Raw genomic sequence first — 51,047 nt, forward strand, 5'->3', positions numbered from 1 at the left:
GGTGCAACACCCCAAGTCAGTATAGAAGGTTGGGAATTTCGAGTTTGGGGTTTAGCGAAACCTGCTGTTTTTAGCTGGTCAGATTTTATGGCCTTACCACAGCACGAGTTTACAGCCGATTTTCACTGTGTCACGCGCTGGTCAAAGCTAGATGTCAAGTGGACGGGTATCAAGGTTACAGACTTCATGAATTTGCTAGAAGTAGAGCCACAAGCTGCACATTTGATGGAACATTGCTACGGTGGCTACACTACTAACATTTCAATGGAAGACTTTGTTAGAGAAGAAAACTTCTTTGCTTTTCAACTGTTTGGTGAACCATTACCCGCAGAACATGGCGGGCCATTGCGGCTAGTTGTACCCCACCTCTATGCTTGGAAAAGTGCTAAATGGATTAATGGTTTGGAGTTCCTCAACCAAGAAGAACTAGGTTTTTGGGAGCGTAATGGCTACCATCACCGTGGTGAACCTTGGGCGGAAGAACGTTACAGTAGTGCGTTTGGATTTTAATCTTTTATATTAGAGATGTTGCTTGCAACGTCTCTACTTAATTAATCGCTTCAAAAAGGATAATTTGCCTTGATAGGGAGCGTAACGCCATTTCAAATCAAACCAAAAAGAGTTTCGCAGTACACTTTTATAGTGAGAGAAGGTATCAAAGCCAGCTTTGCCATGATAGTTACCAATACCACTATCACCTACACCACCAAAAGGCAAAGATGAGATAGCAACGTGCATAATTGTGTCGTTAATACAAACACCACCAGAAGATGTTGCTTGTAAAACTTGCTGTTGCAAGTTTTCGTTTTCTGTGAACAGGTATAAAGCTAAGGGTTTTGGACGGGAATTAATTAAGGCGATCGCTTCTGTAATATCTGTATACTCAATCACAGGTAAAATCGGGCCAAATATTTCTTCCTGCATCACAGGATCGGTTAACGAAACTTGATCGATGATAGTAGGAGCAATGTAACGTTCTTCTGGTTTAGTTTCACCACCAATAATTATTTCACCATCTTTTAACAAACCGGATAAACGTTCAAAATGTTTTTGGCTGATAATTCTGGCATAATCGGGGCTATCTGCTGGATGATCACCATAAAATTCGTGGATAATTTTTTTCAAGCTATCTAGTAAATTTTGCTTGATGCTTTTATCTACTAAAAGATAGTCTGGTGCAATACAAGTTTGTCCTGCATTCAGAAATTTTCCCCAGATAATGCGTCTGGCTGTATGTTCAAGATTAATATTTACATCAACAATACAAGGGCTTTTTCCACCAAGCTCTAAGGTAACAGGTGTCAGATGTTTGGCAGCTGCTTCCATGACAATTTTACCGACGGCTGTGCCACCAGTAAACAGTATATGATCAAACTTTTCTGCTAACAGCTTTTGACTAACTTCTACACCTCCCTCAACTACAGCAATATACTCTGGTTCAAAATATTGACCGATAATTTGGGCTAACAAACTAGAAGTATGCGGCGCAATTTCTGATGGCTTGAGAATTGAGCAATTACCTGCGGCGATCGCACCAACTAAGGGTGAGATAATTAAATTAAAAGGATAATTCCAAGGGCCAATAATTAGCACCACTCCTAGAGGTTCGGGATAGATTTTAGCCGAGTAGGAGAAAAATTCTAAAGGAACTTCTGCCTTTTTTGGCTTAGTCCAAGAAGTTAAATGTTTTATAGCATGAGTAATTTCTTTAACCAGGCTAATTTCTGTTGCGTAAGTTTCAAATTCAGGTTTATGTAAGTCTGCGTATAATGCTTGTAAAATAGCTTGCTCATTCTCCGCTATGGCTTGCTTGAGAGTTCTGAGCTTTTCTAATCTGAAAGAAATTTCTTGCGTTTTTCCAGTTTGGAAAAAGTCTCGTTGTTTTTGAATCAATCCAGTTATATTAGTTAATTCACTTGTAATCATATTTCCTCTTTTGAGCAAAGCAAGTTTGAGAAAATTAAAGTATTTTTGTGGTAAACAATTAATATGGCATTCCTAAATGAAACGTAAATAAATTCACTACCTACTCCTTATCCCCAGCCTCATTGAGTAATTTGTCAATCAAATATGATCGCTATATTTTAGCTAACTGTTAGTTATCTCCATAAATTATGAATTAATTAAATATATAACTCATAATTTATTGTGGAAATTTGTTTTAGTTATTCAACGGTAGACAGATAATAAATTCGCTCCCTTTACCTAATACAGAATTAACTGAAATTTGACCTTGATGAGCCTCAACAATACGTCGAGAAAGGTATAAACCTAAACCGCTACCTGCACTTTTGTGGCTGCCTTGGCGAAATCGTTCAAATAAAGTGCTTTGTTCTTCCGGAGGAATCCCAGAACCAGTATCAGCTACCACAATATTAATATAATTACTACTAGCGGTAGATGAGGAGAGTCCAGAGGAGGAAATTGTGCTATTCTCTGTGGCAGAAAAAAGGCGAATCGTGATTTGTCCAGATTCAGTAAATTTGATGGCATTACCTACTAAATTGGTTAATAAACGATGTAGTTCCAGGCGATCGCCCATAGTTGTAGTATTAGTTAAATCCTCAGCATAATCCACTTTGATAGGCAATGCTTTTGCCTGGGCTAGGGTTGTAAGTTCACCAACTACTTCGTCTATTAATTGCTTTAAATTGACTGGTTGAAATGCTAAAGTTTTACGCCCAGCTTCAAATCGATATACTTCTAATAAGGTGTTGACCATTGATAACAAGTTAGCATTGCTCCGGGCCATAATAGTGAGTACTTCTTGCATTTGTGGTGACAACTGCCCCAACGCACCTTGTTCAAATAACATCAACATTCGATCTGCGGCGACTAAGGGAGTGCGTAAATCATGGGTGAGACGGGAAACAAAATCTTCTCGCTGACGGGCAATTTCATCACGCTCATCCATGCTATGCTTTAGCCTGAGCAGCGATCGCACTCTGGCAAGTAATTCATCTACGGTTACAGGTTTACGAATAAAATCATCAGCACCTAAATCTAAACCATGTGCCACGTTAGGCGCATCATGAGCAGTAATCAACAAAATCGGGATATACTGTGGCAAGTTCATCTCACCACGGATGCGCTTGGTGACTTCATATCCATCAATTCCTGGCATCATCAAATCTAGCAATACCAAGTCGCAAGGAGAAGCTTCTAATTTTTCTAATGCTATTATGCCGTTTTCTGCGGTGCTAACTGTATAACCTTCTTCTTCCAAGATAGTTTTGATTAAAAAAACGTTATCTGGTGAATCATCAACAACTAAAATTTTGTCAGGGCGAGGAGATAGTGAACTCATGTCAGCGAAGCGTCTCAGGTAGATGTGAGTTTTGCGGGCGAAACTTCTAGGTCGCTGCCACTTTTTAATGATTTATTAATGATTAAAAATTCCGCCCTGTACAGTGGCATAGCCTATAATTGTAATGTAATTGATAAGAATTAAAAGTCAATTACATCAATAAGTTGTACTTGATATATTAGCAATAAATTCAGTCTATCGAAATTCATATTCAAAGTAATTAGTAAAAATTAAAAAGGCAAAAATCAAACAGATTTTTTGCCTTTTAACTTATGACTTACTACTTACTACCCACCACCAATTGCTAATTAATAAACGGTAAAAGAATCAACCACATTTTCCATAGTCCGCTTCACCTTTGACCACCGTTTTTCAGGTATTGAGGCATTGAAGGTAAACAACTTGCCACGGCCAACAGCAACACTAGCGATATTATGGCGTTGCTGGTTATTTGGGAGTTTTACCAAATACTCTAATATATAGTAGGTTTTTCCTTCCGTTTCTTTTTCTCGAGCATCCACCAATTCGGCTGTCCGACCAGAATCAGAAGGTGCAAGAGCCGCTTTTCCTAATTTATACCCAACTTCTGTGGGTGCGCCCAGTTCTTTTAAACTTTTCCCTTCAGGAACCGGACTAATAACTACAGAGACATTTTCAGATATCTCAATTAAATCATGGAATACTACATCCGGGCCATTGTTAACTTTCACTGGCAACCAGCCATTGGGATATAAAAATTGATAGCCATCAGTTGTATCTACATAACTTTTGAATCCAGCCGCAGTAGCTACATCAGGATTACTCAAGCTGAAACTCAAAATTAATAGCAAAATAAAAGTAATTCTTTTCCACATTGTTAAAGATTCCTCAGGGCTGGAAGCAACACAAACTAGCGTTATTGATCGTTTTTATTGTCCCATCATCTGGGTCTTTGCAGATGCCGAGATTAGTTACTTATGCTCACAACTAACGAATTACGCTGGTTTAACCTGGGTACGATACCACGAGAAATTGAGAAATGGTTTGGACAGGGCTGTTCTTCCCAAAAGCGAGAAGTTGGCTTGAAAAAGAGGTTAGAGACTAGAAGCTAGGGGCTAGAGAAGAAATGAGATTCTGCTGTAAATAGCTATCTTGAAAAACTCAAATTACCCTCGAGGGTACTGCGATGCTGAATAATACTGAGCCAAGATGTTTGTTAACTCACATCTTGCACCTAGCCCCAGCGAATGGAATTCGCGGCTATACAAACGAAGTCCGCCTACGCGGACTGACGAGAAATCAAGGGTTTGGAACCCGCGCAGGCGGGTTTTGTCTGTGTAGCCGCGACTTCAGTCGCCTGGTGCAAGATATGAGTTAAAGAACAAACTTAACGGTAGCAAATATTTTTACTAGATAAATTGACAACCAGCCTCCAGATTCAACTGTGGGGTTCAAAAATCTCAAATCCATAACTGCTTGAGCGTAAAATTGAGGAAAAATATATGCCTTTGAAAAATTACGGGGTTTTGAAATGTCGAGCTATTGATCGTAAGCTTGGTGAAGGATCTTCGCCTCATTACCAAGTGCTGGTAACTGATGACAAACAAAAGCACCGCATCGCTATCAATGTTAAATCAAAGCAGAGTCCATCAGAGTTGCTGTATTTTGTAGACGAAAATTTCTCTCACCCCATCACAAGAGAATTGCAAGAGTTAGATTTTGGTTTTCATGAGTTACCAAGAAAACCAGGAGGGTTAGCGTTAGATTATATTCGAGGTAATTTATTTGACCCAGCGAAGATGAAAGCATTGCCTTTTGATGTGCCTGGGCCAGACAATGATTTGAATGAGTTGTTGGAATTATATATTGCGCGAGCGATCGCTTCGCAAAATGCTGTTCTTTATCCCTTTGGTGAAAAATGGGGGCCAGAAACCGATGTCAAGGATAAATACTTTGGTTTTCTCCCTGGTAATGGTATTCACGACATCCACATGAACCAAGGAAACGCCGCACAATTTCAAAAGGATAACGGTGTTTGGCAAGATGGGGGACTATTAATTCACTACCCAGCCCGGAATCAATGGGTGGGTATATTTTTAGCCTTCCAATCTCAGTCTTTCCACACAGATGATACCACTGGCAACAGACTCGATGTTGTAATTCCGCCAACAACTGCGGCAATTAGAATTGTGGCTGCTTTGGTGAATCCTGTTGGCGAAGATATGGGTAAGGAAACAGTTAGTTTAATTAACACCTCGCCCGAAAAAGTCGATTTAAGTGGATGGGCGTTAGTAGACAGAAATAAGCGCAAGCAAAGCCTGAGTGGAATTATTAATTCTGGCGAAGTTGTCAGAATTGCTATAACTCAAGACGGCTTTCAACTAGATAACAATGGCGGCATAATTACTCTACTTGATGACAAAGGTCTCAAGATAGATGGTGTTGCTTACACCAAAAAAGATGTCCAAAAACAAGGATGGACGGTTTTGTTTTAATTTCGTCATTTGTCCTTTGTGTTCAATAATCAAGGACAAATGGCTAAACAATCTGCAAAACTACTAGCGTCATATCATCAGTGTTTTGCCTATCAGGGCCGATGAACTGCTGCACTTGGTCGAATAGATAATCTACGATTTCTTCTGCCCCTTTGCAGTAGCGACAAGCTGCACTAAAGGCTGCTACGAAATTTTCTTCATCGAAGCGATCGCCACTAGCAGCCGCCGCATCTGTCAAACCATCTGTATAATAAATTACTGTATCCCCAGGTTCTAATTGTACCTGGGCATCTTCGTATTGGCTGTTAGCATCTAAACCAATCAGCATTCCCAATGTATCTAAGCGGCTAACTGTCTTTGTTGCTGCGTGCCACCACAAAGGTGGATTGTGTGCCGCATTACTGTACGATAAAATCCGATTTTGCGGGTTGTATTCAGAATAAAACAATGTCACAAAGCGGTGAGAATTTTCCAAATCAGCATACATGACTCGGTTCAAATTTTGTAAAATCCCAGCCGGAGAATTGCCATGTAATACTTCACCCCGAAGCATTCCCCGCATCATTGTCATGATTAATCCTGCAGGTACGCCTTTGCCCATCACATCTCCAATCACAAAACCCCAACGGCTAGCTTCTGGAGAGACTCTGCTGATTAACTGCAATTGATTGTGATTAGTGGCAATAAAATCGTAATAATCTCCGCCTACTCTGTTAGCAGGCTTACAGCGTGCCGCTAAAGCCACACCAGGAATATTCGGGCATTGACGCGGCAGAAGTCGCCTTTGAATTTCTGCCCCAATTTCTAATTCTTGGTCTAGGCGCTCTTTTTTCCTCAGTTCTACAGCTAGTTCATCATTTTCAATTGCTACTGCTGTTTGGTCGGCCACTAAGCGCACGAGCTTTTGTCTGGTTTCTGTCCAGCTATATTCAGGGTCGCGGCTTAATACATAAAGCCATCCCCGTTCTGTATGCTTAACTAAAATTGCCGTACCAAAGATTTGTACATCAGGCCCCAAATAGCGATGCATCTGATCGTCTAATATTCCCGTAGAACTTGCTAACGGAACGCTATTGGGCAGCAAGGTAATTTGACTACTAGCTGTTTCTAGGGCTTTACGAATATTTTTGCGCTGGCGGCTATCTTGCCAGTGTAGCTGTTCTAGTCTGACTTGACCGTTGGGTTTATAGAGAAACAAGGCACTACCATCAGCATCTGTGACTCTGGTTGCCATTAAAGGAATCAGTTCTAAAAACTGATTCAAATTATTGAAACTTCTAAGCGCAAAACCTAAAGAACTCAGCAAGTCTTGAATTTTATTTTGTTCTCGGTGCAACCTTGCCACGAGTTCTTTTAGTGCCACGACAGGGGTGACATCCGTCGCGGCACTACTATTACCATCAGTGGGTTGAAAGGGCACTTGAGACACAGGCACAGATATTATTCCAGTTCTAGGGGATTTTAAATTATTTAATAACTTTTTTAGCAGAATATTGCTAAACCATATTGAGATAAGAGTTGTGAGTTTAGCAAGAGTATAAAGACGTAGGGTCTGTATATAGAGAAGTATTACATTTGCTTATTCTATGTCTACCAAAATATAGATACAGCTATTTCATCAGTCTTTGCTGACAAACTAATTAGTAAAAATTGGTGATTTTTACCTGAATCTAGAATTATATTGCTGATCTGAGCGCGCAATTAGCAAATGACACATCATGAAATCTCATTTTCCATAATTAGCAAATTAATTTTTTCAAGTTACTAAAGGTTTATGGTCTTAGCAAAAATTAATAGGGTGCAATCCCAAAACTAATTGTCAAGCTCAGAATTACTTAAATTAGGAAAATCATACCCTAAAACCTGAATTTTTGAATGTCACCTGAGTAATTTTTCTGATTAAACGCCTGGAAAGAATATTCATGAATTCTTAAAAAATGAACTGCAAGAATATTCTTGAGAGTTTTACTTTAGACTATTTATACCAACCTGTACCAGTTCTCTGGAAAGCTGCTAATTATTTTGACTCCTACCAACCTCTCGAATACTTGAGATATTTACCATAGAGGCTGGGGTTATGTCGCTGCTTCTGCATATAAAATGGCATAAATATTGGTGAGGTGAGTTAACTCCTAATTTGGTGTTTTTTCCAGTATTTATAGCAGTTATGGATTTGATTTACAAGGTCATTGCTTTGGCAGATAATAAATTCTGCTGATCAACTATATGGGCTATTCCCGAGAATCAACGGAGATAATATTTTATCTGTGTGATTGGTCTAACGTAATAAATACTAAAATTTATAAATTTTCTCGGTAAAATATTAACAAAAAAATTATATTGCGGTTTACATTTGGAGTATTAAAATCTAGTAACTATTTTCGATAGTGGCATCATGTCTGGTATCGAGAAATGTCTGTTTTCTGGACTAAAGAATTTTAGAAAAGCGATCGCCTAATCAAACAGCTACACTGGCGCAAGCTAGCTTCACACCAGTGTAGATTGTGATTTTAGCCACTCAATAGAGCCTCGACAAACTCGTAGCTAGAAAAGGGGCGTAAGTCTTCAATTCCTTCGCCTGCACCGATAAAGCGAATCGGTAAACCTAACTGCTGGACTACAGCCAGTGCTACGCCGCCTTTAGCTGTACCATCAAGTTTTGTTAATACTACACCACTGAGTTGGGCGGCTTGAGAAAATACTTCTGCTTGGCGCAAACCATTTTGACCAAGAGTTGCATCTAAAACCAACAAAGATTCGATTTTGGCGTTTGGAGCTTTTTTATCGATAATGCGGCGAACCTTACTCAGTTCATCCATTAAATTCTTTTTATTTTGTAATCGCCCCGCCGTATCAACTAATAATAACTCTGTATCTCGTGCTTGGGCTGCGGCGATCGCATCAAATACTACGGCTGCGGGGTCTGTGTTTTTGCCGGGGTTGGCAATTACTTCTACACCGCTTCTATTTCCCCAAACCTTCACTTGTTCCACAGCAGCCGCCCGGAAGGTATCGGCTGCACCAATCAAGCATTTATAGCCAGATTTTTGGGCTAAGTGGGCAATTTTGCCGATGGTTGTGGTTTTGCCGGCTCCGTTTACGCCAGTAATTAACCAAATATTAAGATTGTCTTTTTCTGGGGCAAAGCTAGCTTTATCAGACTTGTGGATTGGCTCTTCTAGCATATCCCGCAGAATTTTTTTTAAGTAAGCGATCGCTTCTTCTGGGGGAGTCACTTCTTCCCGCAATTTCTTCTGTAATGCGCTAATAATCCGATCTGTAGCTTCAACACCCACATCGGCTTGTAAAAGTACCGATTCAATTTCTGCTACTGCTGCTTGGTTAAGTGGCCCTTGCCCAACAATTGCTTTGAGTTGGTTGACAATGTTACGCCGGGTTTTATCTAAGCCCCGCCGCAGCTTTTTCAGCCAGGTAATTTCTTCAATAGAAATATCTTCAGCACGTCTACCTTGAGCCGCTAACAATTCTGCTGACCAGACAAAGCCTTCATCAAACACCAAATCAGGTGTATCTGTATCACTTGTTTCACTAACAGCAGCTGGTTGTACCACCTCTGGTTCTGGAACCTCAATGGCACTGGCTATTAATCGCTCTTGCTTGGCTTGCCGTTCTGCGGCTGCTCGTTCTAAAAATGACAACACAACTGGCTCAGTTGGTTGTGTCTGTGTAGGTGTTAGTTCTACTTCGCTGACGGCAGGTTCTGTTTCTGTTACAGGTACTTCCTCAACGGTTGTTGCTGCGGCTGGTTCTGGTGTTTCGATAATTGCCGCAGGTTCTTCGTCAATCGTTGTTTCGGCTGCTAGTTGTGGTGTTTCGATAATTGCCGCAGGTTCTTCCCCAGGAGTTGCTATTTCTTCTGTAACGGCTGCTGGCGATTCTGCGGCTACTGTTTCTGTTGTTTGTGATTGTGTTGGAGTCGGTTCGCCTGCTTCCGATTGTTGTTTTTGCTGAATATTTTTATAGGCAGCTTTAGCAAACGCCAACAAATCTGCTGGGTCGGCAACAGTTGTTGGGTCTGTAGCTGATGATTCGGTTGCCTCTGGTTGGGTTGCAGGTGCTGGAGGCGTTTGAGCCTGTTGATTTTCCGAAGGAGGATTAGAAGAATCGTTATATTGACGACGAAACCAATTAAAAGCCATTGCCGCTAGCGGTGTTAGTTGTTTTTAGAGTTAGGAGTTATGAATTAGTAAGTTATGAGTTTAATTTAATTTGTTACTCTTCCCTAGGGTGAAAACCTCGGGGATATCCTCACCTTTAAATGTCGGGTTGCTAGAAGGGTTAATTCTTACCCTGCAAGCAACTGACTTCTCCGAACCTTCAACTCACAACTTAGCATTCATAATGGTGACAAAGTTAGGTTAAAACAGTAGGCAATTTTTTTTGTTCTGTAACACGGCGCAGAACTCCATTGATAAAGCGATGACCTTCATCGCCACTGTAGCGTTTAGCTAGTAACACGGCTTCGTTGATGGCTACGCTATCAGGAAGGTTTAAAAACGTCATTTCTCCCACAGCGATGCGAAGAATATCGCGGTCAATTTGCGCCAAGCGGTTGACTTGCCAATCTACTAAAGCCGCCGCTATTTGTTCATCGATAAAATTACGATGTTCATTAACTATTTTGACAATTTGAATGGCATATCTGCCAACTTCTCTGTCTTGATTAGCTAGTTGAATCAATTCGGGAAATTCAACTGCTGCGCCTAGTTGATTGATTGCGGTTTGAGTATAAGATATCGCTTCTTGCAGCATGGTTCTCGCAGTATTCATATCGGCAGCGCGAGTTTGGCTGGTGAGGAGGCGATCGTTACTGCGTTGCAGTTCAGCTGCTGCATTATCTAATGTGTCTTGAACTTCTGCTCTGAGTGTTCGCACTGTTGCTAACACTAGTTTTGGCAGATGTTCCTCGGTTAATTTTTTGGGGTTGACTGGCAGCTGGCTCAGACTTAACAGTGCCAGTTCACGAGCGATTTGTTGAGGTTTGCGGTCTTGCATGGGAGTGAGTGCCTACGCACTAAGTTAAGGTTAATAATTAATCAATTTAGATAAAGCCAGACATTCATAATATCTATTTACTTGTGCCTTTGCCGGACAAATTTTATATTTCCTCAACGGAAATTACTGAATGCTTTGGTTCTCTACTTGCTGGGTCTGAGTTGTGTTCTTTACCTAAAACTAACGGGGGTAAGGGAGTATTGGGTGCAACAATTCCTCCCGAAACAATCACCTTAAAAGCATCTTCTATCGACATTGACAGATTAATGACATCTTCCTCTGGTACTACTGCATACCAGCCTGTAGTCGGGTTTGGGGTAGTTGGGATAAAAACACTCAACACTGGGCGAGACATTTTGGCTTGAATTTCACTACCGATCACACCTGTGACAAAAGCGATCGCCCAAATTCCTGGTCTGGGATACTCTATTAATACTACCCGCCGAAACTTGCCATTAGAATCTTTGAGTAATGTTTCTAAAAGCTGTTTGAGGGTTTTATATACCTGTCCCGCCAAGGGAATCGCCTGCAAAAATCGCTCACCAAAATCCAGCAGCCATCGCCCAGCAATATTCCGAGCCATTAACCCAATTAACAAAATACTTAACAGTGGTACTGCCAGACCAACTGCTAAATTTAGGACATTTACTAGTATTGGGTTTAGTCCATCAAAGGGATTAAGTTGTTTGGGAATCTGGGTAAGAAAGTCAATTACCCAATTGGCGATCGTTATCGTTAGCCAGATGGTTGTCGCTAGCGGAATCACCACTAACAATCCAGCTATCAGGTCATTTTTGAAGTCCTGCTTTAAGCGATCGATTACCAAGCCCTGTGTCTCCTTTTTTAGGCTAGTGAAACTCTGAAAACGGGAATTTCTTCCCGCAGATGTGTCAAGCTGTGAATACTTTACTTATGGCAGTTTTCACCACAAATAAACTTTTTGAGCAACAAAGAACCACTTCCTAACTTGATAATAGGCGTTTGCTTGCCTATAGTTAGGCATATTGCCAGTTAGCTATAGATTAAAAGCTGATCTATATGGGAGGATGTTACTTTTCTTTGTACAGCTTGTAAATGATTGTTGCAATTATTTTAATTATTACCGATCCTACCGCGCTCTATACAAATCTGATTATGCCGCCAAAAGTAAGGCAGCAAAGCTAAAAGCTAAGATTTAACTAGTCCCATACTAGCAAGTTCATCAAATAAATTTTTCTGAAAAGCTATTGTTATATTTTTTAATAAAATTCAGTACCACAGAACTTACGGACAAAGATTATCTGTGGATACTGGGTTAATGGGTTTTGGATACCTACACCCCTACACCCCTAAACTCTTGCCCCCTTCTCCAAACCCTTGATTTTTCGTTTTCCTACGTAATTCCTAAATAAAGTATGAAGCCTAAAGGCGAAAAACCAGTTTCACACTTCAGGCTTCATACTTAATATTTCATCCACAACTCATGTAGTTGCGGCTTTGCTTTCATCACTACTCTGATATGTTGGATCTAAGCTGGGCGTAGGTAGATGCTTCATTTCCCACACTTTTAACAAAATGAGGTATTCATAAAAAGCCTGCAAAGTACACCAAGCCATTCCTGCGTGTCCATCTAAGCAGCCACCCAAAAGAAAATACATATAAAAAAAGCGTAACAATGGTCTAGCTGGTAAACGCAAAGACAAATCTTTTAAAGCCCGTCGTCGTTCGACTTCCGTCTTGCCAAAAAATAAGTCTCGCCAATCAACTTTGCCATTTTCTAGTTGATATAAGGTTTCCCTAGCCTCATCGCTAGAATAGCGATTATGTTTTTCAATCCAACGGCTCAAACCTTTGCTACAAGTGTAGTGTGGGTAGGTTTCTTTTAAAAAGCTAGTAGCACCTTGGCAAACTTCTCGTTCAGTGTGACCATAATCGGAAAACCAAACCTTACCATGACGGAATAAACGCATTTGATAACGCGGATATTGGGTACTGTAGCGAATCCAACGATTCATAAACATTACCCGCTCGGCAACGTAGTAACCTATATAGTCTGGGTTTTGAATTACCTGCTCACACTCAGCAAATAATTCTGGTGTCATCCGCTCGTCAGCTTCCAGAATGTAAACCCACTCATGCTTTGGGGGGATAGATTCTAACATCCAAGTACGTTGACGACCGTGGCTTTCAAAAGCGTGTTGCACAACCCGAATAGGATAACGACTGGCAATTTCTACAGTGCGATCGCTACTGCATGAGTCCACAACTATAATGTCGTCTGATAACATAGCCGACTCAATACAAGCGGCAATATCTAGCTCTTCGTTATATGTAAGTATGTAAATTGAGAACATTTGCAGGTTTTATAGCGATTTAACTAATAGTTAATTTTAAGCAGGCAGAAGGCAGAGGAATTTTGGATTTTGAATTAAATAATCGAAAATTTAAAATTGTATATCCAAAATTGAAGTTGCAGGAAGCAGTCACGATAAATAGAATTTATCCATCACTCCCTACTCCCCATTTCCTACTCCCTTCTTTATTACCTGGCAGCAGCTTTACGTCCACCTGTTTGTAAAGCACCGCCCCCTCTTAATCCTGTCCAGCCGATAATAATGTAGCCGATAGACAACAGTAGACTGCTAATCCCGATTCTCAACCCAGATTTCCAAGCATTATCTTTTGCTTGTTTCTCAGCATCTTCTTTGCGTTGGCGAATTTGGCTCAGTCGTTGATTGGCTAGTCCTTGAGGATCGGTTTGTTGGGCAATGAATTTATCCAATTCTTGAGGATTGGCTTTAAACTTTTTGAGCAAGTCTTTTTGTGATTGAGGTAACTGAGGGCTTTCCAGAGCTTGTTTATACTTTTGATCGTCTTTTAGCAATTCAGAAAACTGCGCTCTTGCTTGGGTGCGGAGTTGTTCTAATTGCGCCTTGCCCTGATCTGTATTTAGTTGAGCTTGGAATTGATTTAACTGGTTTTTTAATTGATTTTCTGCCTGATCTGCCTCTTGGCCAATTTGAGTAACAGTTTGGGCTTTGGCTTGATTTACATTGTTGAGGTGCAACGGGAAAATCAACAAAAATATTAGACCCAAAATGCTGGAGAGGATAAAAGCCGGAAATCGTAAGTCAATACCTTTGAGTCCGCCATCGCCAGCACTATCAATCCAATAGCCAATCAATAGCGAACCTAAACCCACCATTGGTACAATTCCCCGATCAACTAAGGCAGTGGCTAAATTAATCTGCCATCCGCGATCTGTGGGTTGAAAGGGCAGCAACAAAATTAAAAAGTCCAGCAAAAAGGACAAAATTAAAACTACCCCGATCACTTTAAGTGCGAGCGCAGCATTTCCAGAAGTAAAACGATTAGTCATATTCTTCAAAAAGATTAATCAGCTTGATTGTCCTATATCAAGTTACTAGAATATTCTGTAACTATGCCTGTTGGGTAAAACTATCTCTTAATATAAAAAGGCTAATGCAAAATATAGTGGAGAATTTTTACCTCTTGGTTTGAAACTACACCACGGTAGCACTAGTTATCTTGGCTGTCTTCAGAAAATACTTGGTGTTTGAAGATACGAGATTAGATTGTCTGAGCAAAAAAAGACAACTGTGATTTGAATGCTGTAGAGAGCTAGTTGCTAAATTCCAGCTTGATTTTGTATAACTGCTTGCCAAATTGACAAATCCTCGGGTCGGTCAACGTCTGCCAAAACAGGCAAGTAAGCATGTGATATATTAAGTTTTTCTGCAATAGCCACAGTTTGTTGTAATACCTGAGAAGTTCCCCAATTGATGTTAGTGAATAATTCTGGGAGCAGACGGCGTAATCCAATTAAGTAGTAGCCACCATCAACTGCGGGGCCAAGCACTAAATCAACCGTTTGCAACTGCTGAAAAGCTGTAGTCAAAATTTCAGGTGTGATTCCAGGGCAATCAGTACCAATAATCATCGCTTGTTCTGCATTGTTTTGGAAAGCATCAGCAAGCGATCGCGCCATTCTCGCCCCTAAATCTCCTTCGCCTTGAGTTTGGTAAACTAAATCTGACCCCAGCCAGTCTTGCATTAACTGAAAACTCCCACCAGCAAACCGTACTTCTATAGATAAGCTAGTAGCTTTTTGTACTGCTTTAACTTGTAACATAGTATGTTCAGTCATCTGCTGTTGCAGATTAGCCGCACCCATACTACCTAAAGCTGGTATCAGCCGAGTTTTCGTTTTACCTGGTTCTGGATAGCGAGTAAAAATAATTAAGTGCTGTTGAAAAATTTGAATATTTTTCAGAATTTCATACCTAAATTACTAAAAATATATTAGAGGATGTTTTAAAAGTTTTGGGCGAATATAATTCGCTACTACACAAACAAAGTCCGCCTGCGCGGACTAATGAAAAATCAAGAGTTTTGAACCCACGAAGGTGGGTTTTGTCTGTGTAGCCGCGATTTCTAATCGCCAAGGAAAGTAATAAATTAGACTTTTAAAACAACCTCTTAATAGCAATACTTACCATTTGTGTTAGCTTTGGAATTTTCTTTGCCCATTCTCATTGCACCCAACATTGTAGAAACATAAACACAACGCTTAACTTTACCACTCTTGGGACTAGAGAAAGTGATTTGTCCGAGTGTTCTCAGAGATGTCTTGGTACAATCATCTTGAACTTTGTACACTGGGCATCCTTGATAGTTAAATAGAATTCGCCATTCTTGCTGTGAAGATTGTTTGGGAAAAGTAGTTTCGTTTTTACCCTTATTATTTAGTTCTTGGTCAATTTGAATATTGGAATGCAAGTTGCGCCATAGTTGATCATTATTTTTGACACCATCAGGGATAAATTGATTAGCGTCTGCTGCATGGACTGTCCATTGTACAACACCGTTTTTTTCACGCAAGCTAACTTGGCTGGTTATTTTTTCTTTAACAGCTTGACTTTGGGCTTGACGCATAGCCCAATAAATTTTTGCTTGAGCGTCGTTGAGGTGGCGAGTTACTACAAAAGTTTGCCAATGAGGTAATGCTAGTCCAGCCAATATACCAACTGCAACAACTACTACTAAAATCTCGATTAAAGTAAAGCCGCTACTAGAGCTATGCTTACAAAAGTTTCTTGTATTGCTGCTAAAAAGCAAAAAACGTACTAAATATTTGTTCAAGCAGTATGCCCCTAAGAATTAAGTAATAAATATAAAAACTAAAATGTACAAAATAGGCTCTATTTATTTAATATTCCGTTATATAGCAGTCCTAAATCATTTGTAAAATTTTTATATCTTTTTCTTCTTTCTTACCTTTGCATCCTTGGCGTTCTTGGCGGTTCGTTTCCATATCTATGTTTTACACGACTCATTTAGGATTGCTATAATAAAGTCTTTAGTTATAAAAAACTAAGTTAATAAAATGAAATTTATTTTTTTAAATACCCTTTTTTCCAAAGATAAAACGGACTAATTAAACTACTGACAAATAATTGCATTTCACAAGCAGCGACTAAATCTGTTTTTATCTTCCATTGATACTTAAGTAAGTGTAACAATATTTTTCTGGTATCATTGAGCATATAAGCTAATAAAACAAAAGGTTTAATCCAAGGTTTTATAGTAATCATTCTAGTGACATAACGGCTCAGTCCAATACCTCTAAAAAACGGAATCAAATATTCTTTTTTTAATCTTGACGCAGGAATTTTATGAAAGAGTTCCATTTGGGGATTATACCAAATTTCCCAACCTGATTTTTGAATATAGGATAACATTTCTAAGTCTTCACTGGTAAGCATATTGCCAGCAACTCTACCAGTTAAAATTGAATTATTGGGAACACTATCTAGCCAAGCTTGGCGACGCACAACTAAACCAGCCGAAGGAGGAAGCAATTTTTTAGCTGGTTCATATTTTAAAGGTAGATTGCCGCGTTCTGTAATCGCTAAAAATGCAGCAATACGTTGAAAATTTTCTGGAGGTTCTATTTCCCAATCAGGATGTATCTGGCTACCGTAAGCACCTGCTTGCGGATGTTCTTTCGCAAAATTATAAGCAGATACTACCCAGTCTAATTTAGGATAGTTATCATCATCTAGAAAACCAATTAGTTCACTTTTAGCTTCTTGAATAGCACGTTTTCTAGCGTATGCAGCTCCCTGCTGTGGTTCAAAACAATATTTTAAAGGATAGGAATGTGGCCAATTTTGTTGATAAGCTTGAACAATTTTTGCTGTTTGATCATTACTGTTGTTATCTACAATAATAATTTCCCATATTAAATTTTGTGTATTAACTTGCTTACCTAATAATTCCAGCAGTTCCGGCAAACGCTTTTCCCCATTATAAGTAGGAATAGCCACAGTGAAGTCAATACACATGAGCATCTATAGCCAAAAATTATTCAGATAGTCTATTTTTAATTGTATTGGTATTTGGAGCAACTAATTCACTCAAATGTATTAACAAAAGCTGGAAAATACATTTTTAGCTGCAATTGCTATCTTTATCAGTGGTTATGGAACCCAAAAGGGTTTTTATAATAACGCATCTCTTGGCATTACTAGCTTGAGTAGGATTACCTGATTTAGCCACAGCAACAGCAATAATTAAACCTTTATACTTTTGAGTAGTACTATCATAACCAAGTTTGTTTTGTTGCACTGATGTTAAGCCATCAGTCTTTGTCTTGACTGAAATATCTAAAGCACCACTATAGTCGAAGGTAATTGTTTGTGCAGTTGTTGAACCATAGGTTACGGATGTAGCACTAGTAGTCTGATTATTACCAGTTAAATTCGTACCAATTACAATTTGACCTGGTGCGATTTCTAAATTTTGACTTTTCACCTTCCAAGTGTCGTCTGTAGGATTTGAATCTTTAGGATAAACAACAATTTGTGGAAGATTATTGTTATTTCTAAAACTTACACTATAACTGATTTTATTACGTTTTGCTTCTCTTTGAGCCTCTTGGATAGCAGCTAGGACAATATCGCTAGTTTTACTAGCTCTTTGTCTATTGACAAAAGCTATCCAATTAGGTGCTGCGCTGGCTGCTAAAATACCAATCATTAAAACTACTACTACAATCTCAACTAAAGAAAATCCCTCATATTGTTGCTCAACTTGAGAATTATTCTTAGATTTTATTAACAACAAAGACATTAAAACTTTAGGTGATATTTTATTTGAAAAAGTATCATACATATCCTATATACCTTTAATTTAATTTGTTATTTCTGTAACTTAAAACTTATTAAATTGGTAAATATTTGATTATTTACTGAGTAAACAAAAATCCAATTCCTTGTACTCTGATTGTCGATTCAGGAAAATATATTTTCGTGCTTGTAATATCTTTATTAAAATCTATATTGCTGTTTTGTATTCTGGCTAAAGCATTACCGCGCAGATAAACTTCTACTACAGTTTTAGCAGAATCTACACAAACATAAAATCCACGGGTTTTAACATTGTCCGTAGCTACAGCATCTCCTGAACCTGTAAATTTTGGGACTATTTGGCCCATAGAACAAGTGGGTGCTGGATTAGTTGTAGTGTCTGTTGTAGTAGCATCGATATAATCTACAAGTGGCAAAATATCTTGTGTATATGTCTCACTACTATTCTTGACCCATTTATTCATTTTGGTTTTTAAGTCGCCTTCATCTTGCAGGCTAAATAATTTAAATCCTGGATCTCTAGTGTTGTCGATTTCAGTTACAGTACTACCATAACCGTTACTAATTTGAAATCTTCCAATTCTAGCCGCTTTAGACCATGTAGTATCATCATCTTTAATCACATAATAAGCAACTAAAGAATAAACGAAAGTATCATCATTACCAACTACAGTAGATCCACTTTTAACAGGCAATCCACCTGAGATATACTGTCGTTTCCAAAATACTAAAACAGGGAAAAACTGTGCTTTATTATCTGCTTTTGGTAATTGGCTTCTAATAGCAGCAATCCCATCAGCATCATAGATATATACTGCTTGCTGCAAATCTCTAGCAATATAATCTAATGCTGCTTTAATTTCTTGTTCTGTATTTACCTTAGCTTGTTCTTTACGATCATTGTCCATAACGCTGATCATGAATCCCATTAAAGGCGTAACCACAAGAAAAGCTAACAGCAGTGCTACTAATAGTTCAACTAAAGTAAAGCCTCTTGTCTGTTGCTTGAATTTAGAAATTTTTAAATGATGAATTAAAAGCCATTTATGAAGTTTCATAATGCTACATTTTCTCCTAGAAGTTGCAGATATTTAGCTACTAGCTACAAGTTGAATTTGCATTGCTAGCATTTTTGAGTCTGTTACACAAATCGCTGAATGTTGTCCCTCTAGTGATTTCTGTAGTGATTTCTATTAATGGAGTTTTCCGATCGCCTAATCCGCCGGTAAAGGTTGTTTGTTTATTGGGTGCTTTTTTCAAATTCCCACCAGCACTAGCAAAACCATCTGATCTATAAACACGGATACCTAACTGATAGCCCTTCGTAGAATCAGTAATATTGGTAGGAGTTCCACCAGTACTCACTGTGCCTTTGTTGTAGCGAATTGCTTGAATGACAAAGTTTTTGGTATTATCAGTGGTACAGTTATTGCCATCAACAGAGACACAGTACAAATTAGTTGCTGGTGCAGAACAGTAACTATTTGCTGTGCAGGTCAAACTGCCCACACTGGGAGGATCATAACTGGATATAGCAAAATCGCTCGTACTGTTGGTAATAGGAGAATCAGGTGCAGTAATTATTCCAGTACGAACACCATCAATGTAGCTTTTAGCTGCATCAGTAGCACTTTCAATCCGCTTTGCTTGTACTCGTGTTGCTACTGACATAACCAACACAGGAGCGATCGCGGCTAACAAAATAGCAACCACTAAAAGTGCTACTAATGATTCGACAATAGTGAATCCTGATTCTGTAGATAAAGTTGCTTGTTGCTGTTTGTTATCAAACATAATTTAGCTATTTAGATAAATAGTATTAAGGGCAACTAGGACGCTGATCTGAACTCACAGCGTATTTGTAGTTAATTGCTGGAGTACCAGTAGCGGCAACAGCAGCGACATTATATTTACTATCAGCATTTTCGTAGCCACCAGTACTATCAACTTGAGCAGCACATAACAAACTTTTCACCCAATTATCATCTCTTGGCACTTCTCGGTAAAACTCATTAGGAGCGCTAACTGCTGGTGCTGTAAACCTTTGAGAAAACAAATCAGGTAATTGAGTCAACAATGCAACATCAAAACCCCAAACACGGTTAGGTGGCAGATAAAAGGGTGTACGTCCTACAGACGCGCCAGTGGCTTGGGTGTTAGTGACTCGATAACCTTGTGGGTATCCAAAAATTGTTCCTGATGTTGAATAACCTGAATTGATACTGTCTGTGTAATTGAGAATAAACACCTGCCAAGGTGCTGTAGCAAAGGAACTACGTTTAAATTGAATGAAAGAGCCACTAGCTTTTAAATCTATACTTTGCCAATTTTCTAAGAAACGCACAAAGTTTTCTAAACCACCACCTAATTCACCACTATCTCCAGTATTAGGTGGACGGCTTGCAGTATCACCTTGAGCAAATACAAGATTTGCTTCTGTAGCGGTAGCAATTTGAAACCAACCACTTATATTCTTGGTTTTATCACCATCGTCACTAGGTGCTGCTGTGTCACTTGGGGAAATATTGGGATATTGTATTTGTAATACTGGTACTAATAGAGGCTGTTCTGAAGCTATATTTCCTGTGAGACTGCTAAGGTTAAAAATTGATAGTGGATACTTAGGATCATAGTTAACTGTGCCTGAATTGTTGGTTCTAAACCAAAGGGTATTGTTTTGTGTCGTAGGCTTGTTGGTTGAGGAATTAAAGTTAGGATAGCTAACACTATTAATTGTGAGAGTATTACTAAAAGGCAGATATTTCACTGCACCACTGAAAATGCCTAGAGGAACTGGAGTTTTATCAGAGTCTAATACTAAGGCATTCGTTACTGGTGATGCATTTAAGGCAGTGCCAGCCTTAGTTACTGTTGTTATTGCGTTGCCATACCTTAAAAATGCTACTCGTCTTGGATAACTTGAAGTTGCTGAATTACTTGAATCTGTCGCTGCGGCTATTGTTGTAGTACCTGCCCAGAGTCTACTTTTATTGAAAGTTACACTAGCGTCAGCTATGGCTTTAAGTAACTGATTGGACTTAATTCGGTTTTCGGTATAACTTGTACCATTGTATGTAGTCGTATCTGCAAAACTTCCGTTTCCATTTAGGTCATATCCAACTACCCAATCATCAGGCTTGCAAGCTGTAACTATTTGTTTAGGGCAAATTTCCATAACATACTCAGCAAATGTTGTCCGACGCTGAATTGGAGTTACGAAGTTGTTGAAGTAAGAACTACCTGTACCAGTTCTAGAAGTAGAGTAATTACTATCTGTAAAGCTACGGCTGGTGACGAAGTTGTTATCCCAGAAACCGTTTAACCTTGCTGCTACAGTTGCAGTGATGTTGCTTTCATTAATATTTACGGCAGTGTCAGTCATATTACCGTTACTATTAATGTCAGCTTTCAGGACTGTTTCATCTAGCTGGCTAACAGATGTATCAGTCATATTACCGTTGCCATTAACATCGAATTTGATATCTGTTTCATCCAGTGTGACTGCTGTTGCTGCATTAATAGAGCCATCGCCATTGAAGTCATAACCTACAGGATAATTACCATAATTATCATTTAGGTCATAGTTACCATCGTTGCGGTAGCCTATTTGAAAATTACCTGACAATACAGTAATAGCATCAGCAAGCACTGTTGCCGGCCGCCATGTTTCACCTGTAGTACAACTAGAAAACTGATTCTTACGGCAAGCAAAGTTAGGATTCAGCCCACTAGCTGTGGTACTACCACGGGTATAAAAGTTACTCCAAGTGCTGTCTAAAGTTGCTAAAAATTCTTGCTGAGTATGTTGATTAAAAGTACCCCTAATATACACTGGCAGGTTAGTAGCTAAGATTAGACCTTTTTCTTCCGCCTTGTAGGTCGAGTTCCGACTTAAATCACTACCGTTAGTCAACATAATGCCGCTAGGACGGCGAGTAGGGTCAAGCTTGAAGTCTTTGGTACTTAAATCTATATCTGCACTAGTAGCAGAATTAGGGTCGCTGGCATTGCTAACATCTGGTAAAGCATCATCACGAGTCGCATAAATAATCCCGCTATTAGGAAAGAGAAACTCTCCACTACTCTTAGATTTTGTTCTTAATAAATTTAAATCCAAGACAGTTGTGCGAATTTCTAAAGGCTGACGAAACTCTATATCCAAATCATATTTTGTGGCACTAGAAGAGTAAGGTTTATCAATTGTCTTAATCTGCCTAGCATCCAGCAAGGTTCTTTCTCTAATAGCACCATGTGGAACAGCACTATTGGTGGGTGCGCCAATACTCCCATCCAAAATTTTTAAGGCACACATAGCAGAATCAATCGCTGATTGCTGAGAAAGTGTAAGATTTCCTGTATTCGCTAAAGCATCCTTAAGTGGCTTGTTTACCCAACGCCCATTGGGATATTTCAATTGTGCTTGGTAGTTCAAGACTGCTGTGTAATCAGTTGTTGCTAAGGAAGCAGCAGAGTAGACAATACCATTTAGAGATTTGTTCGCTGTATTTGCAGGGCTATCAGGATCAACTGCATCATCACCTGTGGACATTCCTGTTAAGCCTGCTAGAGCGTTACCTGCAAAGTCTGTAGTTCTATTTTTAGCTGTAGTGCTGTTGGTGGGATCGAAGTAAGTAGCAACACAAGCTATGGGAGTTTGATAAGTACTTGGGGTATTGGGATTATAGGATGAATCTTGATAGTGATAAACTGCCGTAGCCCGCATTTGTAAGTATGGTGTATTATCGTCAGGCAAACCTTGAGACTTGCTAGTAACACCTATGGGCATCGAGTCAGGCCAGACTGTCTTGATTGTATTGGTAAATGTTTTGGTGGTCTTATTGTAGTCATTCGGTAAATAAATTCCTGCACCAGTGACGACTCGCAAGCCTCCAACTACATCTAGAGGCCCTGTAGGTTTTTGGGCAGCTGATTTTTCCCAAAAGCCATCTCGTTCTGTCACTCCTAAATCATCTAAGAGGTTAGCTTGAGAGAAACGCTGACGAGTCGTGGTGTTGTTATCCCATTCCTTACCAGAAATGTTTTGTCCTTTTTCGGAACTGACGAATTTACTACTGGTACTGTCATACCAAGATTGTGGTAGATTATTACCTACTAAAACGCGATCGCCAATTTTTTGTTCTTGGCGTGTGGTTAAACTTCTTAAAACAGATGGATCTGTCGCTGGTAAATTAATCTTGTTGGCAGTACTCTGTGCATAAATACCTATTTCTGCATAGCCACCAGTCTCAGTTGTCCCATTACTAGGATCAAAGGGGAAAGCCCATACATTTTGTGGTCGCAGAGCATCACCACTTCCTTGAAGCGGACTATTTGTTGCATAGTCATAAGCTCCAGTTCCTGTTTTGACTAACGCATTACCACCAACACCCACCTCTGCGTAGGGAACACGACGTGTCCGTTTTTTGAAATAAATGGTTAGTTGCTGTGTCTTAGCATCACTATCTGAAAGTGTTGGGTCTGCTTGTTGAGCAGATGTAATTCCATTTTGAACTTCTTGAGGTAAAGACGTTGTTGCTATGCTACTAGCTGCTGCTACTAGGCGGTTAATTCTTTGAGCGTAAGCTGCATCGTTAAAACCTGCTTTGTTTCCATAAACAGCACTAGGCACTGTCTTATTTGTATTGTTAATGTTATCAGCCGTTTTGGGGCTACTACTCGTAGATGGAGAGTAGGGTTTAGTATCTTTATAAAAATCTACTACGACGCTAGTAGAGTTTGAAGTATCCGAGCTTTCATTGATTCGGGTATTGACCACATTGCCAGCAACGAGAATTTTGCTGTTTTCTTCTGTGTAATAACAGGAGTATGGGCTGCTAACTTGATAAAAATTAACTGTATTTCTAGTTAGTAAATTACCATTGGTAAAAACACGCCCATTGATCCTAATCCCACCTCCAGGTGAAATTTCTAAATCATTGTCATAAATTACAGCGTTATTAGAGAGTGGAATTCTTTCTCTGTCTTGTTGATATTCTAGAGATACAAAACCTTTATTCCCGGTAAAAGTTTCGTATTTGTTATTATCTAATCCTGTCAAACTTGTAATAGGTACATTAGTTGTATAAACAAAAATACTTCTTTTTAGTCTGCCACCAACTTTATACCAACCCTGGCTACCGACTAAATCTGCACTAGTAGCAACGTTACTTGTGCATCGACCACCTGAAAGACCTTCATCCATCGGTTGCGCTCTTGCTTCTAACGAACTTCTGGCTCTAGTAGTGCTAGGAGTTTTAAAATAAATACCGTATAAGGTAAAGCTATCAAATTTACCGTCATTATCAGTATCAATAGGATATTTCCAAGCTGATTGGAGAGTATCTTCATCTTCAATTGTGCCGTCACCATCAACATCCTTCACCAATTTCAACTGAGTTTCATCACCAAATGTAAATTCGTTAATATTATCAGTTATTACCTGATTTAATGAAAAATCTGACGGTGTTGAACGTGGTAATCTAGGGTCTTGGAATAGTTTATCTAATTTTGATTTTGCTCGATCAAGGGCTGGTGCGGCTGCTTTAAGAACTGTTTCATTAACTCTAACATTACTAGCATTTTTAGACCGTTCAAAAGAACGCAACAAAATAGCAGTAGTTAATAAAACTACTACTAAAGACACCATTACTACTGTCGGCAAAACAAAACCAGCATTAGCGGAACTTCTGCGTTTTTTAGCGATAAATAAATTCCGCAATAACCAAACAATTGTTTTTTTAATCGCAGATAAATATTGATTAATTAGGCGTTTTAGGCGTTTCCAAGGCTGTTTTTGTGTTTTGGATAGCTGGCGTTTTGGCGACATAGCTACTTTCCCGTAAAGCTTTTTACAAATAATTAGAAAATGCTTTTGCTATTGGCTAATCATGCTTGTTTTCTCAATCTCACAAGTATGATTTTAATTAATACTTATGCCAAAAATTATTTTGTGTTAGCAACACAAAATATGACGGTGTGTTCAAGTTATATCATTTGAGAAGTTCTCTGTTTTATTCGGAAAACACTGATCTTCTTGCACTTGTTGAGTTTGTAGCAATCACCGTAGAACAACACCGTAAATTTACATTTAATTGGCAGAAGTTTATGTCATAGAGAAATAACTTGGTAAAGGTATTGTGAATAGATCAAACTTATCTTACCCACCTTTCCAAAAAACATATCAGATCGAGACAACTTATTAAGATACCTTGAAAATTAAAAACCTCTCCGTTATGGAGAGGTGAGGAGTAGTTATTTTTGTTTCAGGTAAATAACCAGTATGAATATTGGTAGTTAATACTTTGATTAAACAGTTATGACATCTTTGATGAGCAATAGGACTTTTTTACGTATTTCACTACCCACTGATTAATGAATAGAAATTTGTGAGGTTAATTTCCCTCACAAGTTTTCCAATCTGGTATTAGTAATGATTGAGGTTAATACCTGCTTCTTTAGCCATAGCTTCTAAACCTTTAATTTCTAGGGTTTTGAGGGCTTTGGTTGATAGCTTCAGTTTTACCCAACGATTTCCACCTTGCCACCAAACGCGCTTAGTTTGTAGGTTAGCGTTTTGCAGGCGCTTGGTGCGACGGTGAGAGTGAGAAATTGCAAAGGCGTTATTTGCCTTTCTACCAGTTAATTCACAACGACGAGACATAGGAAATTGTTATTTCAACGCAACCTTTCTATTTTAGGGCTTAGGAAACAGATCGGGGAGGTTTCTGAGAAAACAAGACCAGGAGATGGGGAATTAGAGGCTAGTCTGATTACGCAGCACTATTTAGTGGCTTGTTCTGTTAGCTTGGTGAGAACTTCATTGGAACGCTCAACAAAAGATTTCATTCCTTCAGCATCAAAGCCTTTTTGAGACATTAGTGCCAAATCATAAACGTGTTGGCAAATCAAGTTTACTAGCTGACCTGTGGGTGAGGGAGTATCACCTTGAATAATACTGCCTTGGTTAAGATTTGCCAGATTTTGAATTAGGGGATGGGCAGTATTTACTAGCAAAATATGATCTTCAGGAAACTCTGCTGTTTGCTGCTGCATCATGGCGTTCATTTCTCGCAGACGGCGGAGAATTTCGGGTAACAGCACCATTGCAGGGGGTGTCCCTTGAGGGTCATCAGCTTTTAAGGCTTCAGTGCGGATGTTGAGTTTGGGTTTATTGAGGGATTTCTCAAAGAGTTCTTTAATGACTTCGCTCTTGGTTTTGTTAGTTGTGGGGTCAACTATTTCACCAGCTTTGTCTTTATCGAGCAGGGTGCTATCTAAATCGGAGTCTACGCGGGTAAATTTGACATCATTATATTCCCGTTCTAGGAAGTTGATGAAATGGGTATCGATGAAAGAGTCCATAAATAGGACTTCTAAACCTTGATTTTTGTGTAGTTGTATGTAAGCAGCTTGACTGGCTTCATCGGTGCTGTAAAATACGCGGTTTTCGTGGTGTTCTTTGTTGCGCTCTAAGTATTCTTTGATGGTGGTGTAGGGAGCGACGCTGCTGGATGTCGTAGGGGTGACATCTTGCCAAGCATCCCCTTCTTGAGACTGCACTTCAACAGCAGGTGTTTCGGCAGCTTTTTGTGCTAGGTCTGCGGTAGAGCGGAAGACGATGATATCTTCGACTTGTTTTTTGAATTTTTCGTCGTTGAGTGCGCCAAATTTGACGAAAGTGCCAAGATCCTTCCAAGCATTAATATACTGCTCGCGGTTATCGCGGTAAAGTTCTTTGAGTCTGTCGCCAACTTTCTTCGCTATGTAATCACCGATTTTGCGAACGGTGCGATCGCCTTGTAAGGCACTACGTGATACGTTTAAGGGAATATCAGTGCTATCAATTACCCCGCGCATTGGCATCAAGAACTGTGGGATGATTTCGTCGCAGTTGTCGCTAACAAAAACTTGATTGCAGAATAATTTAATTTGCCCTTTCGTCACATCTACGTCAGGTCGCATTTTAGGGAAGTACAAAATCCCATTAATAATGAAGGGATAATCCGTATTTAAATGTACCCACAGTAAAGGTTCTTCTTGAAAAGGATACAGATAGCGATAAAATTCCAAATAATCTTCTTTGGTTAAGCTACTAGGAGACTCCCGCCAAGGTGCTTTTTGTCTGTTTAAGACTTCACCATCTAATTTGATGGGTACTGGCATAAAATCGCAGTAAGTCTTGACAAGATTTTTAATCCGTGCAGGTTCTAAATATTCTTCCTCATCAGGTAGTAGAGTCAAAGTAATTGTAGTACCGCGAGTTGTGCGGGGAGACTCATCTAAAGTAAACTCTGGTGATCCGTCACAACTCCAGTGAACAGCTCTTTCTCCCTCTTTGTAGGATAGAGTATTAATTTCTACCTTTTGTGCCACCATAAATGATGAGTAGAAACCCAGACCAAAATGACCAATAATCGGTTGGTCTGCCTTGCCTTGATACTTATGAATAAATTCTTCAGCACTGGAGAAAGCCACCTGATTGATGTATTTCTTCACCTCATCGGCAGTCATACCAATGCCATTATCACTGATGGAGAGAGTTTTTTGATCTTTATCAATGGTGACTTGAATTTCTGGTTCATCAACTTCTCCCGCGTATTCACCAGCACGGGATACCATTTTTAGCTTTTGAATTGCGTCTACAGCGTTAGAGACAAGTTCCCGCAAGAAAATTTGATGGTCTGAGTAGAGAGATTTCTTGATGATTGGGAAAATATTCTCAGTATGAATAGTGATAGTGCCTTGTTCTAGCATATTCGGTAGTTTTCGTTTTAACTGCAATATGTGTACGTTTACTTAGGCCAGCATACCCTACACTTCTCTTTTGTCTACAATCATAAACAAATGAAACAAGTGAGGGTGTATACAAATTAGGATTTTAAAGGCATAAACCACTATGTGAATCTTCTCTATGGCAAGATTTGCCGCACAAATCTGATTCGGATTTCCCTACCACTTATTAGATACAATGAATCTACTGTGATATTCAGTGCGAGTTGTTAACAATTATTCACATAATTTTCAAAATTATTTGACTTATTTTTTTTGTGCTTGTATTTTCACATATTTCATATTAAGGAATTAATATTTTTAACAATGCTATTAAAGTTAACTTTTCACATATAGCAGGTGGCTTATATTTAATATATTTACCCAGAAATTTTAAGGATATCCAACGTTTATAAAAGTTAATTGGTCTTTCTACAGATTTGAATGTTAAATATTTGTATAAATAGGCAAGACTGCGAATTTTCAAATGTTGTAAAGATGTAGCTTTATCAGAACAAAAAGCACGTTCAATAACCTTTAAAGATTCTATTTCTTGTACTTTAATGTTACTGGACATTGAGTTAGCTGAAACTCTATACAAAATTTGAGCTTTTGGCACAACTACAAACTTATAGTTAGCAGCTAGCCTTAACCACATATCCCAATCTTCAGCCGCTTTAAGTGTTTCATCAAAATTACCGACTGCCTGAATTGCTTCATAACAAATCAAAGGATTAGAGCCATTTTCTAAGAAATTCCATTGTAATAGTTGTTTGTATACATCACCTGTTACCGTGACACGTCTACCTGCTTTGAAAAACTGTTCATTACCATCGATGTAGTCAGTCCAACTATAAGCCACAGCAGCATCTGAGTTATTTTCTAGCAGTTGTATTTGTGAGTCTAGTTTATCAGGTGTCCAAAGGTCATCAGCATCAATAAACGATATATATTTGCCTACACAGCGAGATAAACCTCTATTACGGCTAGCAGCTAAACCAGCATTTGGATAAGAAAATACCTGTAAACGAGAATCATTTATATTTTTAATAATATGTAATGTTGAATCTGTAGAACCATCGTTAATAACTATAACTTCTAATGACTTAAAAGTTTGGTTTAAAACGGAATTAAGAGTTTTTTCAATTGTTTTTTCACCGTTATAAACAGGAATAATTACAGAAATTTGCGGTTGCATATTAATTACAGCGTTTCTCAGTTTGGTGCAGTACACCTTTAAAGGCGGAGAGAGACTAGGGGCTAGGGACTAGAGACTAGAAAATGTACTTCATCCATATCAAAAATGGTGGATGTATTTTTTTCATAAAAATCTTCAATTATAGGACTTACGCACAGCCTACGGAAAATCGAACCACAGAGGCACAGAGTTCACGGAGAAATGAGAGTTTGAGAGTTTTTTTGCGTAAGTCCTAAAATTATCTCAAAACTATATTATGCTGAAAATATTTAGGTTTTATTAAAGTTAATTATGATAATTTTTCATATCCTAAAAAAGTACTAGTATTAGAAAGCTTAGTAAATTTATTGAACAACTTGATAGATAATCGCGGTGGTAAAAAAGCCATCATCATCAGTTTAATAAATGATTTAAGCATGATTGGTTTGAATATAAGAGATGGATCAGTTTTAATAGCTGTCGTCAAAATTCGCATTGCTTGAAAAGTATTATGTTTTCCCGGAGGAACTTCTAAAACTTTGTAGCTTAGATATTTATAGAGATTAGCTATACTGTATTTTTTAAGATGTTGTAAAGATTCAGCTTTTTGATTAGCAAATGCTCGGGAAATAACTTGTAAGTTGGATTTTTCCAGCCCTACAATATCAGAAGACATAGAATAAGGAGATATGCGATATAAAATTTGAGGTTTTGTGACGACAGTAAATTCATAATTTGCTGCTAAACGTAACCACATATCCGTATCTTGTGCATTACTCAGTGCTTCATCAAAGCCACCAACTTGTAAGAAAGCACTTCTCTTCATCATTACGTTAGAACCATTACCGATAAAATCATCAAGCAAAAATTTATCGTAGACATCTCCTTTGTGATGAACGTAAGAACAAGCGCGTAAAAATTTACCGTTTTCATCTATACAATTTGTCCAGCTATAGACGACAGCCGCTTCAGGATAGTCTAGTAAAGCCTTGTACTGGGCTTCTAGTTTATCCGTAGTCCAAAGATCGTCAGCGTCTATAAAAGTTACAAATTCACCAACAGAATGCTCAACTCCACGATTACGGTTAACTGCTACGTTCGCTTTAGGATAAGAAAATATTTTTATCCGCGAGTCTTGGAAGCGGGAGATAACTTCTAAAGTTGAATCACAAGAACTAGCATTAATAATAATTAGTTCAAAATCATCAAAGGTTTGCTGTAAAACAGAGTGAACTGTTGCTTGAATAGTCTTTTCACCATTAAATACTGGAAGAATTACTGATATTAAGGACATATAATGGGTGCTATATCTGTATCAATAAATTATTTGTATATATATTAATCAGATATATATAACCCTACCCTCAGTATAATCTCATAATTTTCTTCAATTGAATAGAAAGTACATAAAAGGGACTAATGAAAGTTGCAATAAGTCTTGCTAATTCGCAACTGACAAGCATATCAGTTTTAATTTTTCTATAATTATAAAGATAATATAATATCAATTTATATCCATCGTTTATTAAATAAAGCAAAGAAAAAATAGGCCTTTGCCATTTTTTTAGTAACAACATTCTTAAGTGATAGCGACTTAAACCAATACCCCGTAGTAAAGAAATAAAGTAACTTTTTTCTAATCTCCAAGGTGGAATAATATGCTCAATTACCATTGCTGGGTTATACCAAATTTCCCATCCAGCTTGATAAATATAGGATAAAGCTTCTGCATCTTCACCTGCTAAGAAAGAGTTTCCAACTCTCCCTACTAAAAAAAGACGATTAGGTACATATTCTTTCCATACTTGGCGACGTATTACTAGACCCGCTCCTGGAGGAAACCCCTTTTTTTGAGGCTCATATAAAATAGGTTGTGAACCTCTTTCGTTAATCGCAAGGTAAAAGAGAATTGGTCTAAGTTGTGCTGGTGGTTCGACTTCAAATCTTCCATGAATTTGGCTAGAATATGCACCAGCTTTTTGATTTTTTTTTCCAAATTCATACGCTGAGATAACCCAATTATTGGCAGGTAAATTATCATCATCTAAAAAACCAACTAATTCACTTTTAGCTTCTTGAATGGCTTTGTTTCTAGCAAATGCTAATCCTTGTTCTGGCTCGAAGTAATAGTGCAATGTTAAATATTTAGGCCAATTATGTTGATAATCTTTAATAAGTTGTGCTGTGCCATCTGTACTATTATTATCTACTATAATAATTTCCCAATTGATATTATTTAAACAAATTTGAGTTTGCAATCTTTCTAAAACTTGAGGCAAACGGTTTACACCATTGTAGGTTGGTATTGCTACAGTAAAGTCAATAGACATAAAAACTCACTCAAAATTGATATCAAGCTTCCTAAGAGTTTTATTATTCCCAAGTTGTGGTAGAAACAATAGTTGTTAGATAAATTTAAATTTGTTTATATATCAACACTACTTAGTTAAGAATAATTAGGATTTTCCAGAATATTGTTTAGTTAGCAATCTTACTAACTACAAAATTGGCGTTGGTTAATAAACAGTTTACAGCCTAAACTGAACTGGATTAAATTCTCAGCTAGTGAAGCAGGCGTAAATATCCAAGTATTTTTAGTAACAGAAAGTAGGATCGGGAACAAACACTATCAGCAGTTCCCATTAGTTATCTAGAAATTGGGAAATTTTTGGAAAGGAAAAATTTAATTGTTAACTTTTCCTTTCCATAATCGTTTAAGAGACAAATGCTAACTAAAAAACTAGGTTGTGATTTGGGTGACGGCTAATTTGGCTGGTTGTTTTTTGCTAAAAGTTAAGCCATTTTCATTTTTATCAATGAGAATGGTATCGCCAGCGATGAAAGTATTTTCTAGGATTTTAGTAGCGATGGGGTTTTCTACTTCTCGCCGAATGGCTCGTTTTAAGGGGCGAGCGCCATAAACTGGGTCATAGCCCATTTCCACTAAGTAATCACAAGCTTCAGGGGTGATTTCAAAGTAAATTTTTTGTTCTTTCAGCAGGTTTTCAACCCGCTTGAGTTGAATACGGATAATATGTCCCATTTCGGAACGGCTGAGGGTATGGAAGAGAATTTTCTCATCAACACGGTTGAGAAATTCGGGGCGGAAGTGCGATCGCAGTGCATCTAACACCCGATTCCGCATCATATCATATTTAGAATCATCACCAGACACATCTAAAATATGTTCGCTACCAATGTTACTGGTCATGACAATGACGGTGTTGCGAAAGTCTACTGTTCTGCCTTGAGAATCCGTAATTCTACCGTCATCAAGTACTTGTAATAAAATATTAAACACATCGGGATGAGCTTTTTCGACTTCATCCAACAGTACTACTGAGTAGGGATGGCGGCGCACAGCCTCGGAAAGTTGACCGCCTTCTTCGTAACCTACATAACCTGGAGGCGCACCAACTAACCGCGCTACCGAGTGTTTTTCCATATACTCGGACATATCTAAGCGTACCAAAGCGTCCTCAGAATCAAAGAGAAACTGTGCTAATGCACGGGCGAGTTCAGTTTTACCTACACCAGTCGGCCCCATGAACAAAAATGAACCAATGGGACGGTTGGGTTCTTTCATCCCGGCGCGAGCGAGGCGAATGGCCGCAGCTACGGCTTCCACGGCTTCATGTTGCCCAATGACGCGTTCATGCAAATGGCTTTCGAGTTGCAGTAATTTTTGCCGCTCTGATTCTAGGAGACGGTTGACGGGAATACCTGTCCACTTAGCGACGATTTCGGCGATGTCGGCTTCGGTGACTTGTTCGCGCAGTAAGGTAGAACCTTGGCTTTGCAGTTCTAAAAGCTTGGCTTCTTTGGCTTCGCGATCGCGCTGTACGCCCTCTAATTTGCCATACTTCAATTGGGCAGCTTTATTTAAATCATACGCCCGTTCTGCCTGATCGATTTGGACGCGCAAGGCTTCTTCTTCTTTCTTTAAGCCGCTAATAGCTTCTAATAACTGCTTTTCACCTTGCCATTGTTCGTTAAATTCTTGCTGTTTTAGCTTTAACGTGTCAATTTCTTGTTCAATGCGTTGCAAACGTTCTCGCGTTTGGGTAGGGACTTTTTCTTCTCCGGCTAGTGACAGCTTTTCCATTTCTAGCTGCATCAAGCGGCGGTCAATGGTTTCGAGTTCCGAAGGTTTGGAGGTAATCTCCATTTTTAACTGGGCGGCGGCTTCATCTACCAAGTCAATGGCTTTGTCGGGTAAAAAGCGGTCAGAAATGTATCGCGCGGATAAAGTAGCCGCCGCTACCAATGCCGAATCAGAAATTTTTACGTTGTGATGGACTTCGTAGCGTTCTTTTAAACCCCGGAGAATAGAAATGGTATTTTCTACATTGGGTTGGTCTACGAAAACTTGCTGAAAACGGCGTTCTAAAGCTGCGTCTTTTTCGATGTATTTGCGGTATTCATCTAAAGTGGTTGCGCCAATACACCGCAATTCACCTCTAGCCAGCATGGGTTTGAGTAAATTCCCCGCATCCATCGCCCCTTGCTGGTTAGAACCAGTACCGACAACGGTGTGTAATTCATCGATAAATAGAACGATTTGCCCGTTAGACTCAGTAACTTCCTTGAGTACAGCTTTCAGGCGGTCTTCAAATTCACCACGGTATTTTGCCCCAGCGATTAAACTACCAATATCTAAAGAAATTAACTGACGGTTTTTGAGAGATTCGGGGACATCACCGTTAATGATACGTTGTGCTAAAGCTTCAGCGATCGCAGTTTTGCCTACACCAGGTTCACCAATTAACACTGGGTTATTTTTGCTACGGCGAGACAACACCTGAATCACCCGGCGAATTTCATCATCCCGACCAATAACTGGGTCGAGTTTTCCGGCTTTGGCTTGCTCTGTTAAATCTCTACCAAATTTTTGTAAGGCTTCATACCGAGATTCGGGATTTTGATCTGTCACTTTTTGGCTACCGCGTACAGCTTTAATCGCCGCCTCTAGAGTACCACTATCAGCATTAAAACCTTTGAGTATCCGCCGCCCGATGCGTTCATCTTCTGCAAAACCTAAAAGAATGTGTTCTACAGAGATGTAAGTATCTTTCATTTTGACTCTAGCTTCTTCGGCACGGTCAAGTAGCGTGTCTAAGCTGCGGCCGAGATAAAGCTGGTCATTATTGCCGACTTTTGGTTGGCGTTGGGTGTAAGCTTCTAGTTGCTGCTGTAAGCGGATGGGGTCGATTTCCGCCCTTGCTAAGATGCGGATAGCTAAACTTGTGGGTTCTTCTAACAGGGCAATAATTAAATGTTCAACGTCTAATTGTTGTTGTTTATAGGCACGCACTATATCCTGAGATTTAACAATTGCTTCCCAGGCTTTATCAGTAAATTTATTAGGATCTGTAGGCTGCATCTTTACGATTTTGAATTGCGGATTTTATTTAAAGAAGTTGGGTGTTGAGTCAAGGTGGAAAATTTAGACGTACAAGATGCGATCGCGGCATCTCCTGATAGTAGCGTAGGATGAGAAGGGGCTAGGCTAAAACGTCAGCTAGAACTTGATACTTCACACTTTATACTTTCTCACCCCAGATTTAACAAAAAAGGATAGAAGGGTGTAAGGGTGTAGATGTATGGAAGTGTATGTATCCACCACCCTTTCACCCCTAAACCCAGTCTCTACAGACAATTTTTGTGCGTAAGTCCTGCTCAAGTGAAACGCTATTACACCCTTACCCTTTTATCCTAGTCAAAATTAATGGGACAAGAGTTGGTTTTGTGATTCTGGTTTTTTGGTTGATCCTTGAGTACCTAATTGAATTAATTCAATTTTGTAGCCGTCAGGATCTTCGACAAAGGCAATGACTGTAGAACCGTGTTTCATTGGCCCTGGTTCGCGGACTACTTTACCGCCACGATTTTTGATAGTTTCACAGGTAGCGTAAATATCATCTACCCCTAGGGCAATGTGACCGTAAGCGTTACCTAATTCGTATTTTTCCACTCCCCAATTGTAGGTTAGCTCAATCACTGTATGGTCACTTTCATCGCCGTAGCCAATAAAAGCTAAGGTAAATTCTCCACCTGGATAATCTTTTTGGCGTAACAGATGCATTCCCAAGACATCACAGTAGAATTTCAGTGACTCTTCGAGGTTGCCTACCCGTAGCATTGTATGTAGTAAGCGCATAAAGACCTGTAAAATATTGATTTCTGCCAACATTTTACAGAAGTTACTCAATTAACCCACTGCCTAAAAGGCTGGAATTATATAAAGTTGAGGGAAAATAGGCAAAAGTAAAGCAGCCTTTGTGTTGCATTAGAGCGCGATCGCTAATTTACTAGCAAATGCCATCTTCTATGATGAGTTATTTTCGACTGCTGATCTAGCCAGACATCAGCACTTTCTCGGACAAAAAATCTCAGTCAAGTCTCTACTGTTGACTTTGGCCTAATAAATAATTGAAAATCCAAAGTTTGTGCATCCAACAGCGATTTACCAAATATCTGGAAATCTTCTTTAATCTCAGCCTCATGAGTTGCGGAACAGCCTATGCTAACGAATGGGTTGGGTTAATCCACTGGACTGTATGCGCTTAAAACCATGACTTACGCACCAAAGTTGTCTGTGAGATTGGATATAAGGGTGTAAAGGTATCAGGCGGGATTGTGAACATTCACCCCCTAGATACCCATCAAACTACATCCTTGCCCTCAACACTGGATTTTCCGGATCACTGCGTAAGTTCTAAAAACTAAGGAAGCACTTGAAGAAAGGACAAGCACAAATGAGTAATATTCTAGATACTGCTATTGAGGCGATTGTTGCCCGTGAGATTCTCGATTCGCGGGGTAGACCAACGGTAGAAGCCGAAGTGCATTTGGTAAACGGTGCTGTGGGACTGGCGCAGGTTCCTAGTGGAGCCTCTACAGGAACTTTTGAAGCCCATGAACTGCGGGACGATGATAAAAGCCGCTATGGCGGTAAAGGGGTTCTCAAAGCGGTACAGAACATCAAGGAAGTATTAGCACCAAAATTATTAAACTTGGATGCTCTCAACCAAGAACTCATCGACCGAACCATGATTGAGGTCGATGGTTCCGCGAACAAATCGAACTTAGGCGCAAATGCAATTTTGGCTGTTTCCCTAGCAACGGCAAAAGCTGGAGCAGAATCTTTGGGTCTACCTTTGTATCGCTATTTAGGCGGCCCTTTGGCAAACTTGTTACCAGTACCGTTGATGAATGTCATTAACGGTGGCGCACACGCAGCCAATAATGTGGATTTTCAAGAGTTTATGATTGTTCCGTTTGGGGCATCTTCTTTCCGGGAAGCATTACGTTGGGGTGCAGAAGTCTTTGCTACTCTCAGTAAAGTTTTGGATGAAAAGGGTTTGCTGACTGGCGTGGGTGATGAAGGTGGTTTTGCTCCTAATTTGGAGTCTAATCAAGTAGCTTTAGAATTGTTGGTGGCTGCCATTGAAAAAGCCGGTTACAAGCCAGGGGAACAAGTAGCTTTGGCTTTAGATGTAGCAGCTAGTGAGTTTTACAAAGATGGGCAGTATGTTTATGATGGTAAACCTCATTCTCCTGCTGAATTCATTGATTATTTAGGACAACTGGTGGCTCAGTATCCAATTATCTCGATTGAAGATGGCTTGCACGAAGAAGATTGGCAAAATTGGCAATTGCTCACCGAGAAATTAGGCTCACGGGTGCAATTGGTTGGGGATGACTTGTTTGTGACTAATCCTACCCGCTTGCGTAAAGGGATTTTGGAGAAAGCTGGTAATGCTGTTTTGATTAAACTCAATCAAATTGGTTCTCTGAGCGAAACCTTAGAAACTATTGATATGGCAACTCGGAACAGTTTCCGTTCAGTCATTAGCCATCGTTCTGGTGAAACTGAAGACACGACAATTGCCGACTTAGCTGTAGCTACTCGGGCTGGTCAAATTAAAACAGGTTCTTTGTGTCGCAGTGAACGGGTGGCTAAATACAACCGCTTGCTGAGAATTGAGGATGAATTAGGCGATCGCGCCATTTATGCTGGTACTTTCAAATAAAGTATGAAGTGTGAAGTATGAAGTTATCAATTTCATACTTCACACTGGCTTCAAGGATAAAATCCCAATTTGGGCAACCCCAAGGTTTCATCCCAACCCATCATCAAGTTCAAACATTGAATTGCTTGACCCGCCTGACCTTTAATCAGGTTATCAATTGCTGACATCACAATTACACGACCTGTACGCGAGTCAACTTCTACGCCGATAATGCAAAGATTACTACCACAAGCCCACTTCGTTTGCGGGTATATCCCACTATCACAAACTTTCACCCAAGGAGAGTTGCGGTAAAAGGCATTATAAATCGTAATTAAATCGTCTCTGGCTAAACCGGGATCGCGTAGTGTGGCATAGACTGTGGCTAAAATTCCCCGCACCATTGGGATCAAGTGGGGTGTGAATTGTACTGTGACCTCATGTCCGGCTAGTTCACTGCAAATTTGCTCAATTTCTGGGGTGTGGCGATGACGAACTACTCCGTATGCGGCCAAGGAATTATCTGCTTCTGCAAGTAAAAGGTTGACTTTGGCTTGCCTTCCGCCACCGGATGTGCCTGATTTAGCATCAATGATTGCGGTTTCCGGGACAATTAAGCCTTGCTTTAAGAGTGGCGACAGTGCTAAGAGGCTAGCTGTGGGATAACAACCAGGACAACCAATTAGTTGCGCTTCTGAGATGCGATCGCGGTAAAGTTCTGGTAAGCCGTAAACTGCTGTCGCTGCAACGGCGCGATCTCTTCTGTCTTTGCCATACCAACTAACGTAAGTTGCTAAATCACTGAATCGATAATCTGCACTTAAATCTAGTACTTTGCATCCTTTTTCTAATAATTGCGGTGCAATGTCGCAAGCCAGACCATTTGGGAGAGAAAGAAACACGACTTCACAGCGGTTAGCAATAATTTCTGGCTCTACCGCCTCAATTGGCAAGTTAACTATATGAGCTAAATGTGGGTAGAGATCCCCAAAAGATTTACCTGCACTGCTCTCACCGCCTAAATAAACTAGTTCCACCTCTGGATGTTCCAAAAGTAATCGAACTAGCTGCACTCCACCATAGCCTGACGCGCCAACAATCCCAACAGGTACGCGTCTCAAATTGCCCATGATTCTGAAATCCTTATCCGTTTTTGATTAATTTATGAGTCAATGGTCAATAGTCAAGAGTTAATGGTCATTGGTCATTGGTCATTTGTCCTTTGTTAATCTCCATGTCCCCTTGACTATCACTGCCGAACTGTGATCGCACTTTCGTATTAAACCCTAATTTTAAGGTCAGAAACCAGACCATGTTATCGAATCATTGCTAGTGTAATTCTCTGCCATATAAACGAGTTACAATCAAAAAACAGAAATTGTTAAAAAAAATTTACTATCTTTAGCTGGAGTTCTTTGTGTCAACGCCTAAACCTACACGGCAGTCTTATGACACTCCCATTGAGGGAGAAAACTCTCAGGGTGTAACTCCTCAACCAGGGAAAACTGTTGAAAGTTCTGCCTCCTCTAACCAAGCTTTTGCATTTGATTCTATTGATGCTGCTTTGGCAGACCTGAAAGCAGGTCGGGTCATTGTAGTCGTAGATGACGAAAACCGTGAAAACGAAGGTGATTTAATTTGTGCTGCCCAATTTGCCACACCTGACATGATTAATTTCATGGCGGTAGAAGCAAGGGGGTTGATTTGTTTGGCGATGACGGGCGATCGCTTAGACGAGCTAGATTTACCTTTGATGGTAACTAACATTACGGATACTAACCAAACTGCGTTTACAGTTAGTATTGATGCTGGCCCGCATCTCGGTGTTAGTACGGGTATTTCTGCAGAAGACCGCGCCCGGACAATTCAAGTGGCTCTTAACCCCGCCACTAAACCTTTAGATTTACGTCGCCCTGGGCATATTTTCCCCATTCGTGCTAAAGCTGGCGGTGTCCTCAAACGGGCAGGTCATACTGAGGCGGCTGTCGATTTATCTCGCTTGGCTGGACTTTATCCGGCGGGGGTGATTTGTGAGATTCAAAATTCTGATGGTTCAATGGCAAGATTGCCCCAGCTGATTGAATATGCTCAACATCACAATCTCAAAATCATCAGCATTGCGGATTTAATCAGTTATCGGCTGCAACACGATCGCCTAATCATTCGGGAAAGTATTGCTGAGTTACCCACACAATTCGGTCATTTCAAAATTTACGCTTACCGTCACACCCTCGACAATTGCGAACACGTAGCCATTGTCAAAGGCGACCCCACAACGTTCAAAGATGAACCAGTCATGGTGCGGATGCACTCAGAATGTTTGACTGGTGATGCTTTGGGTTCTTTGCGTTGTGACTGCCGAATGCAGTTGCAAGCTGCTTTAAAAATGATTGAAACTGCTGGTCAAGGTGTGGTTGTCTACCTCCGCCAAGAAGGCCGGGGGATTGGCTTAATTAATAAGCTCAAAGCCTATTCTTTACAAGATATGGGGCTGGATACAGTAGAAGCCAACGAGCGTTTAGGATTTCCCGCAGATTTGCGTGACTATGGTATGGGAGCGCAAATGTTGATGGATTTAGGTATCAAAAATATCCGCTTAATTACTAATAACCCCCGAAAAATTGCGGGTGTAAAAGGTTATGGTTTGGAAGTAGTTGATCGTGTACCGTTATTGATTGAGTCCAACGATTACAATTCCTATTATTTGGCGACTAAAGCCAAAAAGTTAGGTCATATGCTATTGCAGACCTATCTGGTAACTGTCGCCCTGCATTGGCAAGATGAACCGCAATCAATCACAAAACGTTATGAACGTTTGGAAAAACTCAGGCATTTAGCCAGAAGCAATGATTTATTGTTACAAGAAGAAGCTCGTCCTTTAGCGATCGCTTTATTTGATGAGCCGTCTTTAACAGTACACTTAGGTTTCGATCAACCTAAGGTCGCTAGCTGTGATTGGTTTAAACAAACCGGTCATCCTTATTTGCAAGCGGTCTTCCAAATTTTGGATAACCTGGCAACTTTGCCTTACATCCAAAAACTAGAATTTCTGATTTCTTCTGGTTGCGATCCCTTAACTAATTTACAAGTTCAGCTGGATAGGCAGGTTTTCTCTTTAGAAACTGTACCTTCATCACTGAGCGATCGCTTAGAAAAACAACAAATTTACAGTTTTAGTCAAGAATCAGAATAAATTTACTTTGAATTAGCATTCAAAGGCGTTGTAGAACAACTAATTTAGTTTGCCTACAACGCCTTTGTCTTCAACTAACTTTGTGCGCGATAAACTGGGCTGATTTCACGATAGGTATTGAGTATAGTCAACAACTTATCAAAATCAAAACTTACTGGGTCGATTTTCTGTCCAGAACGGTCTACTGCTTGATGTGTAGTGATGCGATTTTCAGGAATTTGACTTTGGGCAATTAGCCAAGCTAAGGAATGATATTGAGCTTCGGTATAGCCGCTATGAGCTTTGATATAATTATCTCCGCGGCCATCGGGTGGAGTTTCTAAAGAAACGTGGTAGGCAAAGTTGTTGACAGATGGAGCTAAATTTGGATTAGTCTGTACAGTTTCCGGGCCGTTGTCGCCTTCAAATACTGAGTTAGCTGCACCGAAAGCACGTTTTTCTGGAGAAACTAAATAAATAACAGTGCCATCTAGCTGAATCAAAGTATGGTAACTGGCTTGAACACTTTCATCTTCGTGGCGTGTTTGAAAGAAATTAACTGCACTGGCCGCAGAAAAACCAGTTTCATGGATAACTATGATTGGTTGATTGTGGACTGTTATACCATTAATGTCTTGAGTATAGCGATCGCCATAATTACTTGGGTCTATGGCAATCATTTCATACCTTGGCTGATATCTAGCAAAAGCTTCAGTCGTTGCATATCGTCCTGCATTCTGCTGAGTTTTTCTAGGTAAAGTCAGTGCTTTTTGTGCTTTCTCACCTCGATTTTGAATTTGCTGGGCTTGTATTTGTGGATATTGACTCCAAACAGAAATTTCTTTATTTGCTGTTGTGATATTTTTGGGGAAATGTTTTGCTTTGCCAAAAGCCAGCACCAAAATTAAAGCAGCTAACATGAAAAAAATCAGCGATACCCTGGTAGCCCAGTCACTAAATTTCATTTTTTATTTAAAAGTTAATTAAAAATAATCTTATATTTTAATTTTATTCAAAAACACAGATCACTTCCTCTACTCTTTACTGAATTGAAAGTTCTAAGTGCTGAGTAAAAATACTAAAAGCAAAAAGCGCAAATAAACACACCAAGCTCAAACACTCATTAAAGGAGCTTTGAGCCTCATTAATGAAGCTCAAAGGTTCATTTATTTCTCGTGAACAGTCTAAAAATTATAGATACAAGCGCAAAGCTATGACTGTAAATAGGCTTAGTCTGTATTTTCAATTAATTTGAAGCCCCAAGGTTTTAAAGCTGCGATCGCAATTTCTCGATCTACACCTTCATATACCTCCCATTCATCGGGATGTTCTTTGGGGTGTCCTTCACCCACATTACCAGCAACCTTAATTACTGGAAAATGTGCCACGCGATCGCGTTCTAATCTTTTTGGCACTACCAAGCGGACTTTATGACCGATAAACTTAGTTGTACTTTCATTCGCCACCGCTTCACGGATTAAACAGATATCACCAGTAGTTCCCCAAGTAGTTTGGTAGATGTAGAGAAAAGATATGTAGGTCGCTGGTTTGATGGGTCTTTTGATAGGTCGCATGATCTGTAATCCTAAACAAGGCGTGAGAACTCATACAAGTGTTGATGATCAATGGCTACAGCTATTTTAATCTTGCAACCTTAACCAAAATAGCGTTTATTGGGTTTTCCTAACAACTGGGGATAACTTCTTGTTATATATCCTGCGTGAATAATCAGATCCCTAACTTCTTCAAGAGGTCAGGGATCTAAGCGTTGGGGTGTAAGTTGAGATTATGAGCGATCGCAGACAATATCACAATCCTAAATAGCTTGCAAACATTTCTTTCCCTTGTCATCCTTATCTTTTTCGTTCCTAAATCCTACTCCAAATGCTTCACAGGTAATGATGCCAAGCTTTCCAAGCAATGAGCCACTTCTTTTCGGTGACAGCGATTTGGGTTCATTTCCGCACATAAAAGTAAAATATTACCTTTTTGCGCCAGTTGTGCAATCTCATATAAAGCTTGGTCAGCTTCTTCCTGATTCAGAGGAATCCAATTTTCCTTACCAGAAGTATTACCCAAAGCAGTTTTAGAAATATATTCAATGTTATTTGATTCACATAATATTTTAATTTGCTCACCGTACCATTTTCGACTCCAAGCACGAGGAACCATTCTCACATCAACAACACATTCCACATTAAAATTTCTTAAATATTCCAAGAATTTCGCATAATCTTTGCGATTACCATACCCAAATGTCAATATACATTTTTTTTTAGTAAAGCCTGGACTACTCATTTTTTGAATGTTTTTATTCTCGATTAATTGTGGACAAAATATTCAAATATAGAACTTCAGCAAGAACTCTCTCAAACTCTTATAACTTCGTGTCATTTGCGTCCTTGGCGGTTCGTTTTTTCATACTTTTGCCTAAGTTATGTACATATCAAACTTTTTCTCTGACATCATGTCACAACACAGCCAATTATGGAAAATAATAAATTAAGTCGAGTATTACAATACTCACTACATTTCCTCATTTATTCTGGGAAAATATGACTCATCCTTTCCTTGAACGTCTGCGTAATCCTGATAGCCCGGTGATTGTTTTTGACGGGGCGATGGGGACTAACTTGCAAACCCAAAACCTGACTGCTGAAGATTTCGGTGGCGCACAATATGAAGGTTGTAACGAATATTTAGTTCATTCCAAACCCGAAGCTGTCGCCAAAGTGCATCGTGACTTTCTCGCGGCTGGTGCGGATGTGATTGAAACCGATAGTTTTGGCAGTACCTCGATTGTACTGGCAGAGTATGACTTAGCAGACCAAGCTTACTACCTCAGCAAAACTGCCGCCGAACTTGCCAAGCGTGTGGCGGCGGAATTTTCCACACCTGAAAAACCCCGGTTTGTTGCAGGTTCCATCGGCCCCACCACCAAACTTCCCACCTTGGGACATATTGACTTTGACACCATGAAGGCTTCTTTTACCGAACAAGCCGAAGCTCTCATGGATGGTGGTGTTGATTTATTGTTGGTTGAAACTTGCCAAGATGTGCTGCAAATCAAAGCTGCGCTGAATGGGATAGAAGAAGCCTTTGCCAAGAAAGGCGATCGCATCCCGTTGATGGTATCGGTGACAATGGAAAGCATGGGAACAATGTTGGTAGGTACAGAAATCAATGCTGTCCTGACCATTTTGGAACCATATAAAATCGATATTCTCGGTTTAAACTGCGCCACAGGCCCAGACTTGATGAAACCACACATCAAATATTTGGCAGAACATTCGCCGTTTGTGGTTTCTTGTATTCCCAACGCGGGTTTACCGGAGAACGTCGGCGGTCAAGCACACTACCGCTTGACACCGCTAGAATTACGGATGTCTTTGATGCACTTTGTTGAAGATTTGGGTGTCCAAGTGATCGGGGGTTGCTGTGGGACACGTCCAGAACACATTCAACAATTGGCAAAAATCGCCAAAGAATTAAAGCCAAAAGTTCGGCAGCCCAGCCTCGAACCTGCGGCGGCATCAATATATACAACTCAACCTTACACCCAAGACAATTCGTTCTTAATCGTCGGTGAACGTCTCAACGCCAGTGGTTCTAAAAAATGCCGCGACTTACTCAACGCCGAAGACTGGGACGGTTTGGTGTCAATGGCGCGGGCGCAAGTCAAAGAAGGCGCACACATCCTAGATGTCAACGTCGATTATGTGGGGCGTGACGGCGTGCGAGACATGCACGAACTCGTTTCGCGCATTGTGAATAATGTTACCTTACCCTTAATGCTCGACTCCACCGAATGGGAAAAGATGGAAGCGGGGTTAAAAGTTGCTGGTGGTAAATGTTTGCTAAACTCCACCAACTACGAAGACGGCGAACCACGCTTTTTGAAAGTGCTGGAATTAGCGAAAAAGTACGGCGCGGGTGTAGTCATTGGTACGATTGATGAAGATGGGATGGCGCGGACGGCGGAGAAAAAATTCCAAATTGCTCAACGTGCCTACCGTCAAGCTGTAGAATATGGCATCCCACCCACAGAAATATTCTTTGATACCTTGGCCCTACCAATTTCTACGGGGATTGAAGAAGACCGCGAAAACGGCAAAGCTACCGTTGAATCTATTCGCCGCATTCGCCAAGAATTACCAGGATGTCATGTCATCTTGGGTGTATCTAATATTTCCTTTGGACTTTCCGCCGCCGCGCGTATCGTCCTTAACTCCATGTTTCTGCACGAAGCAATGGCGGCGGGGATGGATGCGGCAATTGTTAGCGCCAACAAAATCTTACCCCTGGCGAAGATTGAACCCCGTCATCAAGAAGTTTGTCGCCAGTTGATTTACGACGAACGAAAATTTGAGGGTGATGTCTGCGTTTATGATCCCTTAGCCGAACTCACAACATTATTTGCTGGAGTCAGTGCGAAACGGGAAAAAGGCGTTGATGAAAACCTCCCCATTGAAGAAATTCTCAAACGCCACATCATTGACGGCGAACGCATTGGTTTAGAAAAGCACCTTACAAAAGCCTTAGAAACCTACAAACCACTGGAGATTATCAATACTTTCTTGCTAGATGGGATGAAAGTAGTCGGTGAGTTGTTCGGTTCCGGGCAGATGCAGTTACCCTTCGTCTTACAGTCAGCCGAAACCATGAAAGCGGCGGTAGCTTACCTAGAACCCTTCATGGAAAAATCTGAAGCGGGGAATAATGCCAAAGGCAAGGTAATTATTGCCACAGTTAAAGGTGATGTCCACGACATTGGGAAAAACTTAGTAGATATCATTCTTTCTAACAACGGCTACAAAGTAATTAACCTGGGAATTAAGCAGCCAGTCGAAAACATCATTGAGGCTTACAATCAACACAAAGCTGATTGTATTGCTATGAGTGGCTTGCTGGTGAAGTCCACCGCCTTCATGAAAGAAAACTTGGAAGTATTCAACGAAAAAGGAATTACTGTCCCAGTCATTTTAGGTGGTGCGGCGTTAACTCCCAAGTTTGTTCATAATGATTGCCAAAACACTTACAACGGTAAAGTGGTTTATGGCAAAGATGCTTTCTCTGACTTGCATTTCATGGATAAATTAATGCCAGCCAAAGCTGCTGGGAATTGGGATGACTTGCAAGGATTTTTGGATGAAGTCAGTGATGAACCAGAAACTACTAACGGAAAATCAAAAGCCCTTACTGAAGACACCCCACACCCCACACCCCACACCCTACACCCTATCGATACACGCCGTTCTGAAGCCGTAGACGTAAATATTGAACGTCCCACACCGCCATTCTGGGGAAGCAAGTTATTACAGCCTGCGGATATTCCTTTAGAAGAATTATTCTGGTATTTGGATTTGCAAGCTTTAATTGCGGGACAATGGCAATTCCGTAAGCCGAAGGAACAATCAAAGGAAGAATATCAGGCTTTCTTAGATGCAAAAGTTTACCCAATTTTAGACAGTTGGAAGCAGCGCATTATTGAGGAGAATTTATTACATCCTCAAGTTATTTATGGGTATTTTCCTTGTCAGGCTGAGGGGAATACGCTGTATGTGTATGAAACGAACCGCCGAGGTACAGAGGGCGCGGAGGTAAAAACGAGTTTTGAGTTTCCCCGTCAAAAATCTTTAAGACGGTTGTGCATTGCAGATTTCTTTGCGCCCAAGGAGTCGGGAATTATTGATGTCTTCCCGATGCAGGCGGTGACTGTTGGTGAAATTGCGACAGAATACGCCCAAAAGCTGTTTGCAGATAATCAATACACCGATTATCTCTACTTCCACGGTTTAGCAGTGCAAATGGCGGAAGCTGTAGCGGAGTGGACACACGCCAGAATTCGCCAGGAGTTAGGTTTTACTGCTGAGGAACCTGATAATATTCGGGATATTTTAGCCCAACGCTATCGCGGTTCGCGCTATAGTTTTGGCTATCCAGCTTGTCCCAATATTCAGGATCAATACAAGCAATTAGAGTTGTTAGAGACTGACAGAATTAATCTGTATATGGATGAAAGTGAACAACTTTATCCTGAACAGTCTACAACGGCAATTATTACCTACCACCCAGTAGCGAAATACTTCAGCGCATAATTTTAATTCTTATCCCCCTATTGGCCTACCGTGTACACACAAGTCAAAAATTTGTAGTATGAAAGCCTATCCCGCCTTGAACTAAAGTTCCAGGCTCATAGCGAAAGTCCACAAAGAGTGGACTGGAATGAGTTTCTTGTTGAGTCCTCTGAAGAGGACTTGCGCTATGAGACTCGGAATTCATTCCGAGGCGGGACAGATGCACTACACGAATATTTGTGTGTACACCATAGCGAGGGGGATTGATTAAATTTAGGACTTACGCACAAAGATTGTCTTGGGTGTCGGGTGTAGGGGTGTAAGGGTTTTGGATACGTACACCCCTACACCCTTACCCCCTTCTCCAAACTCTTGATTTTTCGTTTTCATACGTAAGTCCTGAAATTCAGAAGTTAATTACAAGTAATTGATTGTCTATTTTTTAAAATAAAAAACAAAAATATTTTGCTTTTTAATCCCAAATAAAATAACAAATATGTAGTCTGTTTGAAAGGTTCGCCATAAAATCCACCTAAAATTCTGCTGATTGCTGTGCCGATTTTTCAAACAACTTCTACGGTTCTAAAATTGAACCCATAAACAAAATGCTGCCTGTTTGATTATCTCGAATGGCACAAAAGAAAGGACGGTCAACAATCATTCGGAATGGTTCTGGCTTTTCTCTTAAGGATGTTGCTACTATGCCTATAGATGTAGCGGCTGCGGCTTCTGTACCTTCTTCATTGACTTCCACAAAAGTTTTATGTTTAACCTGGCTAATAGCTAAACTTTTGCCAATACCAGAAAAGTTAGCTTGCTTGCTAAAAGCTTCTTGCATACCCAATGCTTTTAGGGCATCATTCAGTGTCACTTCGTAGTCAGTTTTAAACTTGGGTAGGCGAATAAAACCTTCTTGGCTGTTAAATTGTGTGAGCCATTTTTCCCAGTTTTGGGCATTTAAGTTTTGATAAAAAGATTTGAGATTTGAGTTTTGTTTGGGCAAAAAGATATAAAAGCTGACTTTGCCATCTTTGCCGTAAGGTAAACTTACTGCTTGAAATTGCTCATTTTCATAATATTTATATTCGCCTGTTTGCGACATCATTGAATGTGGTTTTTGCTGACCTGATGCAGTATAAAAGGGATATTCCGCAGTTTGATTTTTATCAAACTTATCGCTCCATTGCCCTTTAAAATATATAGCATTAATCAGAAATAGCACTTGATTGGGTTCAATTTGGTCAACTATTTTGTTGATTTTGCCACGGGTATTATCGTTAACCCAATTATTGATGCTTGTTAAAGCAGATGCTGATTGAAAGTCTAAATTAGCAACCTTAGCTTTGTAAAATTCTTGGTTTCTTTGTAAAAAATCTGGACGCAAGCTGACATCTTTATTTACCCAAAGTGAGTTAGCAATATTTAATTGCACGTTTGTGTCAGGATTTTCTAAAAGACTTTTTAAAGCGGCATAATTAGAGTTGATTTCTGCCAAACTCAACCCTTGAAATTCTAGAGTTTTTGCCATTGCTTGTTGCGTAGAGCCACTTGCACCATTGTAGGTCATGGCTAAGGCGATCGCTAAACTCGAAGGTGAGATAAAAATGTTTTTCTTGCCACTTTCTTGTTTGAGAATTTCCGAAAACAGCTTAAAGCCAAATTTATTATGAGAACTTACCAGTTTGGTATCCAGCTTTACTGTTTTTTTTTGCAATGGTAACTCTGGTTGAGGCACTTTAGAGTCGGCCAGAGCATTGCTATTACCACTTACTTGAGAACAACCCAGTACACCAAATAAAACGACACTAGCGGCGGCTAAAACATAACGCCTTCCTAGACTGACAGCGTAACGTCTTTGTAAGAAATTGGCTTTCATCCCGCTAAACTTTTGCCGATTCATTCTTCCACCTCATCTACCAAATATTTTGAGCTATTAATCAAGTGAATGCTAATAATGCGTTAATGATTAACTATTGCATTAATAAAGGTATTCAGTCTTGACGGTTACAGTTTTGGTAACGGTAATCAAAAGGTAATGGAGAATAGGCAACAAGGAACAGCAGTTATATTTATATCGGAATAATGATTAAATACTTATATTGCTGTTCCCTTGTCAAGATAGCGGCAGGAAATAGCCGGCGATAACTTTCAGCGAACGCTTCTACACACTCAGACTTGAGATTTTAATTGGCTGTCCACCAAGCCAAAGCATAAGATTGAGTTGCTAGGTTGACCTGTTTTTGAAACTGGACACGGATTTTGTAATTGCCATTAGCAGGAACGGGGCAGAAAATATGTTCTACACTATCAATTGGACTAATAGAAGAACATACAATTCCCGTCTCAGAATTGTTGGCATCAGCTTTGACTAAGTAGAGATCAAGATTATTTAAGCCTTTATCGCTAAAAGTTTCGCCGACATCAAATTGCTGATTTTGATTGCGATCGCTTAATTCTACCAATCTATCCCAAGCCAGCGTAATAGAAACGAAACTTCCTTGTTTTAAAGGTTTAGCTAACTGATACTCAACAGCATTGGCAGCTTTTACTTCCCTATAATCCCAACCAATACCAGGAACTGCGGCTGTGGGTTGCCATTGGCCTGCACTAAATTGTTCATAAGCTCGAAAAGCATTTAAATGACCCGTACCCATTTGCGCATCTAAGGGAATTTTAGGGTCTTTGTAAGCATCAGACTCTAACCAATTTTTATTTTGTTTATCGATGAGTGTGCGTGTCATACCTAAGCGCAAACCATCGCCAGTGTCTTGGATTTTATCGGCAGAGTTGAGTAAAACTGCTTTCATCACTTGATGACGACGACTATCAACACTCCAATTCGGCTTGTTGGTGCGTAATTGGCGATCGCCAAATTCTTGTAACAAAGCGACTGTGGCTGTAACATGGGGTGCAGCAAAACTTGTACCTGTCGCTTTATTAATTTTGCCGTCAGGATTCAATAAAGGGATATTACTCCCAGGTGCAACTATACTAATGGCCCGACGACCATCTAGATTAAATTCTTTTCCGGCTAACCTACCGCTAACTCCCTGATTGACACCTGCCAGGTTAGAAACATCTACTTTATTAAAAATCCCGTCGCGTCGGGATGAAAAAGCCACGTTAACTCCATTAAAATTATCTGTAGGAATCGGAATACCGCCTTTACCTTGATTGCCTGCGATCGCATACAACACATCGTGAACGCGACTCGACCAATCAATACATAATGTTAATAAAGCATTCCCATCTAGAACTGCATTTGGTCTGGGGTCACGGTTGAGAGGTTCCCCAAAGCTAAAGTTAATCGCCCGTACATCACCACTGTTTTGTAGTGCTATGTGTTGCGCTGATAAACACTCTTCCGGCTGACCCATATTTTTAGTAGAACCCACCGCCGAAGAATACAGTCTAGCTTGTGGTGCAACTCCTGGTAAAGCTTTATCTGTACTGACCATGACCCCAGCAACATTGTAAGCATGGGGGTCAACTCCATTATTTGATTTGGCTGGGCCATTGCGTAAAAAAACTGCTGCTAAAGATACAGTCCGATTTTTTGAGACTGCTTTATCCCAACCAAACATTCCCGGACGACCGATTTCTACTTGACCGATCGCAATTTTACGACCCGTTAAATTATAAGGAGGTTGATGTAGTCTTAAAGCATCAATACCATTGCTTCCCAAAGAAGTTTGTAAACCTGAAGCTAGAACAGGCACACTCAAACAAGAAGCACTCAAACCCCAAATCAGCCAACTGAGTTTTTTGTTCATAGTTAATAGTTAATAGTTAATGGTCAATAGTCATTAGTTGTTCTCTTTAACTGTTGCCTTCTGCCTCCTACAGCAAAATTAAATTAGCGAAAATTACTCAATATTTTGTTACAGTATTTTGTTACAATGCTTACAGACGAGGAAGCATAAAAACCCCCTAACCATGACCCAAAACCGATCTGAAAAGCCCATTGTGATTGCTCCATCCATCCTATCAGCCGACTTTAGTCGTCTGGGTGATGAAATTCGCGCGGTAGACGCAGCTGGAGCGGATTGGATTCACGTTGATGTAATGGACGGTCGATTTGTACCTAATATTACGATAGGCCCTCTGGTTGTGGAGGCGATTCGTCCGGTTACTACAAAACCACTGGATGTTCACTTGATGATTGTGGAACCAGAAAAATATGTAGAAGGCTTTGCTAAAGCTGGTGCAGATATTATCTCTGTACACGCTGAACATAATGCTTCGCCACACTTACACCGCACTCTCGGCCAAATTAAAGAACTCGGTAAACAAGCTGGGGTAGTGTTAAATCCTTCTACACCACTAGAATTTATTGAGTACGTCCTGGAACTTTGTGATTTAGTCCTAATTATGAGCGTTAACCCAGGTTTTGGTGGTCAAAGCTTCATTCCTGGCGTCATACCTAAAATTAGAAAGCTGCGGCAAATGTGCGACGAACGCGGACTTGATCCTTGGATTGAAGTTGACGGCGGACTCAAAGCCAACAACACTTGGCAAGTTTTAGAAGCTGGTGCAAATGCAGTTGTGGCAGGTTCGGCTGTATTCAACGCCAAAGATTATGCAGAAGCGATTACCAATATTCGCAACAGTAAGCGTCCTACACCAGAGTTGGCAAAAGTTTAATCAGTTGAAATATTGAATAAAAAAAAGGGTAAGCATTGCTTACCCTTTTTTTATCTATGTTAGTCGTGATGTTTGGTGAATCTGTAGAGACGTTGCAATGTAACGTCTCTACAAAATTTATCGGTAGGCTAATTATCTGATGTGAACTACCTACACTGATGCTTCGCATACAGTGTAGGCTTCCTGTCCAACAGAAAGCGTAGTAGTGGATTTCTTGCGTCCTCCCTTACTTCGACTTACATCTGG

36 protein-coding genes (1 of these 36 only partly in view) are annotated in these 51,047 nt (G+C 39.9%); 7 read left to right on the forward strand and 29 right to left on the reverse strand.

All coding sequences use genetic code 11. The features are described 5' to 3' along the window. A protein-coding gene (locus H6G69_RS21990) for a sulfite oxidase-like oxidoreductase (RefSeq protein ID WP_190691248.1) crosses the window boundary here: on the forward strand, window positions 1–510 show its 3' portion. Its footprint begins 96 nt before the window's first position; 510 of the gene's 606 nt are visible here — the last part of the coding sequence; the start codon falls outside the window, past its left edge; it ends in the stop codon at window positions 508–510. A gap of 33 nt (window positions 511–543) precedes the next feature. Here the strand turns inward: H6G69_RS21990 and H6G69_RS21995 are convergent, their stop codons facing one another. The 3 genes from H6G69_RS21995 to psbP form a co-directional block, all read right to left on the reverse strand. Then, the gene (locus tag H6G69_RS21995; protein ID WP_190691249.1) at window positions 544–1,926 is read right to left on the reverse strand and encodes an aldehyde dehydrogenase; all 1,383 of its coding nucleotides are present in this window, start codon (window positions 1,924–1,926) and stop codon (window positions 544–546) included. A gap of 235 nt (window positions 1,927–2,161) precedes the next feature. Beyond that, the gene (locus H6G69_RS22000) at window positions 2,162–3,307 is read right to left on the reverse strand and encodes a hybrid sensor histidine kinase/response regulator (RefSeq protein ID WP_190691250.1); all 1,146 of its coding nucleotides are present in this window, start codon (window positions 3,305–3,307) and stop codon (window positions 2,162–2,164) included. A gap of 308 nt (window positions 3,308–3,615) precedes the next feature. Continuing rightward, a complete protein-coding gene (gene psbP / locus H6G69_RS22005) occupies window positions 3,616–4,161 on the reverse strand; it encodes a photosystem II reaction center PsbP (protein ID WP_190691251.1) in 546 nt (181 codons plus the stop codon). 311 nt (window positions 4,162–4,472) lie between these two features. Between psbP and H6G69_RS22010 the strand changes: the two genes are divergently transcribed. Both H6G69_RS22010 and H6G69_RS22015 read left to right on the forward strand, forming a co-directional pair. Next, on the forward strand, window positions 4,473–4,664 hold the full coding sequence (locus H6G69_RS22010) for a hypothetical protein (protein ID WP_190691252.1): 192 nt from the start codon (window positions 4,473–4,475) through the stop codon (window positions 4,662–4,664). 124 nt (window positions 4,665–4,788) lie between these two features. Continuing rightward, window positions 4,789–5,781 carry a DUF2278 family protein gene (locus H6G69_RS22015; RefSeq protein ID WP_190691253.1) on the forward strand — a complete coding sequence of 331 codons (993 nt, stop codon included), beginning with the start codon at window positions 4,789–4,791 and terminating at the stop codon, window positions 5,779–5,781. A gap of 43 nt (window positions 5,782–5,824) precedes the next feature. On the opposite strand, the gene H6G69_RS22020 is transcribed toward H6G69_RS22015, so the two are convergent. The 20 genes from H6G69_RS22020 to gloA all read right to left on the reverse strand — a co-directional run bounded on the left by H6G69_RS22020 (window position 5,825) and on the right by gloA (window position 35,053). Then, window positions 5,825–7,216 (reverse strand): SpoIIE family protein phosphatase, encoded by a 1,392-nt coding sequence (locus tag H6G69_RS22020; RefSeq protein WP_190691254.1) that lies wholly within the window; start codon window positions 7,214–7,216, stop codon window positions 5,825–5,827. Window positions 7,217–8,291: 1,075 nt separating this feature from the next. Further along, window positions 8,292–9,941 carry a signal recognition particle-docking protein FtsY gene (ftsY, locus tag H6G69_RS22025; protein WP_190691255.1) on the reverse strand — a complete coding sequence of 550 codons (1,650 nt, stop codon included), beginning with the start codon at window positions 9,939–9,941 and terminating at the stop codon, window positions 8,292–8,294. Window positions 9,942–10,155: 214 nt separating this feature from the next. Continuing rightward, a complete protein-coding gene (gene nusB, locus H6G69_RS22030; RefSeq protein ID WP_190691256.1) occupies window positions 10,156–10,797 on the reverse strand; it encodes a transcription antitermination factor NusB in 642 nt (213 codons plus the stop codon). A gap of 103 nt (window positions 10,798–10,900) precedes the next feature. Continuing rightward, complete coding sequence (locus H6G69_RS22035) at window positions 10,901–11,623, reverse strand: DUF502 domain-containing protein (protein ID WP_190691257.1); 723 nt, start codon at window positions 11,621–11,623, stop codon at window positions 10,901–10,903. Window positions 11,624–12,257: 634 nt separating this feature from the next. Continuing rightward, window positions 12,258–13,130 (reverse strand): glycosyltransferase family 2 protein, encoded by an 873-nt coding sequence (locus tag H6G69_RS22040; protein ID WP_190691258.1) that lies wholly within the window; start codon window positions 13,128–13,130, stop codon window positions 12,258–12,260. A gap of 188 nt (window positions 13,131–13,318) precedes the next feature. Continuing rightward, entirely contained in the window at window positions 13,319–14,155 is an 837-nt protein-coding gene (locus H6G69_RS22045; protein ID WP_190691259.1) for an HpsJ family protein, read from the reverse strand. 270 nt (window positions 14,156–14,425) lie between these two features. Next, window positions 14,426–15,073: a TIGR04282 family arsenosugar biosynthesis glycosyltransferase gene (locus H6G69_RS22050; protein ID WP_190691286.1), complete on the reverse strand. Its 648-nt coding sequence runs from the start codon at window positions 15,071–15,073 to the stop codon at window positions 14,426–14,428. Between the two features lie 203 nt (window positions 15,074–15,276). Next, a complete protein-coding gene (locus H6G69_RS22055; RefSeq protein ID WP_190691260.1) occupies window positions 15,277–15,939 on the reverse strand; it encodes a Tfp pilus assembly protein FimT/FimU in 663 nt (220 codons plus the stop codon). A gap of 251 nt (window positions 15,940–16,190) precedes the next feature. Continuing rightward, window positions 16,191–17,144 carry a hormogonium polysaccharide biosynthesis glycosyltransferase HpsE gene (gene hpsE / locus H6G69_RS22060; RefSeq protein ID WP_190691261.1) on the reverse strand — a complete coding sequence of 318 codons (954 nt, stop codon included), beginning with the start codon at window positions 17,142–17,144 and terminating at the stop codon, window positions 16,191–16,193. Window positions 17,145–17,250: 106 nt separating this feature from the next. Then, window positions 17,251–17,973, reverse strand: coding sequence for a type II secretion system protein (locus tag H6G69_RS22065; RefSeq protein ID WP_242072142.1), 723 nt, complete (start codon window positions 17,971–17,973; stop codon window positions 17,251–17,253). Between the two features lie 73 nt (window positions 17,974–18,046). After that, on the reverse strand, window positions 18,047–19,006 hold the full coding sequence (gene hpsC / locus H6G69_RS22070) for a hormogonium polysaccharide secretion pseudopilin HpsC (protein WP_190691262.1): 960 nt from the start codon (window positions 19,004–19,006) through the stop codon (window positions 18,047–18,049). Between the two features lie 40 nt (window positions 19,007–19,046). After that, window positions 19,047–19,742 (reverse strand): hormogonium polysaccharide secretion pseudopilin HpsB, encoded by a 696-nt coding sequence (gene hpsB, locus H6G69_RS22075; protein ID WP_190691263.1) that lies wholly within the window; start codon window positions 19,740–19,742, stop codon window positions 19,047–19,049. 25 nt (window positions 19,743–19,767) lie between these two features. Then, on the reverse strand, window positions 19,768–24,774 hold the full coding sequence (gene hpsA / locus H6G69_RS22080) for a hormogonium polysaccharide biosynthesis protein HpsA (protein WP_190691264.1): 5,007 nt from the start codon (window positions 24,772–24,774) through the stop codon (window positions 19,768–19,770). A gap of 597 nt (window positions 24,775–25,371) precedes the next feature. Next, window positions 25,372–25,608 carry a 50S ribosomal protein L28 gene (gene rpmB, locus H6G69_RS22085; protein WP_190691265.1) on the reverse strand — a complete coding sequence of 79 codons (237 nt, stop codon included), beginning with the start codon at window positions 25,606–25,608 and terminating at the stop codon, window positions 25,372–25,374. Between the two features lie 119 nt (window positions 25,609–25,727). Then, window positions 25,728–27,701 (reverse strand): molecular chaperone HtpG, encoded by a 1,974-nt coding sequence (htpG, locus tag H6G69_RS22090; protein ID WP_190691266.1) that lies wholly within the window; start codon window positions 27,699–27,701, stop codon window positions 25,728–25,730. A 319-nt stretch (window positions 27,702–28,020) separates the two neighbouring features. Continuing rightward, window positions 28,021–28,914, reverse strand: coding sequence for a glycosyltransferase (locus tag H6G69_RS22095; RefSeq protein ID WP_190691267.1), 894 nt, complete (start codon window positions 28,912–28,914; stop codon window positions 28,021–28,023). Between the two features lie 289 nt (window positions 28,915–29,203). Continuing rightward, a complete protein-coding gene (locus H6G69_RS22100) occupies window positions 29,204–30,187 on the reverse strand; it encodes a glycosyltransferase (RefSeq protein ID WP_190691268.1) in 984 nt (327 codons plus the stop codon). A gap of 70 nt (window positions 30,188–30,257) precedes the next feature. After that, complete coding sequence (gene hpsE / locus H6G69_RS22105; RefSeq protein ID WP_190691269.1) at window positions 30,258–31,223, reverse strand: hormogonium polysaccharide biosynthesis glycosyltransferase HpsE; 966 nt, start codon at window positions 31,221–31,223, stop codon at window positions 30,258–30,260. A gap of 410 nt (window positions 31,224–31,633) precedes the next feature. Further along, the gene (clpB, locus tag H6G69_RS22110; RefSeq protein ID WP_190691270.1) at window positions 31,634–34,276 is read right to left on the reverse strand and encodes an ATP-dependent chaperone ClpB; all 2,643 of its coding nucleotides are present in this window, start codon (window positions 34,274–34,276) and stop codon (window positions 31,634–31,636) included. 342 nt (window positions 34,277–34,618) lie between these two features. Then, window positions 34,619–35,053, reverse strand: coding sequence for a lactoylglutathione lyase (gene gloA, locus H6G69_RS22115; protein ID WP_190691271.1), 435 nt, complete (start codon window positions 35,051–35,053; stop codon window positions 34,619–34,621). A 598-nt stretch (window positions 35,054–35,651) separates the two neighbouring features. Between gloA and eno the strand changes: the two genes are divergently transcribed. Further along, window positions 35,652–36,929, forward strand: a complete 1,278-nt coding sequence (gene eno / locus H6G69_RS22120; RefSeq protein ID WP_190691272.1) for a phosphopyruvate hydratase — start codon at window positions 35,652–35,654, stop codon at window positions 36,927–36,929. A 50-nt stretch (window positions 36,930–36,979) separates the two neighbouring features. On the opposite strand, the gene argC is transcribed toward eno, so the two are convergent. After that, window positions 36,980–38,038 (reverse strand): N-acetyl-gamma-glutamyl-phosphate reductase, encoded by a 1,059-nt coding sequence (gene argC, locus H6G69_RS22125; protein WP_190691273.1) that lies wholly within the window; start codon window positions 38,036–38,038, stop codon window positions 36,980–36,982. A 287-nt stretch (window positions 38,039–38,325) separates the two neighbouring features. Here argC and ribBA point away from each other — a divergent pair, with 287 nt between their 5' ends. Continuing rightward, window positions 38,326–40,101, forward strand: coding sequence for a bifunctional 3,4-dihydroxy-2-butanone-4-phosphate synthase/GTP cyclohydrolase II (ribBA, locus tag H6G69_RS22130; protein ID WP_190691274.1), 1,776 nt, complete (start codon window positions 38,326–38,328; stop codon window positions 40,099–40,101). Between the two features lie 74 nt (window positions 40,102–40,175). On the opposite strand, the gene H6G69_RS22135 is transcribed toward ribBA, so the two are convergent. From H6G69_RS22135 to H6G69_RS22145, 3 genes are all read right to left on the reverse strand, one after another. Further along, a complete protein-coding gene (locus tag H6G69_RS22135) occupies window positions 40,176–41,045 on the reverse strand; it encodes a peptidoglycan recognition family protein (protein ID WP_190691275.1) in 870 nt (289 codons plus the stop codon). Between the two features lie 264 nt (window positions 41,046–41,309). After that, complete coding sequence (locus H6G69_RS22140) at window positions 41,310–41,654, reverse strand: hypothetical protein (RefSeq protein ID WP_190691276.1); 345 nt, start codon at window positions 41,652–41,654, stop codon at window positions 41,310–41,312. A gap of 301 nt (window positions 41,655–41,955) precedes the next feature. After that, window positions 41,956–42,378 carry a DUF488 domain-containing protein gene (locus H6G69_RS22145; protein WP_190691277.1) on the reverse strand — a complete coding sequence of 141 codons (423 nt, stop codon included), beginning with the start codon at window positions 42,376–42,378 and terminating at the stop codon, window positions 41,956–41,958. Between the two features lie 257 nt (window positions 42,379–42,635). On the opposite strand from H6G69_RS22145, the gene metH reads away from it, so the two are divergent. After that, on the forward strand, window positions 42,636–46,178 hold the full coding sequence (gene metH, locus H6G69_RS22150; protein WP_190691278.1) for a methionine synthase: 3,543 nt from the start codon (window positions 42,636–42,638) through the stop codon (window positions 46,176–46,178). A 553-nt stretch (window positions 46,179–46,731) separates the two neighbouring features. Here the strand turns inward: metH and H6G69_RS22155 are convergent. Together H6G69_RS22155 and H6G69_RS22160 are read right to left on the reverse strand one after the other, a co-directional pair. Beyond that, entirely contained in the window at window positions 46,732–48,057 is a 1,326-nt protein-coding gene (locus H6G69_RS22155; RefSeq protein ID WP_190691279.1) for a serpin family protein, read from the reverse strand. Between the two features lie 283 nt (window positions 48,058–48,340). Further along, complete coding sequence (locus H6G69_RS22160; RefSeq protein WP_190691280.1) at window positions 48,341–49,930, reverse strand: S8 family serine peptidase; 1,590 nt, start codon at window positions 49,928–49,930, stop codon at window positions 48,341–48,343. A 163-nt stretch (window positions 49,931–50,093) separates the two neighbouring features. Here H6G69_RS22160 and rpe point away from each other — a divergent pair, with 163 nt between their 5' ends. Beyond that, window positions 50,094–50,801 (forward strand): ribulose-phosphate 3-epimerase, encoded by a 708-nt coding sequence (gene rpe / locus H6G69_RS22165; protein ID WP_190691281.1) that lies wholly within the window; start codon window positions 50,094–50,096, stop codon window positions 50,799–50,801. Window positions 50,802–51,047: the final 246 nt, after the last annotated feature.

The organism is Nostoc sp. FACHB-110, assembly GCF_014697425.1.
Classification (GTDB): Bacteria; Cyanobacteriota; Cyanobacteriia; order Cyanobacteriales; family Nostocaceae; genus Nostoc_B.

What these genes read in the sequence shown, in the direction of transcription:
- H6G69_RS21995 (WP_190691249.1), bottom strand. Translation starts at nt 1,926, where the DNA reads ATGATTACAAGTGAATTAACTAATATAACTGGATTGATTCAAAAACAA.
- H6G69_RS22000 (WP_190691250.1), bottom strand. Translation starts at nt 3,307, where the DNA reads ATGAGTTCACTATCTCCTCGCCCTGACAAAATTTTAGTTGTTGATGAT.
- psbP (WP_190691251.1), bottom strand. Translation starts at nt 4,161, where the DNA reads ATGTGGAAAAGAATTACTTTTATTTTGCTATTAATTTTGAGTTTCAGC.
- H6G69_RS22010 (WP_190691252.1), top strand. Translation starts at nt 4,473, where the DNA reads ATGCTGAATAATACTGAGCCAAGATGTTTGTTAACTCACATCTTGCAC.
- H6G69_RS22015 (WP_190691253.1), top strand. Translation starts at nt 4,789, where the DNA reads ATGCCTTTGAAAAATTACGGGGTTTTGAAATGTCGAGCTATTGATCGT.
- ftsY (WP_190691255.1), bottom strand. Translation starts at nt 9,941, where the DNA reads ATGGCTTTTAATTGGTTTCGTCGTCAATATAACGATTCTTCTAATCCT.
- nusB (WP_190691256.1), bottom strand. Translation starts at nt 10,797, where the DNA reads ATGCAAGACCGCAAACCTCAACAAATCGCTCGTGAACTGGCACTGTTA.
- H6G69_RS22040 (WP_190691258.1), bottom strand. Translation starts at nt 13,130, where the DNA reads ATGTTCTCAATTTACATACTTACATATAACGAAGAGCTAGATATTGCC.
- H6G69_RS22045 (WP_190691259.1), bottom strand. Translation starts at nt 14,155, where the DNA reads ATGACTAATCGTTTTACTTCTGGAAATGCTGCGCTCGCACTTAAAGTG.
- hpsE (WP_190691261.1), bottom strand. Translation starts at nt 17,144, where the DNA reads ATGTGTATTGACTTCACTGTGGCTATTCCTACTTATAATGGGGAAAAG.
- H6G69_RS22065 (WP_242072142.1), bottom strand. Translation starts at nt 17,973, where the DNA reads ATGTATGATACTTTTTCAAATAAAATATCACCTAAAGTTTTAATGTCT.
- hpsC (WP_190691262.1), bottom strand. Translation starts at nt 19,006, where the DNA reads ATGAAACTTCATAAATGGCTTTTAATTCATCATTTAAAAATTTCTAAA.
- hpsB (WP_190691263.1), bottom strand. Translation starts at nt 19,742, where the DNA reads ATGTTTGATAACAAACAGCAACAAGCAACTTTATCTACAGAATCAGGA.
- hpsA (WP_190691264.1), bottom strand. Translation starts at nt 24,774, where the DNA reads ATGTCGCCAAAACGCCAGCTATCCAAAACACAAAAACAGCCTTGGAAA.
- rpmB (WP_190691265.1), bottom strand. Translation starts at nt 25,608, where the DNA reads ATGTCTCGTCGTTGTGAATTAACTGGTAGAAAGGCAAATAACGCCTTT.
- htpG (WP_190691266.1), bottom strand. Translation starts at nt 27,701, where the DNA reads ATGCTAGAACAAGGCACTATCACTATTCATACTGAGAATATTTTCCCA.
- H6G69_RS22095 (WP_190691267.1), bottom strand. Translation starts at nt 28,914, where the DNA reads ATGCAACCGCAAATTTCTGTAATTATTCCTGTTTATAACGGTGAAAAA.
- H6G69_RS22100 (WP_190691268.1), bottom strand. Translation starts at nt 30,187, where the DNA reads ATGTCCTTAATATCAGTAATTCTTCCAGTATTTAATGGTGAAAAGACT.
- hpsE (WP_190691269.1), bottom strand. Translation starts at nt 31,223, where the DNA reads ATGTCTATTGACTTTACTGTAGCAATACCAACCTACAATGGTGTAAAC.
- clpB (WP_190691270.1), bottom strand. Translation starts at nt 34,276, where the DNA reads ATGCAGCCTACAGATCCTAATAAATTTACTGATAAAGCCTGGGAAGCA.
- gloA (WP_190691271.1), bottom strand. Translation starts at nt 35,053, where the DNA reads ATGCGCTTACTACATACAATGCTACGGGTAGGCAACCTCGAAGAGTCA.
- eno (WP_190691272.1), top strand. Translation starts at nt 35,652, where the DNA reads ATGAGTAATATTCTAGATACTGCTATTGAGGCGATTGTTGCCCGTGAG.
- argC (WP_190691273.1), bottom strand. Translation starts at nt 38,038, where the DNA reads ATGGGCAATTTGAGACGCGTACCTGTTGGGATTGTTGGCGCGTCAGGC.
- H6G69_RS22135 (WP_190691275.1), bottom strand. Translation starts at nt 41,045, where the DNA reads ATGAAATTTAGTGACTGGGCTACCAGGGTATCGCTGATTTTTTTCATG.
- H6G69_RS22140 (WP_190691276.1), bottom strand. Translation starts at nt 41,654, where the DNA reads ATGCGACCTATCAAAAGACCCATCAAACCAGCGACCTACATATCTTTT.
- H6G69_RS22145 (WP_190691277.1), bottom strand. Translation starts at nt 42,378, where the DNA reads ATGAGTAGTCCAGGCTTTACTAAAAAAAAATGTATATTGACATTTGGG.
- metH (WP_190691278.1), top strand. Translation starts at nt 42,636, where the DNA reads ATGACTCATCCTTTCCTTGAACGTCTGCGTAATCCTGATAGCCCGGTG.
- H6G69_RS22155 (WP_190691279.1), bottom strand. Translation starts at nt 48,057, where the DNA reads ATGAATCGGCAAAAGTTTAGCGGGATGAAAGCCAATTTCTTACAAAGA.
- H6G69_RS22160 (WP_190691280.1), bottom strand. Translation starts at nt 49,930, where the DNA reads ATGAACAAAAAACTCAGTTGGCTGATTTGGGGTTTGAGTGCTTCTTGT.
- rpe (WP_190691281.1), top strand. Translation starts at nt 50,094, where the DNA reads ATGACCCAAAACCGATCTGAAAAGCCCATTGTGATTGCTCCATCCATC.